General features: G+C 65.8%; 50 protein-coding genes, 4 tRNA genes and 1 pseudogene (2 of these 55 running past the window's edge). 16 read left to right on the top strand and 39 right to left on the bottom strand.

What is annotated here, in order from left to right; translation table 11 throughout:
* The 3 genes in view from HALO32_RS14060 to HALO32_RS14050 are tightly spaced (at most 51 nt apart) and all read left to right on the top strand, a layout consistent with a single transcriptional unit that may run on beyond the window.
* Window positions 1-201 carry the final stretch of a TRAP transporter substrate-binding protein gene (locus HALO32_RS14060; protein WP_225810017.1) on the top strand. Its footprint begins 801 nt before the window's first position, so the window shows 201 of its 1,002 coding nt (coding positions 802-1,002); the start codon falls outside the window, past its left edge; the stop codon is at window positions 199-201.
* A gap of 51 nt (window positions 202-252) precedes the next feature.
* Window positions 253-804, top strand: a complete 552-nt coding sequence (locus HALO32_RS14055) for a TRAP transporter small permease (RefSeq protein ID WP_151444504.1) — start codon at window positions 253-255, stop codon at window positions 802-804.
* 16 nt (window positions 805-820) lie between these two features.
* Window positions 821-2,116, top strand: coding sequence for a TRAP transporter large permease (locus tag HALO32_RS14050; protein ID WP_151444503.1), 1,296 nt, complete (start codon window positions 821-823; stop codon window positions 2,114-2,116).
* 29 nt (window positions 2,117-2,145) lie between these two features.
* Here the strand turns inward: HALO32_RS14050 and HALO32_RS14045 are convergent, their stop codons facing one another.
* The 9 genes from HALO32_RS14045 to osmF form a co-directional block, all read right to left on the bottom strand.
* Window positions 2,146-3,969 (bottom strand): protein kinase domain-containing protein, encoded by a 1,824-nt coding sequence (locus tag HALO32_RS14045; RefSeq protein ID WP_151444502.1) that lies wholly within the window; start codon window positions 3,967-3,969, stop codon window positions 2,146-2,148.
* Between the two features lies 1 nt (window position 3,970).
* A complete protein-coding gene (locus HALO32_RS14040) occupies window positions 3,971-5,548 on the bottom strand; it encodes a bifunctional aminoglycoside phosphotransferase/ATP-binding protein (protein ID WP_151444501.1) in 1,578 nt (525 codons plus the stop codon).
* 293 nt (window positions 5,549-5,841) lie between these two features.
* Window positions 5,842-7,446 carry a dihydrolipoyllysine-residue acetyltransferase gene (locus tag HALO32_RS14035; RefSeq protein ID WP_151444500.1) on the bottom strand — a complete coding sequence of 535 codons (1,605 nt, stop codon included), beginning with the start codon at window positions 7,444-7,446 and terminating at the stop codon, window positions 5,842-5,844.
* Window positions 7,447-7,474: 28 nt separating this feature from the next.
* Window positions 7,475-8,452, bottom strand: a complete 978-nt coding sequence (locus HALO32_RS14030) for an alpha-ketoacid dehydrogenase subunit beta (protein WP_151444499.1) — start codon at window positions 8,450-8,452, stop codon at window positions 7,475-7,477.
* Between the two features lies 1 nt (window position 8,453).
* Complete coding sequence (locus HALO32_RS14025) at window positions 8,454-9,668, bottom strand: thiamine pyrophosphate-dependent dehydrogenase E1 component subunit alpha (RefSeq protein WP_151444498.1); 1,215 nt, start codon at window positions 9,666-9,668, stop codon at window positions 8,454-8,456.
* Window positions 9,669-9,836: 168 nt separating this feature from the next.
* A complete protein-coding gene (locus HALO32_RS14020) occupies window positions 9,837-10,565 on the bottom strand; it encodes an ABC transporter permease (RefSeq protein WP_151444497.1) in 729 nt (242 codons plus the stop codon).
* Window positions 10,558-11,502 (bottom strand): ABC transporter ATP-binding protein, encoded by a 945-nt coding sequence (locus HALO32_RS14015; RefSeq protein ID WP_151444496.1) that lies wholly within the window; start codon window positions 11,500-11,502, stop codon window positions 10,558-10,560. Before HALO32_RS14015 ends, HALO32_RS14020 begins: the two co-directional genes overlap by 8 nt.
* Window positions 11,499-12,659 (bottom strand): ABC transporter permease, encoded by a 1,161-nt coding sequence (locus HALO32_RS14010; RefSeq protein ID WP_225810015.1) that lies wholly within the window; start codon window positions 12,657-12,659, stop codon window positions 11,499-11,501. The genes HALO32_RS14015 and HALO32_RS14010 overlap by 4 nt, the downstream gene beginning before the upstream one ends.
* Before the next feature lie 7 nt (window positions 12,660-12,666).
* Window positions 12,667-13,578: a glycine betaine ABC transporter substrate-binding protein OsmF gene (gene osmF / locus HALO32_RS14005; RefSeq protein WP_151444494.1), complete on the bottom strand. Its 912-nt coding sequence runs from the start codon at window positions 13,576-13,578 to the stop codon at window positions 12,667-12,669.
* A 90-nt stretch (window positions 13,579-13,668) separates the two neighbouring features.
* Here osmF and HALO32_RS14000 point away from each other — a divergent pair, with 90 nt between their 5' ends.
* Window positions 13,669-14,646: a DUF1853 family protein gene (locus tag HALO32_RS14000; RefSeq protein WP_151444493.1), complete on the top strand. Its 978-nt coding sequence runs from the start codon at window positions 13,669-13,671 to the stop codon at window positions 14,644-14,646.
* A gap of 1 nt (window position 14,647) precedes the next feature.
* On the opposite strand, the gene HALO32_RS13995 is transcribed toward HALO32_RS14000, so the two are convergent.
* From HALO32_RS13995 to HALO32_RS13970, 6 genes are all read right to left on the bottom strand, one after another.
* Window positions 14,648-15,877, bottom strand: coding sequence for a TIGR02679 family protein (locus HALO32_RS13995; protein WP_151444492.1), 1,230 nt, complete (start codon window positions 15,875-15,877; stop codon window positions 14,648-14,650).
* A complete protein-coding gene (locus HALO32_RS13990; RefSeq protein ID WP_151444491.1) occupies window positions 15,877-20,001 on the bottom strand; it encodes a TIGR02680 family protein in 4,125 nt (1,374 codons plus the stop codon). The genes HALO32_RS13995 and HALO32_RS13990 overlap by 1 nt, the downstream gene beginning before the upstream one ends.
* Entirely contained in the window at window positions 19,994-21,295 is a 1,302-nt protein-coding gene (locus HALO32_RS13985) for a TIGR02678 family protein (protein WP_151444490.1), read from the bottom strand. Before HALO32_RS13985 ends, HALO32_RS13990 begins: the two co-directional genes overlap by 8 nt.
* Window positions 21,292-22,860: a TIGR02677 family protein gene (locus HALO32_RS13980; protein ID WP_151444489.1), complete on the bottom strand. Its 1,569-nt coding sequence runs from the start codon at window positions 22,858-22,860 to the stop codon at window positions 21,292-21,294. The genes HALO32_RS13985 and HALO32_RS13980 overlap by 4 nt, the downstream gene beginning before the upstream one ends.
* 83 nt (window positions 22,861-22,943) lie before the next feature.
* Window positions 22,944-24,359 (bottom strand): cysteine--tRNA ligase, encoded by a 1,416-nt coding sequence (cysS, locus tag HALO32_RS13975; RefSeq protein WP_192576515.1) that lies wholly within the window; start codon window positions 24,357-24,359, stop codon window positions 22,944-22,946.
* A 14-nt stretch (window positions 24,360-24,373) separates the two neighbouring features.
* The gene (locus HALO32_RS13970) at window positions 24,374-26,077 is read right to left on the bottom strand and encodes a glutamine--tRNA ligase/YqeY domain fusion protein (RefSeq protein WP_151444487.1); all 1,704 of its coding nucleotides are present in this window, start codon (window positions 26,075-26,077) and stop codon (window positions 24,374-24,376) included.
* 311 nt (window positions 26,078-26,388) lie between these two features.
* On the opposite strand from HALO32_RS13970, the gene HALO32_RS13965 reads away from it, so the two are divergent.
* Together HALO32_RS13965 and HALO32_RS13960 are read left to right on the top strand one after the other, a co-directional pair.
* Complete coding sequence (locus HALO32_RS13965) at window positions 26,389-26,895, top strand: peptidylprolyl isomerase (RefSeq protein ID WP_151444486.1); 507 nt, start codon at window positions 26,389-26,391, stop codon at window positions 26,893-26,895.
* Window positions 26,896-26,980: 85 nt separating this feature from the next.
* Window positions 26,981-27,742 carry a UDP-2,3-diacylglucosamine diphosphatase gene (locus tag HALO32_RS13960; protein ID WP_151444485.1) on the top strand — a complete coding sequence of 254 codons (762 nt, stop codon included), beginning with the start codon at window positions 26,981-26,983 and terminating at the stop codon, window positions 27,740-27,742.
* 244 nt (window positions 27,743-27,986) lie between these two features.
* Here HALO32_RS13960 and HALO32_RS13955 read toward each other — a convergent pair whose 3' ends face one another.
* From HALO32_RS13955 to HALO32_RS13900, 12 genes and pseudogenes are all read right to left on the bottom strand, one after another.
* Entirely contained in the window at window positions 27,987-28,160 is a 174-nt protein-coding gene (locus HALO32_RS13955; protein ID WP_192576514.1) for a hypothetical protein, read from the bottom strand.
* 16 nt (window positions 28,161-28,176) lie between these two features.
* Window positions 28,177-28,353, bottom strand: a pseudogene (locus HALO32_RS13950) (GTP-binding protein); the annotation flags it as partial.
* 104 nt (window positions 28,354-28,457) lie between these two features.
* Complete coding sequence (locus HALO32_RS13945; protein ID WP_151444482.1) at window positions 28,458-30,275, bottom strand: SurA N-terminal domain-containing protein; 1,818 nt, start codon at window positions 30,273-30,275, stop codon at window positions 28,458-28,460.
* Between the two features lie 177 nt (window positions 30,276-30,452).
* The gene (locus HALO32_RS13940; protein WP_151444481.1) at window positions 30,453-30,725 is read right to left on the bottom strand and encodes an HU family DNA-binding protein; all 273 of its coding nucleotides are present in this window, start codon (window positions 30,723-30,725) and stop codon (window positions 30,453-30,455) included.
* A gap of 177 nt (window positions 30,726-30,902) precedes the next feature.
* Window positions 30,903-33,311, bottom strand: coding sequence for an endopeptidase La (gene lon, locus HALO32_RS13935; RefSeq protein WP_151444480.1), 2,409 nt, complete (start codon window positions 33,309-33,311; stop codon window positions 30,903-30,905).
* Between the two features lie 345 nt (window positions 33,312-33,656).
* Window positions 33,657-34,934 (bottom strand): ATP-dependent Clp protease ATP-binding subunit ClpX, encoded by a 1,278-nt coding sequence (gene clpX / locus HALO32_RS13930; protein ID WP_151444479.1) that lies wholly within the window; start codon window positions 34,932-34,934, stop codon window positions 33,657-33,659.
* 122 nt (window positions 34,935-35,056) lie between these two features.
* Complete coding sequence (gene clpP / locus HALO32_RS13925) at window positions 35,057-35,677, bottom strand: ATP-dependent Clp endopeptidase proteolytic subunit ClpP (protein WP_151444478.1); 621 nt, start codon at window positions 35,675-35,677, stop codon at window positions 35,057-35,059.
* A gap of 88 nt (window positions 35,678-35,765) precedes the next feature.
* Window positions 35,766-37,133 carry a trigger factor gene (tig, locus tag HALO32_RS13920; protein WP_151444477.1) on the bottom strand — a complete coding sequence of 456 codons (1,368 nt, stop codon included), beginning with the start codon at window positions 37,131-37,133 and terminating at the stop codon, window positions 35,766-35,768.
* A gap of 250 nt (window positions 37,134-37,383) precedes the next feature.
* Window positions 37,384-37,458, bottom strand: a tRNA-His gene (locus HALO32_RS13915).
* A 24-nt stretch (window positions 37,459-37,482) separates the two neighbouring features.
* Window positions 37,483-37,557, bottom strand: a tRNA-His gene (locus HALO32_RS13910).
* A gap of 72 nt (window positions 37,558-37,629) precedes the next feature.
* Window positions 37,630-37,706, bottom strand: a tRNA-Arg gene (locus HALO32_RS13905).
* Between the two features lie 67 nt (window positions 37,707-37,773).
* Window positions 37,774-37,850, bottom strand: a tRNA-Pro gene (locus HALO32_RS13900).
* Between the two features lie 174 nt (window positions 37,851-38,024).
* Between HALO32_RS13900 and folD the strand changes: the two genes are divergently transcribed.
* The 4 genes from folD (at window position 38,025) to HALO32_RS13880 (ending at window position 41,346) form a co-directional block, all read left to right on the top strand.
* Entirely contained in the window at window positions 38,025-38,888 is an 864-nt protein-coding gene (gene folD / locus HALO32_RS13895) for a bifunctional methylenetetrahydrofolate dehydrogenase/methenyltetrahydrofolate cyclohydrolase FolD (RefSeq protein ID WP_151444476.1), read from the top strand.
* A gap of 242 nt (window positions 38,889-39,130) precedes the next feature.
* Entirely contained in the window at window positions 39,131-39,598 is a 468-nt protein-coding gene (locus HALO32_RS13890) for an S-ribosylhomocysteine lyase (RefSeq protein ID WP_151444475.1), read from the top strand.
* A complete protein-coding gene (mtnN, locus tag HALO32_RS13885) occupies window positions 39,595-40,329 on the top strand; it encodes a 5'-methylthioadenosine/S-adenosylhomocysteine nucleosidase (protein ID WP_151444474.1) in 735 nt (244 codons plus the stop codon). Before HALO32_RS13890 ends, mtnN begins: the two co-directional genes overlap by 4 nt.
* A 3-nt stretch (window positions 40,330-40,332) precedes the next feature.
* The gene (locus HALO32_RS13880) at window positions 40,333-41,346 is read left to right on the top strand and encodes an alpha/beta hydrolase (protein WP_151444473.1); all 1,014 of its coding nucleotides are present in this window, start codon (window positions 40,333-40,335) and stop codon (window positions 41,344-41,346) included.
* Here the strand turns inward: HALO32_RS13880 and HALO32_RS13875 are convergent.
* From HALO32_RS13875 to pyrC, 3 genes are all read right to left on the bottom strand, one after another.
* Window positions 41,273-42,529 (bottom strand): type II toxin-antitoxin system HipA family toxin, encoded by a 1,257-nt coding sequence (locus tag HALO32_RS13875; RefSeq protein ID WP_225810013.1) that lies wholly within the window; start codon window positions 42,527-42,529, stop codon window positions 41,273-41,275. The genes HALO32_RS13880 and HALO32_RS13875 overlap by 74 nt on opposite strands.
* Window positions 42,519-42,821 (bottom strand): helix-turn-helix domain-containing protein, encoded by a 303-nt coding sequence (locus HALO32_RS13870; protein WP_151444471.1) that lies wholly within the window; start codon window positions 42,819-42,821, stop codon window positions 42,519-42,521. Before HALO32_RS13870 ends, HALO32_RS13875 begins: the two co-directional genes overlap by 11 nt.
* Before the next feature lie 61 nt (window positions 42,822-42,882).
* Window positions 42,883-43,926: a dihydroorotase gene (gene pyrC, locus HALO32_RS13865; RefSeq protein WP_151444470.1), complete on the bottom strand. Its 1,044-nt coding sequence runs from the start codon at window positions 43,924-43,926 to the stop codon at window positions 42,883-42,885.
* Between the two features lie 212 nt (window positions 43,927-44,138).
* Between pyrC and HALO32_RS13860 the strand changes: the two genes are divergently transcribed.
* Entirely contained in the window at window positions 44,139-44,564 is a 426-nt protein-coding gene (locus HALO32_RS13860; protein WP_151444572.1) for a hypothetical protein, read from the top strand.
* 197 nt (window positions 44,565-44,761) lie between these two features.
* Here the strand turns inward: HALO32_RS13860 and HALO32_RS13855 are convergent, their stop codons facing one another.
* The 3 genes from HALO32_RS13855 to cysQ form a co-directional block, all read right to left on the bottom strand.
* Window positions 44,762-46,003: an NAD(P)/FAD-dependent oxidoreductase gene (locus HALO32_RS13855; RefSeq protein WP_151444469.1), complete on the bottom strand. Its 1,242-nt coding sequence runs from the start codon at window positions 46,001-46,003 to the stop codon at window positions 44,762-44,764.
* An 80-nt stretch (window positions 46,004-46,083) separates the two neighbouring features.
* Window positions 46,084-46,545: a tellurite resistance TerB family protein gene (locus HALO32_RS13850; RefSeq protein WP_151444468.1), complete on the bottom strand. Its 462-nt coding sequence runs from the start codon at window positions 46,543-46,545 to the stop codon at window positions 46,084-46,086.
* Between the two features lie 271 nt (window positions 46,546-46,816).
* Complete coding sequence (gene cysQ, locus HALO32_RS13845; RefSeq protein ID WP_151444467.1) at window positions 46,817-47,680, bottom strand: 3'(2'),5'-bisphosphate nucleotidase CysQ; 864 nt, start codon at window positions 47,678-47,680, stop codon at window positions 46,817-46,819.
* Between the two features lie 143 nt (window positions 47,681-47,823).
* On the opposite strand from cysQ, the gene HALO32_RS17985 reads away from it, so the two are divergent.
* The gene (locus tag HALO32_RS17985) at window positions 47,824-47,961 is read left to right on the top strand and encodes a hypothetical protein (protein WP_192576513.1); all 138 of its coding nucleotides are present in this window, start codon (window positions 47,824-47,826) and stop codon (window positions 47,959-47,961) included.
* Between the two features lie 296 nt (window positions 47,962-48,257).
* Here HALO32_RS17985 and HALO32_RS13840 read toward each other — a convergent pair whose 3' ends face one another.
* Both HALO32_RS13840 and relB read right to left on the bottom strand, forming a co-directional pair.
* Window positions 48,258-48,527, bottom strand: coding sequence for a type II toxin-antitoxin system RelE family toxin (locus HALO32_RS13840; RefSeq protein WP_151444466.1), 270 nt, complete (start codon window positions 48,525-48,527; stop codon window positions 48,258-48,260).
* Window positions 48,511-48,732, bottom strand: a complete 222-nt coding sequence (gene relB, locus HALO32_RS13835) for a type II toxin-antitoxin system RelB family antitoxin (protein WP_151444465.1) — start codon at window positions 48,730-48,732, stop codon at window positions 48,511-48,513. Before relB ends, HALO32_RS13840 begins: the two co-directional genes overlap by 17 nt.
* Before the next feature lie 511 nt (window positions 48,733-49,243).
* Between relB and HALO32_RS13830 the strand changes: the two genes are divergently transcribed.
* The gene (locus HALO32_RS13830; protein WP_225810011.1) at window positions 49,244-49,534 is read left to right on the top strand and encodes a HigA family addiction module antitoxin; all 291 of its coding nucleotides are present in this window, start codon (window positions 49,244-49,246) and stop codon (window positions 49,532-49,534) included.
* Between the two features lie 95 nt (window positions 49,535-49,629).
* Here HALO32_RS13830 and HALO32_RS13825 read toward each other — a convergent pair whose 3' ends face one another.
* The 3 genes from HALO32_RS13825 to HALO32_RS13815 form a co-directional block, all read right to left on the bottom strand.
* Window positions 49,630-49,884, bottom strand: a complete 255-nt coding sequence (locus HALO32_RS13825; protein ID WP_151444464.1) for a Txe/YoeB family addiction module toxin — start codon at window positions 49,882-49,884, stop codon at window positions 49,630-49,632.
* Window positions 49,881-50,135: a type II toxin-antitoxin system Phd/YefM family antitoxin gene (locus tag HALO32_RS13820; RefSeq protein WP_151444463.1), complete on the bottom strand. Its 255-nt coding sequence runs from the start codon at window positions 50,133-50,135 to the stop codon at window positions 49,881-49,883. The genes HALO32_RS13825 and HALO32_RS13820 overlap by 4 nt, the downstream gene beginning before the upstream one ends.
* 216 nt (window positions 50,136-50,351) lie before the next feature.
* The gene (locus tag HALO32_RS13815) at window positions 50,352-50,786 is read right to left on the bottom strand and encodes a phasin family protein (RefSeq protein WP_151444462.1); all 435 of its coding nucleotides are present in this window, start codon (window positions 50,784-50,786) and stop codon (window positions 50,352-50,354) included.
* A gap of 300 nt (window positions 50,787-51,086) precedes the next feature.
* Here HALO32_RS13815 and HALO32_RS13810 point away from each other — a divergent pair, with 300 nt between their 5' ends.
* The gene (locus HALO32_RS13810; protein ID WP_192576512.1) at window positions 51,087-52,823 is read left to right on the top strand and encodes a PglL family O-oligosaccharyltransferase; all 1,737 of its coding nucleotides are present in this window, start codon (window positions 51,087-51,089) and stop codon (window positions 52,821-52,823) included.
* A 65-nt stretch (window positions 52,824-52,888) separates the two neighbouring features.
* On the opposite strand, the gene HALO32_RS13805 is transcribed toward HALO32_RS13810, so the two are convergent.
* Window positions 52,889-53,341, bottom strand: coding sequence for a pilin (locus HALO32_RS13805; protein ID WP_151444460.1), 453 nt, complete (start codon window positions 53,339-53,341; stop codon window positions 52,889-52,891).
* Between the two features lie 354 nt (window positions 53,342-53,695).
* Between HALO32_RS13805 and pilB the strand changes: the two genes are divergently transcribed.
* Both pilB and HALO32_RS13795 read left to right on the top strand, forming a co-directional pair.
* Window positions 53,696-55,492, top strand: a complete 1,797-nt coding sequence (gene pilB, locus HALO32_RS13800) for a type IV-A pilus assembly ATPase PilB (protein ID WP_151444459.1) — start codon at window positions 53,696-53,698, stop codon at window positions 55,490-55,492.
* A 173-nt stretch (window positions 55,493-55,665) separates the two neighbouring features.
* Window positions 55,666-56,270, top strand: the 5' portion of a protein-coding gene (locus HALO32_RS13795) for a type II secretion system F family protein (protein WP_151444458.1). It continues 631 nt past the right edge of the window; 605 of the gene's 1,236 nt are visible here — the first part of the coding sequence; the start codon lies at window positions 55,666-55,668; the stop codon falls past the right edge of the window.

The raw sequence follows: 56,270 nt of genomic DNA, 5'->3' as shown, positions 1-56,270 counted from the left end.
CGCGGCTGGGAGATGAGCCGTCAGGAAACCGACGATGCCCTCGCGGTGCTCAAGGAGAACGGCATCGAGGTCAGCGAGCCGACGCCCGAGCTGGCCGCCCTGCTCAAGGAGGTCGGCGAGACCATGACCGAGGAGTGGGCCGGCCGCGCCGGTGACCAGGGGGCCGCCATCCTCGAGGCCTATGAGGCCGCCCGCGACTGATGCCCACCCCGCCGGGGCGCCCAGCCCCGGCACCTGCTTGCGGTTTCTGCCATGACCTATCGTCTCAGAGCGCTCTACAACCTGGGCGGCTACCTGGCCGCCCTCTGCCTGATCCTGATCTGCACCCTGATCACCGCCCAGATTCTCGGCCGCATCATCGACCGCATCGCCACCGGCATCGGCGGTGATCGCATCGGCCTGGCGATTCCGGGCCTCTCGCAGATCTCCGGCTTCCTGCTGGTCGGCGCCAGCTTCCTGGGGCTCGCCTACACCTTCGTGCATGGCGGCCATATTCGCGTGACGCTGTTGATCGGGCGACTTCCGCCCACGCCGCGGGCCTTCGTCGAGCTCTTCTGCCTGAGCATTGCCCTGGTGCTCGGCCTCTATCTCGGCTGGTACCTCTACTGGCTGCTGGCCGACAGTATCGCCTTCAACGAGACCTCCTACGGCCTGGTGAATATCCCGCTGTGGATCCCCCAGTCCGCGATGCTCTCCGGCATCGCGCTGTTCTGCCTGGCGCTGGCCGAGGCCTGGCTGGCCACCCTGATGACCGCCGTGACCCGGCCCTCCACCTTCACCATCGACGACAGCGGCCAGCAATGAGCCCGGGAGGTACCAGATGCTCACGATGATGGCGGTCCTCTTCACCGCCCTGCTGGTGCTGCTCGGCAGCGGCGTCTGGGTGGCCTTCTCGCTACTGGGGCTGGGCTGGCTGGGCCTCTCGCAGTTCACCTCGGTGCCCACCGGCGACGTGCTCGCCTCGAATGTCTGGGGCGACAGCTACAGCTGGGCGCTCACCGCCCTGCCGATGTTCATCTGGATGGGCGAGATCCTGTTCCGTTCGCGGCTCGCCGATGACATGTTCACCGGCCTGTCACCCTGGATGCAGCGCATCCCGGGGCGCCTGCTGCATACCAACGTCATCGGCTGCGGCCTGTTCGCTGCCGTCTCCGGCTCCTCGGCGGCGACATGCGCCACCATGGGCAGGATGACCATTCCCGAGCTCACCCGCCGCGGCTATGACGAACAGCTGATCATCGGCACCCTGGCCGGCTCGGCGACCCTCGGCCTGCTGATCCCGCCCTCGATCATCCTGATCGTCTATGGCGTGGCCACCGACCAGTCCATCGCTCGCCTCTTCATGGCTGGCATCTTTCCGGGCCTGCTGCTGATCTCGCTGTTCACCGCCTACCTGATGCTCTGGTCCTGGCGCTTCCCCGACAAGATTCCGCCCGCCGAGACTGGCCTGCCGCTGGGCGAGAAGCTGCGCCGGACGCGCCGGCTGATACCGCTGCTGGCGTTGATCGTCGGGGTCATCGGTTCGATCTATGCCGGTCTTGCCTCGCCCACCGAGGCGGCGGCCGTGGGGGTGGTGCTGTCGCTGCTGCTGGCCCGGGTCCAGGGCACCATGGATCGCACGGTATTCCGCGACGCCCTGCTCGGGGCGGTGCGCACCTCGACCATGATCGCCTTCATCCTCGCCGGCGCCTCCTTCCTCACCGCCGCCATGGGCTTTACCGGCCTGCCCCGCGAGCTCGCCGCCTGGATCGGCACCATGGGACTGTCGCCGTTCATGCTGCTTGCGGCACTGACGCTGTTGTTCATCCTGCTGGGCTGTTTCCTGGACGGCATCTCGGTGGTGGTGCTGACCACCTCGATCATGCTGCCCATGGTCGAGGCCGCGGGCATCGACCTGATCTGGTTCGGCATCTACCTGGTGGTGGTGGTGGAAATGTCGCAGATCACCCCGCCGATCGGCTTCAACCTCTTCGTGCTGCAGGGGATGACGGGGCGCAATATCCTCTCGATCGCCTGGGCGGCCATGCCCTTCTTCTTCTTGATGATGCTCGGTGTGGTGCTGATCAGCCTCTTCCCCGGCATCGTCACCTGGCTGCCGCAGGCCATGGGCAAGTAATTGCGTGACAGGCGCGAAACGTCCTTGATCTACTCGACGACCCGCCGAGGATCACGAGGATAGAAGCGTTCGGGCTGTCGCTCGATATGGGCGAAGAAGCGCGTGTCCTTGTAGGGCATTTTCATGAAGCCAGAGACCCCGAGCCCCTCGATCAGCCCCACGGCGTCGAGAATGTCATCCAGACGACGCCGGAACTCCTCCTCCCGGGAGGGGTCGAGCAGCCGGTAGTGGCTATGGATCTTGAGGTGCTGGGGCAGCGCCTCGAAGATGATCATGCCCGTGTGATGAATGTCGTTCAGCGCCTCCAGCGAGGCGATGATCGCCTCGGGCAGCACCAGAAACTCCTCCGGGTCGGGACCATCCTCGAAGTAGCTGTGCAGGCGCGAGCGGTCCTCGAATTCGGGTACCGCGCTGACCTCGTAGTGCAGGCGCATGCCGGGCAGGGGCACGAAGGGCGCCTCGACGTTCTCCCGATCCAGGTGCAGGGTGTCGCGGGCGTTGAACAGGCAGCTCTTGAAGATGCCGCGGCGATGGATCGCCCGGGCGAGGGTCACCATGTTGTTGACCGCGGCGATGAAGGCGCCGCGCCGCTCCGGATCATGCAGGTTGAGCGAGGTGTCGATATAGACCCCGTCGACCTCCCAGCGCACCGCCAAGCCCCCCACCACCGGGTACTTGCCCAGCCGGCTCACCGCCGCCAGGAAGGCCTTCTCCGTCTCGCCCATGTTCTGCATGAAGTTCTTGTAGTAGCGATCGAGCTGGACGTCGTTGATGTCGTTGAGGGTCTCGTGCCCCCCCTCCTCGCGCAGGAAAGACTTGCGCGAGCTGTAAACCACGGTATCGATCTCATGATTCGCCGGGCGACTCCAGACCGGCACCAGGGGGACCTCCTGCGGGGTGGGCAGGTCAAGCATCACCAGTCGGGCAAGCCGGGGCATCTCGCGAATGAAGTGGTCGCCGGCCCGCATTCGTGTACGCAGGTCGGGGGCGAGCATGCCGTCGAGCATGCGTGCAAATTCCATGGGCAGCCCCAGCGAGGTCGCGGGAATGGCCCGGTGGCCGAAGCGACAGGACTGCGCCGAGGCCAGGGCATAGAGCGTGGCCGCCGCGCCCTGCTCGTCGAAGCGCGGTGACGATAGCGCCCCGTTGAGCTGTTCCTCGCCGATGAAGTAGACGTCCCCCAGTCGTGCGTTGGTCTGCTGCAGGTTGTCCGACATCAGCTCCATGACATTGGTCGCCACAAACTGCAGGCTGGCATCGAGCTGGGCGAAGACCGAAGACCCCCAGTCGATCAGGGCGATGGTCTCGCGGGCCTCATCGAAGACCAGGTTGGAGGGCTTGATGTCGCCATGCACCACCGGCTTGCCGGCCGGCCCGCTCTCGCGGCGCAGGGCGCGCAGGATATCGGCCAGCTGGTCGGCAATACGCACCACCAGGCGTGGTGACAGGCGGCCTTCGTGCAGCGAGACCTCCTCCATGTTGAAGCCCGGGGCACGCTGCATCACCAAGACCGACTGGCTGCGCACCCGCTGGAAGACGATCAGCTTGGGCACGCGGGGATGATCGACCTGCTCCAGCATGAAAGCCTCCTCCTCCAGGCGGTCCTGGAGGTGCTGAGGCAGGTTGACGCGCGTGAACTTGAAGACGTACTGCTCGCCTAGCTCGGTCAGCCCGGCGAAGACGAAGCCGTAGGCGCCCTTGCCGATCAGCTCGATATTCCGATAGCCCAGCTGTTCCAGCTGGGCCTGGCACAGCGCCACCCACTCCTTGAGCTTGCGCGCGTCGTCATGGCTGAGCAGATAGATCGACTGCTCTTCCGGAATGTAGAACTGCTGGAGGGACGCCTGGGTCATGTCAGGGCGTCGCCTGCGTGCCGAGCAGCCGCTCGCGGACCTGTCGAACCACGGGTCGGGCATCGCGCAGGTCTGCCGTCTCGACGCGCAGGCAGTAGGCTTGCTCCGCCTCGGCCAGGGGACGCGCATCGACCTGTTGACGCTCCATGATCTGTTCGTCCGCCTCGGAGGGGTCGCCGCCCGCTGCCGCTCGCTCACGCAGCCGCTGGCGCCGCTGCTCCTCGGCCGCGCAGCATTCGAGCAGCAGGTAGGGCACATCCTGTGCGCTGGCGACCTCGATCAGCTGGTCCCGCTGTGCCCGATCCAGAGCCGCGGAGTCGACGATGACGGGATAGCCGGCTGCCAGGGCGTCGGCGGCCAGGTCGGCCAGACGCCGGTAGGTATCGCGGGTGGCTTGCGGTGTATAGAGGTTAAGTTCGTGCCGGGCGTGGCTGTCGGCCAGCGGCGTCAGCCCGAACTGTCGCTTGCGCTCCACGTCGGAGCGTAGCCACAAGAGCCCCAGCGACGCCGACAGGCGCTGGCTCAGCCAGCTCTTGCCACTACCCGAGACGCCAGTGGTCACCAGCAAGTAGGGCTGGCGAGGCTGGGCATAGCGCTCCGCCAGGTCGATGTAGGACTGGTAGGTATCGAGCAGGCGAGCCTGTTCAACGGCGTCCAGGTTCGAGCTGCCGCAGGTGAGCAGCGCGATCTTGGCGCGCACCGTGGCCCGGTAGGCCTTGTAGAAGTCGAGCAGCGGCAGGCAATCGAAATCACCGTATCCCTGCAGATAGCGGTTCAGTACCCGGTTGGCCAGCTCGGCCGCTCCGCGATGCTCCAGATCCATGAGCAGGAAGGCCAGGTCGTTACTGGTGTCGATCCAGCGCAGGCCGTCACTGAACTCGATGCAGTCGAACACCCTGACCTCACCGCGGTAGAGCACGATGTTGGCCAGGTGCAGATCGCCATGACACTCGCGGACATGCCCTTCCCGGTGGCGACGTCTCAACTCCGGATCCAGCTGTTCGAGGCTCTCGCGCGTCCAGACCGCCAGACGCTCCAGCTGGTCATGCTGCTGCGGGTCGTCGAGCAGCGGTCGGATCTGTTCGACGTTCTCTTCGGCATCCGCCCGCACGCGCGCCGGAGAGCCCAGTGCGTCGTCACGGGTCGCCGGCACGCCCTGATGGAAGGCGGACAACTGGTCGGCCAGGGCGTCAAGGTGCCCCACGTCCAGGCGTCCCTCCTCCTGCAGTCGGTCCAGCATCTGTGCCGTGTCGAACTGGTGCATGCGGATGGCATACTCGAAGGGTTTACCCTCGCCGCCCAGCCGCGGCGCCTCCTGGCTCCCGGTGATCGGCACGACATCCAGATAGAGCTCCGGGGCCAGGCGACGATTGAGGCGAACTTCCTCGGCGCAGAAGTGGCGGCGCTGGGCCAGGGTGGAGAAGTCGAGAAAGCCGAAGTCCAGGGGCTTCTTAATCTTGTAGGCATAGTCACCGGTGAGCAGCACCCAGGAGATATGGGTCTCGTGCAGTTCGACATCGCTGACCGGGTGAGCGTAGCACTCGGGATCCTGCAGCGCCTGGATCAGTTCACGACTCATGGAGAGTCTCCTGTTGGGGAGGGTAGCGTCACGAGTGTAGAGAATGGGCGGCGGTGAACCAAGCCGAAGGGGACCGCGACCAGGACTATCGCAGATGGACGAAACGCTCGAGGCTGTTCCGGCGACAGGCCGCCGGGGAGGCGCTGTGAACCCCTCCCTGGGCGCTACCGATGCCATCCATGGCATAGGACCTCCCCTTTGACCTGTCCCCGGCGCCTCTCGCTTCGGGTAACGGCGATTGCCTCGGGACCACGACCAGGGGACGTAACGCCCGCCCTGGCCACGGTGGTGACTCAGCCCAGATGCAGCAGCATCGTCTCGGGCGCTTCCAGATAGCCCTTCCAGGCGTTGCAGAAGCGGGCAATGGTGCCGCCGTCGATCAGGCGATGATCCCCCGCCCAGGTCACGGTCATGATCGCCCGCTTGACCACCTTGTCCTGCGCGTCGAAGCGCGGCAGCCACTGGGTCTTGCCGATGGCGACGATCGCCACTTCCGGTGCATTGATGATCGGCGCCGCATAGGTCCCCCCCAGTGCCCCGATATTGGAGATGGTGATGGTCCCTTCCTTGAGATCGGACGACGCCACCCTGCCCTCGCGCGCCCCGGCGGTCAGCCGCTGGATCTCGCCGGCGATCTCCAGCAGGGTCAGCCGCTCCACCCCCTTGACGTTGGGCACCATCAGCCCCGCCTTGCCATCCACGGCCATGCCGATATTGCAGGACGGCAGGTAGTGGATCTCGTCGCCCGCTTCGTTGAGGCGGCTGTTGAGAATCGGGAAGTCGCGGATCGCCAGCGCCATGGCCTTCATAAAGAAGGGCATTAACGTGACCTTCGTACCTCGCGCCTCTGCCTCGGGCTTGAGGCGCTCGCGCATCGCCAGCAGATCGGTGACGTCGAGCTCCTCGCCGTACTGGAAGTGCGGGATCGTCGAGGCCGAGGCCACCATCTGGCGGGCCATGGCGGCACGCATGCCGCGCAGCGGCTCAGCGCGCACCTCCGCCTCGCCGGCCGATGCTCGAGCGGAAGGAGCCGCTTCCCCGGCGGATGTCGACGCCGCCGCGCTCGTATCGCCGCGCTCCAGGAAGGCCTGAACGTCCTCTTTCAGCACACGACCCTGCTTGCCGGACCCCGGCACCTCCTCGAGGCGCAACCCCAGCTCGCGCAGCAGGCGCCGTACCGCCGGGCTCGCCGGAATCCGTCCATGGGGGCCGAGGCCACTGGCCTGCGGCGCCGCCGACAACGGGGTCGCCGCCCTCGCCGGTCGCGGGGCCGGCTCGGCGGGGGGCGACGGGGTCGCGGCGGCTTCGCTCGTCTCCTCGGCGTGCGCCGGGGCATAGGCGAACAGCGGCGCGTGGACCTTGGCGATCTCGCCCTTGGCCACGTGCAAGCGGGTGACGCGTCCCGCCTCGGGGGCGGTGATCTCGACCAGCGCCTTGTCGGTCATCACATCCACGACCGGCTGGTCTTCCTCGATGTCGTCGCCCTCGGCGATGCGCCACTCCACCACCTCGCACTCGACGATTCCCTCGCCGATATCCGGCAGGATAAAGTCCTTGCTGGCACTGCCGGGTGACGATGCCGTCGACGAAGCCGGCTCTGACTGAGCGCCCTCTTCCTTGTGGGAGTCGGACGGCTGAGCCTTCGCCTTCGCGTCCGACTCCTCCTCGACCTCGTAGGCAAACAGCGGCGCATGAACCTTGGCGATCTCGCCCTTGGGCACATAGAGCCGGGTGACTCGCCCCGCCTCCGGTGCGGTGATCTCGACCAGTGCCTTGTCGGTCATCACCTCGACCACCGGCTGGTCCTCCTCGATCACGTCACCCTCGTTGATGCGCCACTCCACCACCTCACACTCCACGATACCTTCGCCGATATCGGGCAGCTTGAAATCCGTCATCTTGTCTCTCCTGTCCTGAGCCCGGTCGTCAGAAATTCACGGTGGCGCGGATGGCCTCGACGATCTTCAGGTGATCCGCCAGGTACTCCTTCTCCAGCGTCAGAGGGAAGGGCGTATCCATGCCGGTCACCCGAGCAATGGGTGATTCCAGGTACAGGAAGCAGCGCTCCTGAACGACCGCGGCGATCTCCCCGGCGAACCCCCCGGTGCGTGGCGCCTCGTGGGTGACCACCAGCCGGCCCGTCTTGAACACCGACTCGGCCACGCTGTCCTGGTCCCAGGGCAGCAGGCTGCGCAGGTCGATCACCTCGCAGGAGATGCCGTCCTTCTCGGCCAGTTCCACGGCGCGGTCGATCACCTCCATCTGGGCGCCCCAGCCCACCAGGGTCACGTCGGTACCCTCCTTGGTCACCTCGGCCTCGCCGAGGGGCAGTTGGTAGTCCTCCTCCGGCACTTCACCGACGGACGCCCGGTAGAGACGCTTGGGCTCGAAGAAGATCACCGGATCCGGGTCACGGATGGCCGCCAGCAGCAGGCCCTTGGCCTGGTAGGGATCGCGGGGGATCACGACCTTGAGACCGGGCGTGTGCGTGAAGTAGGCCTCAGGCGACTGGGAGTGATAGAGACCCCCGGCGATACCGCCGCCGTAGGGCGCGCGAATGGTCAGGCCGCCGACGTTGAAGAGGTCACCGGAGCGGTAGCGAAACTTGGCCGTCTCGTTGACGATCTGGTCGAAGGCCGGAAAGATGTAGTCGGCGAACTGGATCTCCGCCACCGGCACCGAACCCTGGGCGGCCAGACCGTTGGCGAAGCCGATGATGCCCTGCTCCACCAGCGGGGTATTGAAGCAGCGCGCGCGGCCGTACTTCTCCTGCAGATGGCTGGTGGCACGGAAGACGCCGCCGAAGCTGCCCACGTCCTCGCCGAAGCAGAGCACCTTGTCGTCCTCGCCCATGGCAATGTCCAGGGCGTTGTTGATGGCCTGCAGCATGTTCTTGGTCGGCATCTCACTCCCCTCCCTTGGCAGCGACATCGTCACCGGCGCGCACGTCCGGATCCAGGGAGCGCGCGCCCTTCGGGTAGGCGTCCGGGTACTGGCGGATATGGGTCTTCAGCGCGTCGAGCTGACGCTGCAGCTCCGGGGTAACATCCGCATAGACATCGGTCACCAGGCTGTCAAGGGGCGGCGGCGGGCGCTTCTCGGCGCGCTTCATGGTCTCCAGCACCTCGCGGCGCAGGCTCTCCTGGAGGGCCTTCTCCTCGTCATCGTTCCACCATCCCAGGTCGATCAGCCAGCGCTGCATGCGCAGGATGGGATCCTTCTCCCGCCAGGCTTCCTCCTCCTTCTTCGAGCGATAGCCCGAGGGGTCGTCCGAAGAAGAGTGGGCGGCCAGGCGGTAGCTCATGGCCTCGATGAGCACCGGCTTGTTGTTCTCCACGGCGATCCGGCGCGCCTCCTGGGTGGCCGAGTAGACCGCCAGGATGTCGTTGCCATCGACGCGAATCACGTGCATGCGATAGCCGAAGGCGCGTGGCGCCACGCCATCGGCGGCGAACTGCTCGATGGACGGCGTCGAGATCGCATAGCCATTGTTGCGACAGAAGAAGATCACCGGTACCTCGTGCACCGCCGCCATGTTCAGGGCGGCGTGGAAATCGCCCTCGGAGGCGGCGCCTTCGCCGAAGAACACCGTGGTGCACTTGCCGTCGCCGGCGAGCTTCTGGCCATAGGCGTAGCCGGTGGCCTGGGGAATCTGGGTGCCCAGCGGCGACGAGATGGTCATGTAGTGCAGCTTGCGCGACCCGTAATGGATCGGCATCTGGCGGCCCTTGCCGTAGTCCAGTTCGTTGCCGAACAGCTGGTTCATGAACTCGTCGAAGGTGAAGCCGCGATAGACCAGGGCCCCCTGCTCGCGATACTGGGCCATGATCATGTCGGCATCATCCAGCGCCGCCGTGGCGCCGACCACGGCGGCCTCCTCGCCGGTGCACTGCATGTAGAAGGAGAGCCGCCCCTGGCGCTGGGCGGCGAGCATCCGCTCGTCGAGCACGCGGGTGGCCACCATGGCGTGATAGATGGCCAGCGCCTTGTCGTGCTCCAGGTCGGGTGCCCTGGCGCCATCGAAGAGGGTGCCGTCCTGCTTGAGCAGCCGGAAGGTGGGAATGCTGAACTCGTCACCGGCCAGGAAGGTCGGCTCGTGAATATCCGCTGTTGTTGTCATCGTCGTGATCCTGTGCCCCTTTTGAGGGCAGTGTTGTCTTTAATGTTCCGATTCGCCAGAGGGTCGCCCCGGGGTCGGTCAACGCAACAAGATTGACGTTAACGTAAACTGGCGAGCTTGGGTAGACCCGAAAAGTCGAAATGATGAGCGCATGTCTCTGCCGTCCAATCAGCGGGAACCGGCTAGAGGCAGTCGGCTGAAGAGGCTATCCACGCTGACGGCCAGCAGGCCGATCAGCAGCGCCCCCTGGACCACATAGGCGGTGTTGCCGTTGACGATCCCCGAGATGATCGGATCGCCGAGATTGCTCGCCCCCACGGTGGCGCCGATGGCCGCCGTGGCGATGTTGATGGTCACCGAAGTGCGGATGCCGGCCAGTATCACCGGCGCGGCCAGCGGCAGCTCCACCTGGCGCAGGATCTGGCCGCCGCTCATGCCCATGCCTCGGGCCGCCTCCATGACGCCGGGGTCGATGCCCTCGAGGCCGGCCAGGGTGTTGCGCACGATCGGCAGCAGGCCATACAGCAGCAGCGCCACGATGATCGGCAGGGTGCCGAAGCCCAGCACCGGCACCGCCAGCGCCAGCACCGCCACCGGCGGAAAGGTCTGGCCAATGGAGGCCAGCTGACTGACCAGCGGCAGGAAGTCCCGCCCCCAGTCGCGGGTCGCGGCAATGGCGGCCCCCACGCCCAACAGGATGGCCAGCACCGCCGCCACGCTGACCACCAGCAGGTGGCGCCCCAGCAGGGTGACGAAATCGGCACGAGCGTAGATCACCTGGCGGCTGTCGGCCTCGATCCAGCGAAACACTCCCTCCAGCTGCCCCATGCCGAAGGTGGCCACCAGCAGCAGTGCCAGCCAGCCCAGCGGCACGACCCAGCGGCGACCCTTACTCATCGCTGCGCACTCCCACCAGGCGACGCAGGGAGAGTTCGCCCACCGGCAGATCATCGTCATCCACCACGGTGAGCCGTTCGGCATGCCGCCACAGCATCACCGAGAGCGCTTCGCGCAGGCTGGCGTGCTGGCCGATCCGCTCGCGGGCCAGCAGGCGCGGCCCCAGCGGCAGCATCCGTTGACTGACCGGCAGCAGCGCCGCCTCCTTCAGGCCGCGATCCTCGCCCCCGAGCAGCGACTCGACGAAGCCATCCGCCGGTTCGCGAAGCAGCGCCAGGGGCCGTCCCTGCTGCACGATACGCCCCTGATGCATCACCACCAGATGGTCTGCCAGCCGCAGCGCCTCGTCCATGTCATGGGTGACGAAGACGATGGTCTTGTGCAGCCGGGACTGCAGCTCACGCAACTCGTCCTGCAGGCTCTGCCGGGTAATCGGATCCAGGGCGCCGAAGGGCTCGTCCATCAGCAGGATATCCGGGTCGGCGGCCAGGGCCCGGGCGACCCCCACCCGCTGCGCCTGGCCGCCAGAAAGCTGGTGGGGGTACTTGCCGGCGAACGCCTCCATGGCAAGCCCCAGCAACGCCATCAGTTCCTCGACCCGCGCCTGGACCTTCGCCTTCGGCCATTTGAGCAGGCGCGGCACCAGGCCGATATTGCGGGCCACCGTCCAGTGGGGAAACAGGCCCGTGCTCTGGATCGCATAGCCCATGCGCCGGCGCAGGGTCTCCTCGCGAAAGGCGCGGATCTGCTGGTCGTCGATATGGATCTCGCCCTCGCTGTGCTCGATCAGCCGATTGATCATGCGCAGCGTGGTCGACTTGCCGCAGCCGGAGGTCCCCACCAGCACGCAGAGCTCTCCTCGGGCCACGCTCAGCGAGATATCATCCACCGCGACGGCGTCACCGAAACGCTTGGTGACATGAATCAGGTCGATCATTCGGCCCCTCCCGGGCGCAGGATATCGGTCAGGGCGCCGAGCAGAGCATCCACCAGCAGCGCCAGCAGCAGAATGGGCAATGCCCCCAGCAGCACCAGGTCCATGGCGGCCTGGCCCAGCCCCTGGAAGATGAAGGTACCCAGGCCACCGGCGCCGATCAGCGCGGCCACGGCGGTAAGCCCGATGGCCTGTACCGTGGTGATACGGATGCCCTCGAGGATCACCGGCAGCGCCAGCGGCAGACGCACCTGGCGGAACACCTGGCCCCGGCTCATGCCCATGCCGCGCGCGGCATCGATCACCCCGGGATTCACCGCCTCCAGGGCGACGAAGGTGTTGCGCACCATGGGCAGCAGGCTGTAGCCCACCAGGGCCAGCAGGGCCGGGGCCCAGCCGATCCCGCTGACGCCCAGTGCCGACAACCAGTCGACGTTGGCCGACAGCCAGGCGAGCGGTGCCAGCAGCAGGCCGAAGAGCGCAATGCTGGGGATCGTCTGCAGGAAGTTGAGCATGCCGAAGCCCGCCTTCTGTACCCCGGGCCAGCGGCGCATGGCCAGCGCCAGCCCCACACCGAGCACCAGGCTGGCCCCCACGGCCACGCCGACCAGCAGCAGGTGCTCGCCGACCGCCCCGAGAAACTGGCCGCTACGCCCGCGATACTCCTGCCACAGCGCCAGGGGCTCGAGCCAGCGGGCAAGGCACAGCGCCGCGCTCGCCAGGGGGGGAAGCAGCAAAGCCCAACCCAGTAGCCGCGACAGGACCAGGCGAGTGCGCAGCTCGATCAGCGCCAGCAGCAGCAGGAACAGCACCCCCCAGATACCGGCGCCGATACCCAGCCGGGCCTGAGGGGCATCGACCAGGGTAACCGCCGACAGCGCCAGCCAGGCCGGCAGCGCCGACAGCATCAGGACCACCAGCACCAGGGCCAGCAGGAGATGGCGCCGAGCAGGGCGCCAGGCAAACCCGGCCAGCGCCAGCCAGGGCAGCGCCGTGGCCAGGGCACCGCCTGCCCCGATGACCTCGTCGACTCGATAGCCGGTGCCTGGCACGATGCGATTGGCGGCCACGCTGACCGTGTCCAGGCCCAGCCAGGCCGCCAGGGCGACCAGCGTCAGACTCAGCAGGACGACGTTGGGGCCGGATTTCTCCAGGCGCAAGACGGCCTCAGTCGTCCAGGGTATCGAGGAAGTCGGCGGCGACCGCGGAAGGAGCTCGACCGTTCACCGCCACGTCGCCGTTGAGACGCTGCAGGGTCTCGAGGTTCAGAGCCTGGAAAACCGGCTCGAGCAACGACTCGATCTCGGGGTAGGTCTCGAGCACCGCCTCGCGCACCACCGGGGCGGGCTGATAGACCGGCTGGACCCCCAGGGTGTCATCCATGACCACCAGGTCCAGGGCCTGCAAGCCACCGTCGGTACCGTAGGTCATGGCGGCATTGACGTCACTGGTCTGCTGGGCGGCGGCCCGCATGGTGGCGGCGGTATTGCCGCCGGAGAGCACCAGCAGCTGCTCTCCGGTGAGTTCGAAGTCGTAGGCCTCCTGGAAGGCCGGCAGCGCCTGGGGCGACTCGATGAACTCGGCACTGGCGGCCAGCTTGAAGGCCCCTCCGTCGTCGAGATAGGCCGACAGATCCTCGAGGCTTGCCAGGTCATGTTCACGGGCGAGTTCACCGCGCACGCTGATCGCCCAGGTGTTGTTGGCCTCGGCCGGCGTCAGCCAGACCAGGTCATTCGCTTCGCGATCCTTCTGGCGTACGGTCTCGAGTGCCTTGTCGGCATCGTTCCACACCGGGCTGTCGGTCATATCGAAGAAGAAGGCGCCGTTGCCGGTGTACTCGGGGTAGAGGTCGATCTCGCCGGTGATCAGCGCCTCGCGCACGATACTGGTCCCGCCCAGCTGAAGGCGATCCTCCACCGCGATACCGCCCTGGTCGAGCCGCTGCAGGATCAGTTGGCCGAGTACCGAGCCTTCGGTATCGATCTTGGAGGAGACCACCACGGGATCCTGCGCCTGGGTCGAGAAGGCGATGAGGGTACCGGCGGCCAGGGCCGCGTAACGAGACAGGAGACGAATCATGATGTTCACCCGGTTGCTTGAGAATGTAATCTGAGTATAAGGCCTGTACAGCTTCTCTAACAGACTCCTTGTCAACGCCTGGACATCGTCATGCCTCCACCCGGAAACGGACGCCTCGAGCATTGCCACCACCCGCTGGTTCGCGACCTGGCATGGCTCCTGCTGGCCCCCGACCTGATCGCGATGCCCTGGCCGGGGCGCCCGTCGCGTCGCGATCTGGGCCTGGGCGATGACGAGCGGCTGGCGGCCTGGCTGGGTGAGCGGGAAGTGGCGCCCGATGCCCTGGAGGTACACCTGGCCCCAGCGCTCAGGGGACGCATGGGGCTCTATCATGAGCGGCTATGGCAGTTCCTGCTCGCCGAGTCGCCCGACACCCGGCTGCTGGCCCATAATCTGCGCATCCCCCAGGGCAAGCGCACCCTGGGGGAGCTGGATCTCCTCTATTGCCAGCATGACGATCCCCACCCGGTGCACCTGGAGGTCGCCATCAAGTTCTACCTGGGCCTGCCCCAGGGGCCGGGCGCGGCGGATAGCCAGGCCCGCTGGATCGGCCCGGGCGGCGCCGACAGCCTGGCCGCCAAGCGTGAGCACCTGCATCGCCACCAGCTCACCCTTGCCAGCTCCCCCGAGGCCCGAGAGACCCTGAGGCTGTTGCTATCGCCGCGCTGGCCCACCGGGCCGGATGGGCCAGCGCCTGAGGTGGCAGCCCGTCTGGCGATGCCCGGCGCCCTCTTTTACCCCTGGCACGACAAGATGCCGCCCCCGCGGGAGGCTACCCCCGATCACCTGCGGGGTCACTGGCTGTACGCGCGGGACTGGTACCGGCTGCGCGACGGCCTGCCCGGAGACACCCTCGGCGCCTGGCTGTACAAGCCCCACTGGCTCGCCCTGCCGCGTAGCGAGGCACTGCAGCCGCTACGCGACCTCGAGGCCCAGCTGGCGCAACACTTCACCGCGCCGGCTTACCCCGTCCAGCTCGCCTTGTGGCAACCCGACAGGGGCTGGCGCCGCGTCTTTGTCGTTGCCGATGACTGGCCACGGCAGATCCCTCTTCCGCCGCGCCCCTGAGCTAGCCGACACGAAGGTCCTCGAGCAGCAAATCGATCAGTTGCTCCTCGTGAACTGCCCTGCCTCTCTCCTCCAGGACGGCTCGCAGTCCGGGGTCCCAGCCGGCCTCGAGCGACCGTCCCGCCAAGGGCTTGCCGTCAAGATCGGCATACCGCTTAAGATCACCGGACCCCATCCGCCAGGGGTGCATGGCGAAGCGCTCCAGCAGGGCATTGGCCATACTGATGCCTGCCCAGTCGAAGTCGCCGTGATAGTGGAGCACGGCACCGGCGGCCTGCAGCTGCTCCAGCAGCGTGAGCACGGCAGCCCCGGGGCGGCCCCAGGTGGCAATCAGCGGGGCAGAGTCGCCCCCCAGGCGCTCGGCGGCCTCGGCCACCACGGCAGGGTTCTCGCAGACAAAGACATCCCGCCCCGCACCGTTCCACGCAGGCGGATGCCGCAGCAGTTGGCGCAGGGTCAGCCAGGTCGGCTCTGCCTCATGGCAATAACAGGACAATGCACTGTCCAGGCCTCGGCCGGGGCGCACGGGGAGCCGCAGGGTCAGCACCGCACTGGTGATATCGCCGCCCACCAGTACGCCGGCATGGGCCCAGATGCTGCGCTCGTCGGGATCTACGCGGGCGACGCCACCCCGCCAGTGACGCGCCAGGGCGCGGCGCACCAGGGCGGCCACCGGCCTGCCGGTATCCAGGCCATGGGCATCGCCCAGGCACTCGGCGGCCAGGGCACTCAGGCTCATGCCCTGTACCGGCAGGCGCTCCAGCACCCCCAGCGCCGCTTCGAGCAGTGCCCGCCCGCGCGGCTCACTGCCCCTCGCCAAGCGCTTGAGCAGCCCGCCGGCCTGCAGGGCCTCGAGCCATCCTCCCAGCCCCAGGGTATCGGCCCGCCCGCGATAGTCGACCATCAGCTCCGCCCAGCGCCGCCGCTCCTCCTCTCTCCGGGCACGCTCATCGATCAGGGGCCCGTCCAGCGCCTCCAGGGCAACGCGAAGGTTCTCGGCCACACCGGCACGCAACAGGGCATGGGAGAGGGTCTCCAGATCCACGCTCAACGACCGGCCCTGGCGAGGAGAGCGTCCGATCAGACGCTCCACGGCGGCCCGCTCGGCGTCGCTGACGCGGCTCAGGGAAAGCCGCCCGCCGCCCTCTCGCAACAGCTTGCGCGACAGCTTCTGACGCAGGCGGACCAGCTCGGGACCGCCCAGCAGGCGCTGCAGGCGTTCGGGATCCATCAGAACAGGCTGTCCATGCCGCCATCCTCTAGCTCATCTACCGCCAGGGGAGCGGCCTCGCGTGCCTGGGATAGCGGCACCGCGTCGCGCACGCGGCGACGCCCGTCCCACTGCCAGCGGGTGACATGGACCGCATCGACCCCCTCGCGACGCACCAGCTGGGCGATGGCCAGGCCCGGCACGTCCGGGTAGCAACCCCACTCACGCTCCGAGGTCATGATGGCGTCCAGGTCGAACTGGGCCAGCAGCCCCATGCTCTTGGCCCGGGCGTCATCGTCGATGCCGGCAAAGACCTCGTCGAGCATTACCAGGCGCGGCGCCAGATGATGGGCGCTGCTGTAGTGACTGGCCGCGGCGGCAAACAGCGGCAGGGTGATCACCAGCGCCCGCTCCCCGCCGGAAGCGGGCCCATAGGCCGGACGCCACTGACCGTTCTGGTGGCGGTCGACCACGAAGCGGTGCCAGAAGCGGTAATCCAGGGCACGCTCCAGGATCTCCTGCAGGGCGCCTCCCTCGTCGCTGGCCCGAGCCTCCTCGATGCGTCGACGCAGGAAGTCGCCCACCACCTCGCGATCCTCGGGGGACCAGGCATCCAGGGCCTGGCGGCGCAGCCGCTGGCAGACATCCGCGAGTCCCGCGGGCGCCGTCAGGCCGCCGGCACTCTGCCCTTCACTCAGCGGCTCCCAACGGATACGCAGGCGCATGCCGGTACTGGTCGGACGGCTCTCCAGCTCGCCGTTCATTCGCAATACGTCGCGCTCGGTGCCGGTGATGAGCTCCTGGATATGGCTGGCCACCTCGTCGATCAGGTAGTTCTCCAGCAGCTCGCGCTCCCGGGCATTGAGCAGCGCCTGTCGCTGAGCGATCTCGTCGCTCAGCTGTCGCGCCAGCGCATCGGGGTCCTGGCGCCGCCCCTGGAAGACGATGCGTACCAGCAGCAGGTCGTCACGCGCCTCGGCCAGGCAGTCGTGGCCGCCCCGGGAGAGGACATCGGTGAGCAGCTTGATATGTTCATGCAGCCTGCCCTGGTGGGCATGCCAGCTGTCATCGTCGGCGTTCAGGCGGGAGGTGGCCTGGGCGGCGGCCCGAGCAAGTCGCACGGCGGGATCCGGCGCCCAGGAGGCGGGCGGCTCGTGTTCGGCGAAGGCCTCGGGGGCGGCGACGCGCAGCAGTCCCTCTTCCACCAGGGCGCGGAAGGCCTCGATGGCCTGGGTGCGGCGCCCGTCCAGCTCGACGAGGCGCAGCTCACTGTTGGCCACCTTCTCCTCGAAGCGCGCCACCTTGCCGAGCAGCTCGCTGTGGCGCTGCTCGAGCTCACGCTGCTCCCGCGTCAGCCGCTCGCGTTCCAGGCGAATCGCCTCCAGCTGGCGCTCCAGGGCCTGTACCTCGGCCCCCATGGACTCGCGCAGGGTATCCCGGCGCACCTCGGCTTCCCTGGCCTGTTCGACGGCCTCGGCGTGCTCGCGCTGCGCCTGCTGCAGTGCCTCTCGGCTGGCCTCGGCCTCCTCGCCTCGCTCGCTGTGGTGCCGCCGCGCCTCATCCCTCGTTCTCAGCGCCTGGCACAGCTCGCCGATGGCCAGCCGGTAGTCGCCAAGGGCCGTGTCGATCCTTGCCAGCGCCTCACGCTCGGCGGGCAGGCGCAGATCCTCGGCGGCCTGGTAGAGCTCACCACGCAGTGCTTCCAGCGCCTCTCGGGCACTGTCCAGCGCCTCGCGGGCCCGCTCCAGGCGTTCGGCTTGCAGGTCCCGGGCCCGCCGCGCCGCCGCTTCACCGGCATGGGCATCGCGCAGCGCCCGGGCAGTGGGCCGCTGCCGCCACTCCTGCTCGGCCGCCTCCAGGCGCGTTGCCAGGGCCTCGAGGGCGGCATCGATCTCGGCCCGCTGGCGGTCCAGGGCGGAGAGCTCGTCCTCGATGGCCGCCAGACGGCGTAGTCGAGCGGCCTCCCGGGCCGCATGACCGATATACACCGCCGCCGGCTTGCCCCACTGGCCGCGCAGTGGCCCCAGGCGCCAGTCACCCGCCTCGCTGACCCAGGCGAAGGCCTCGGACTCACCTGTCCCGATGCTCGCCAGCACGTTCTCGACCACCTCGCGTGCCACCGGCGGCTCGCCGTGAAGGTCCGGGCAGAGCGCGTCCGCCAGGCGGGTGCCCGGCGCGGCGGCCTCGGGCACCAGCAGGGTGTCCCAGGTCTCGGCCGAAAGCAGCGCACCATCGGGCATCAGCCAGGCGTCCAGCAGCCCGGCGGCCTCCAGGGCCGCCTCCAGCCCCGCGCGCTGCGCGTCGGAAAGCTCGGCCCTGAAGTCCACCAGTTGCCAGAGGGGCGCGCCCACACGCCCCTCGCGCACCGCCTCGCCCCGGGTGTAGGGCGCGGGCGGGGCGGACTCGCCGCCGGCGTCCAGGCGAGCGCGCTCCTCCTCGAGCGCCTGGCGGGCCGATGCGATCTCGTCCCCCGACTGCTGCAGGGTGAGACGCTGCCGGCCGAGGTGTTCGCGCAGCGTGTCCCGCGCTCTGGCCAGTCCCGCCTCGGCAGGATCCTCGTCGCTCAGGTGATCGCACCAGCCCTCGAGCTCGGCGAGCAGCGCCTCCGGGTCCTCGGGCGCCAGCTCGCTCAGCTGGGCCAGGTGGCCGCGCCATGCGGCCTGCAACGACTCGGCCGCCTCGGCCCGGGCCTCGATGGCCTCCTGCAGATCGTCCTCGCGGTTGGCCAGGGTCTCCTCTTCGCGTCGCGCCTCGTGCTCGGCCTGGTGGAAACGCCGCTCGGCCTGCTCCACCTCCGCGAGACGCCCCTGCAAGTGCTGGACGCCCGCCAGACGGTGGCGCTGCAGGTCCCGCAGCGTCTGTTGCAGCGCCTCGCTATCGATCTGCGCCGGCTCTTGCGCGTCCAACTCGCCGACGTGGCGACGATGCTCGGCGGCAAGTCCCGCGGCCTCGGCCACGTCGGCACTCTCCTCAGAGCGCTGGCGAAGCGCCTCACCGGCGTTCTGCAGCGCCAGTTCGGCCTCTCGGCGTCGGGTATCGGCTCGCTCGCTGTCATGCCGGGCCCTTTCCAGCAGCGACGCCTGCGTTTCGGCGTGCTGGCCGCGCTGGCGCGCCTGCTCGTCGGCATTGGCCAGGGCCTCGGCGGAGCGCATGGCCTCGCTGGCCTCCAGGGTGCGCTGCCGCGCGGCGAGGTCGAGCAGCTTGCCCTCCTGCGCCTGGCGTGACTCGGCCAGGGAATCGCGTTCGGTCTCGGCGGCCTCCAGTTCCTGGCGATCCTTGCCCAGCTGCACGCGGTTGCGCTCATGCTCGGCGTGCGCGCCGGTCAGGTCCTCGGCGCGACGGCGCACGGCGATGCCGGCATAGTGGCGATAATGCCCCAGGAAGGCCTCCACGGCACGGGCGGTCTCCTCCAGGCCCTGAATCTCCTCGCGGTAGGCATCCAGGCTGCGATAGGCCTCGGCAACCTCGCCGATCAAGCCGCGGCCCAGCGGCGGCAGGGCATCGCTCAGCGCCAGGGAGAGGCGGTTGGGATCGGGCTTCTTGGCCAGCTGCGGCTGGCGCAGCTGCAGCAGCAGGTCGAGCAGCGCCCCGTAGCGCTGCTCGCCCAGGTGGAACAGCGCCTCATCGATGGCGCGGCGATAATCCGCGGCGCGATCGAAGAGTTGCCCCTGGCTGCCCAACGCCTGGATCAACCGTTCTCGGCTGAGGCTACGGCCATTATCGATCAGGAAGAGGTCACGCCCGACGCGCTGCGGCGTGGTGAAGAACCAGGAGCGTACCGGCCGTCCTGCCACCGCCTTGAGGCCACAGCCCACCGTGAAGGTCTCGGGCCCCGCCTCGCCCTGGCGACCGAACTCCAGCCAGGTATAGCCCAGCCGCTCCTGATACTCACCCACCAGCAGATTCCACTCCATGCGCTTGGCACTGTCGCCGTCGGGTTCCACCCGCGAGGGGGTCAGTTGGCCATCGAGCAGAAACGGCAGGGTCAGCGCCATCACCTTGGACTTGCCGGTGCCGTTGTTGCCGCGCAGCAGCAGGCGGCCGTCGTGAAAGTGGAAGATCTCCTCGTCGTAGTAGAAGATCTCCACCAGGCCACAGCGCAGGGGCTGCCAGCGCTGGCTACGCGGTTCGGGAAGCTCACTCATCGCTCAAGGGATCCGCCAGGTCGGAGGGTTTGCTGGGTGGTCGGCCAGATTGTCGCGTCGGTTGTCCGAAAAGGCGCTCGCTATCGGCGTCCGGCGTGGCCGCCGGCTGGACGCGAAAGCGTCCCAGGGCCGGTAGGGGCAGGACGCGTTCACCGCGGCGTGCCACCAGGCGCAGCGCCTCCAGCCGCGCCAGGGTCTGGCGGCACAGGCCAGGCGCGGCGCCGGGCTCGCAGGCCGCCTTGCGCCAATAGCGGCGGTACTCGCCCTGCCAGCCCTGGATCCAGGCTTCCGCCTCGTCCAGGCTCACACCGTCGGGGCCCACCGCGGCCAGCCGCTCGGCCATCAACAGCGCCAGGTGCCCCTCGGTGCCTTCCGCCGGGATCTTCTCGTCGGTCAACTCGCCGTCGGGGTCCACCAGCGCCATCCCTTCGGCCCGGACCTCGGGTATCAGGCCGGTGGCCTGCTGAAGGCGGCGCAGCATGACGCCGCGCTGATTGGCCAGATAGGCCGCCTCGTCCTCGTCGAGCTCCTGCCAGTAGACCACGGGGTCATCCAGCAGTCGCCGCGCCAGGCGATGCCGCAGTTCGCGGTTGCGCCCGTCCGGGGTGTCAGGCACGAAAGTCTCGGCCAGGGCATTCAGCCGCGCCTCCAGGTCGAGCTCGCGATCGGCACCGTTCAGGGCCACCAGCGAAGGCCCTCGGGCGGTGACCAGCAGTGCGGAGAGCACCCGCCGGTCGACGTCATACAGCACGTCCCCCTCCGGGCCACGACGCAGGAAATGCTCCTCGTCGCCGGCCACCCGGTCCAGCACGCCCAGTTCCAGCAGCAGCCGCACGACAACCACCAGATCGCGACGCGCCTCCTGATGATCGAGGCTGAAGGCCAGGTCTCGCTCGGCGAGCGCCGGATCGTTCACCGCCTGGCCCAGCCCCTCGCCCAGCCGTCCCAGGGTGATCTGGGTATCGCCGCGTTCGAGATCCGCCAGCAGCAGGCAGAACAGCGCATAGCGCCGGCGATTGAAGGTCTTGCGCTGGGTGCCGCGGCCGACCCGGGCCGGCCGGGTCGCATCGCGGCTGTCGGCGGGGCGCTTGTGCAGACGCACGAAGTCGCGCTCACTCTGCAGGTGCCAGCCGGTCTCGCGCGCCAGCCAGTCGCGAAGGGGCGCCGCATGGCGGCGCACCAGGGGGAAGGCCGAGTCATCGGCACGGATCAACGGCCTGGCCAACAACGCCCGCAGGGCGCGACGCTGCTCCTCCAGGCGCTGGCGCTCCAGGGCATCACTCAGCTCGATCATGCGCCCTCCTCCCGTGCACTCTCCTCCAGGTCCAGGATCTCGAGCCGATAGTCGCGTCCTGTCAGATCGCCGGCGGCGGTGCGAATGGTGGCCGAGGTCTCAGGCCCCAGCGGGCTCAGGGTGATGCGCAGGCCCCCGTCCGCCGTGGTGGTGGTAACGGGGGCATCATCGCCCTGACTGGCCGCCAGGGCATCTCCCAGCAGGTTGAGCAGCAGGCGAAAGGCGCCATCATCCAATTCATCCAGTTCGGAGAGCCGCTCGGCACCCTGCGTCACCAGCTGGCGACGCGCGGCGCGGGCGGCACTGGCCTCCTCGGCCAGCTGACGGGCCAGCAGCTCGCGCTCCCGCGACCGGCTATGCAGCTTGGGCGGGGGGCCGGCTTTCTGATAGCTGCCGGTGGCGCGCAGGCGGGGCTGAACCTGCATCCCTGGCGCCTCGGCCCAGGGCGTGCTGGCCGGTACCGGCTCCTCCTGCCAGCGTTCGCTGGTCTCGGCATCGACGACCAGATGGCGCGCCGGGGTCAGGCCAAAGGCGGTGCGCCACAGGCGGTGGGCCTCGCCATCGTCCTGGCACTCCAGGAACCAGCGCGCCAGGGTACGAAAATCCGCCGAGCGGTCGCTGCGCGCCATGCGCCGCTCGTTGAGTCGGGCGACCATCTCCAGCAGCTGGGTCACCGCCCGTCGCGCACTGCTGCGCAGCAGCCTGGCCTGCGCCTGGCGTCCAGGTCGATCGAGAAACCAGGCACGCAGCCCGTCCCAGTGGCCATGCCAGCGCCGCCAGGCCTCGGCAAAGGCGCGAGCGCGCTCCTCGCCATCATCCGGCGACTCGCCGGGCGCCAGATCGGCCAGCTCCCGCTCGGCCGCCTGGCGCAGCAGCCGATCCACCGGTGCCTTGCCGCTCTCGTGGTCCTGAGTACCGTCGCCATCCAGGGCGCGGATCAGTTCGGCAATCTCGCCGGACGCGGTGGTCAGATCGCCCAGGAAGCGCTCGATATAGCCGATCACCCGTTCCTTGTAGAGCAGGAAGGCGTCGGCATCGCTGTCCTGGCTCTCCAGGGAACGGTTCAGGCCGGTCATGAAGGCGCGGGCATTCTCGGCCAGATCGCTGAACACACCGGCCAGATCGCGCAGCAGCAGCTGGCTCTGCGTGGCGTCCGGCGCCTCGCTGCGCGCCAGCAACAGCAGCGCCTTAAGGCGGGCACGAATATCCTCCAGCGCCACGCTCTGCAGGGCGCCGCGCCGGCCCAGTTCCTGGTCATAGGTGGTCAGCGCCGCTTCCACCGCCTCACCCTGGCGAGTGATCTGATAGACATAGAGGGCCCGGTAGTAGTCCTCGACGCTGGTGACCCGAGCATTGTCGCGCTCGGCATCCAGGTTGCCCCAGGTGACCAGCTGCGTCAGGGCTGCCTGCACCGTCGCCAGCTCCGTCGCCCCCAGCTGCTGCTGAACATCCTCCGGGCGCAGGTGCACCAGGAAGTGCGACTTGGCTTCGACGAAGGCGCGCATCACCTGTCGATAGAGGTCGGCCTTCTCGGCGGTGACATAGCTGAACGGGGTGTAGTCCAAGATTGCTCCGATTCACTCGATTGGCGAGACGCCCGACACACCTGCATGGCGGTCCGCGCGTCTTCCAACTTCAGGCGTACGGCTTACAGTTCGCGCTCTGGCTTCTCGAACACCCAGGTCGTGCCCTCGCGGGCATCCTTGAGAAGGATGCCCAAGGCGGCCAATTCGTTGCGGATGGCATCGGCGGTGGCGAAATCCTTCGCCTGCTTGGCCGCGGCACGCGCCTCGATCCTGGACTGGATCTCGTCTTCGGAGAGCGGCAACTCGCTTCCGCCACCCTGCAGGAAGCGGGTGGGCTCCTGATAAAGCAGGCCCAGCACGCTACCCAGGCGCTTGAGCTCCCGGGCCAGGTGGCTCGCCAACTCGGTGGCCTCGCTCTTCGCCCGGTTGAGCTCGCGGGCCAGGTCAAAGAGCACCGAGAGCGCCTCGGGGGTATTGAAGTCATCGTCCATGGCGGCGGTAAAACGAGCATCGAAACTCGAGTCTACCCCAGTGATGGGGCCATCGACCGCCTCGTCGAGCACCAGGCCTTCCAGTGCGGTGTAGAAGCGTTCCAGCGAGCGGCGAGCCTCGGCCAGCGAATCCGGCGCATAGTTGATGGGGCTGCGGTAGTGGCTGGCCACCAGCAGATAGCGCACCACTTCAGGGTCGTGGTGCGCCAGTACCTCGCGGATGGTGAAGAAGTTGCCCAGCGACTTGGACATCTTCTCATGGTTCACCCGCACCGCGCCGGCGTGCATCCAGGTATTGACGAAGGGCTTGCCGTTGGCCGCCTCGGATTGGGCGATCTCGTTCTCGTGGTGGGGGAAGGTCAGATCCGGCCCGCCGCCGTGGATATCGAAGGTCTCGCCCAGGCAGCACCTGGACATGGCCGAGCATTCGATATGCCAGCCGGGCCGGCCCTCGCCCCAGGGCGAGGGCCAGCTCGCCTCGCCGGGCTTGGCGGCCTTCCAGAGCACGAAATCGAGCGGGTCCTCCTTGTGCTCGTCCACCTCGATACGCGCCCCGGCGCGCATCTCGTCGGGATCGCGGTTGTTGAGCTTGCCGTAGCCCTCGAACTTGCGAACCCGGTAGTAGACGTCGCCGTTGTCCGCCGCATAGGCGTAGCCCTTGTCGATCAGCGTCGCGATCATGGCCAGGATATCGTCGATGTGGCGGGTGGCGCGGGGTTCGTGATCCGGCGGCTGCACGCCCAGGCGCGCCTCGTCCTCGTGCATGGCCGCGATCATGCGCTCGGTCAGCGAGGAGATGCTCTCGGCGTTCTCATCGGCGCGCCGGAGGATCTTGTCGTCGATGTCGGTCACGTTGCGCACATAGGTGACATCAAAGCCGCGCTGGCGCAGGTAGCGGGTAATGACGTCGAAGGCCACCATCACCCGCGCATGACCCAGGTGGCAGTAGTCATAGACGGTCATCCCGCAGACGTACATGCGCACCTTGCCCGGCTCGATGGGGGTGAAAGGCTCCTTGCGACGGGTCAGCGTGTTATAGATCTGCATGTCAGCGCTCACCTTTACCCCTTGTTGTCGTTCTGGCTCTGCTCTTTCTTCTGGACCTTGGCCCAGCCGTCCTTCAGCCCCACCGTACGGTTGAATACCCGCTTGCCGTCACGGCTGGCATGGCGGTCGGCGCAGAAGTAGCCCACCCGCTCGAACTGGAAGCGACTCTCCGGCTCGGCAGCCGCCAGGCTCGGCTCGCCGATGGCCTGTACGACCACCAGCGACTCGGGATTGAGGTGCTCGAGGAAGTCGGCGTCCCTGTCCTTGTCGGGCTGCTCCTCGAGGAAGAGGTTGTCGTAGAGCCGCACCTCCATGGGCACGCCATGCACGGCGCTGACCCAGTGGATCACGCCCTTGACCTTGCGTCCCTCGGGATTCTTGCCGAGCGTGTCGAAGTCCACCGAACAGTGCAGCTCACTGACCTCGCCGGCGGCATCCTTGACCACTTCGTCACAGCGAATCACATAGCTGTTACGCAGGCGCACTTCCTTGCCCGGCGCCAGACGGAAGAACTTCTTGGGCGGCTCCTCCATGAAGTCGTCGCGATCGATATAGATCTCACGCGTCAAGGGCACCTTGCGTACCGCCATGTCCTCGCGGGCCGGGTGGCCGAGCACCTCGTAAACCTCCTCGAAGTCTTCCGGCACGTTGCTCAGCACCACCTTCAGCGGCTTGAGTACGGCCATGGCGCGGGGGGCGTTGTCCTCGAGGTCGGCGCGGATGGCATGATAGAGCATGGCGATATCCACCAGGCCGCCGTCGGCGCGGGTCACGCCGATCATCTCGCAGAACTTGCGGATCGAGGCCGGCGTATAGCCACGACGTCGCATGCCGGAGATGGTCGGCAGGCGCGGATCATCCCAGCCGTCGACGATGTTCTCGTCCACCAGCAGCTTGAGCTTGCGCTTGGAGGTCAGGGTGTAATTGACGTTGAGCCGCGCGAACTCGATCTGGCGGGGCGTCGCCGGAACCGGCAGGTTGTCCAGGAACCACTCGTAGAGCGGGCGGTGATCCTCGAACTCCAGGGTACAGATCGAGTGGGTCACCCCCTCGATGGCATCCGACTGGCCATGGGTGAAGTCGTAGGAGGGGTAGATCTTCCACTTGTCGCCGGTCTGGTGGTGGCTGGCATGGCGGATACGGTAGAGGATCGGATCGCGCAGGTTGATGTTCGGCGCGGCCATGTCGATCTTCGCCCGCAGCACCTTCTCGCCCTCGGCGAACTCGCCGGTGCGCATGCGCTCGAGCAGATCGAGGTTCTCGTCTGCGCGGCGCTCGCGATAGGGACTCGGCGTGCCCGCTTCGGTCAGGGTGCCGCGGTACTCGCGGATCTCGTCCGGCGAGAGATCGTCGACGTAGGCCTTGCCCTCGCGCACCAGGTGCTGTGCCCAGGCATAGAGCTGGTCGAAGTAGTCCGAGGCAAAGCGCACCGGCCCCGCCCACTCGAAGCCCAGCCAGTGAACGTCCGCCTTGATGGCGTCGATGTAGGCCTGCTCCTCCTTGGCCGGGTTGGTGTCGTCGAAGCGCAGATGACAGTCGCCACCGAAATGCTCGGCGAGACCGAAATTCAGGCAGATCGACTTGGCGTGGCCGATATGCAGAAAACCGTTGGGCTCCGGGGGGAAGCGGGTGACGATCTTCCCGCTACGACCGGCCTCGATCTCCTCGCGGATCTGGTTGCGGATGAAATTCGGCGCGCTGGTGGTATCGGTGGTCATGGTGGGAAAAACAACCTCTGGTTGAAGGGGTGCGAACCTAACGGCATGAGCGCAGCCCCCCGAATGAGTCTCGAAGCGAGGGGCGCCGGGGGCAGGCCGAAGAGGAGGTCCTATGCCAGGGATGGCATCGGTAGCGCCCAGGGAGGGGTTCACAGCGCCTCCTCGCAGGCCTGCCGACGGAACAGCCCCGAGCGGGGTTAAGGGTAACACCGTCTCCGCGCGCTTCGCGCATCGCAGCAAAACCGTTATTATAGCGCCATAGCCATGGGCAACGCCAAGGCCACTCCCCTTTACCACACAGGAACTTACCGATGATCGTACTGCAGACCAACTTCGGCGACATCACCGTCGAGCTCTACCACGAGAAGGCACCCAAGACCGCTGCCAACTTCGAGCAGTACGTCCGCGACGGCTTCTATGACGGCACCCTCTTCCACCGCGTGATCCCGGGCTTCATGGTCCAGGGCGGCGGATTCGACACCGATTTCAACCAGAAGCCGACGCGCGACCCGATCGAGAACGAGGCGGACAACGGCCTGAAGAACACCACCGGGACCCTGGCCATGGCCCGCACCCAGGACCCGCACTCCGCCACCGCCCAGTTCTTTATCAACATCGCCGACAACGATTTCCTCAACCACAGCGGCAAGAGCGTCCAGGGCTGGGGCTACTGCGTATTCGGCGAGGTGGTCGACGGCATGGATGTGGTGGAGAAGATCAAGGCCGTGCCCACCACCCGCCGCGGCATGCACGCCGATGTGCCCGCCGAGGATGTGGTCATCCAGAAGGCCTACGTGAAGGATGAGCCGGAGGCTTGATTCTCGCCTGTCTTCCCACACGCCCGCCCGTCGCTTCCCGATCGAGGTGGGCGTGCTTCGTTTCACCGTCTGAACAGGGCCGCCCATGACCACCCTGCTGATTTCCGACCTGCACCTGCACCCCGGCGCCCCCCGGATCACCGAGGGGTTCCTGCACTGGCTGGAGGAGCGCGCCCGTGGCTGCGATGCCCTCTATATCCTCGGCGACTTCTTCGAGGCGTGGATCGGCGACGACCTGCTCGAACTGGGCGAGCAGGATCCCACCGGCAATGCCGCCCTGGCGGCCCGCATTGCCGCGGCCCTCAAGCAGCTTGCCGACAGCGGCACGGCCATCTACATGATGCACGGCAATCGCGACTTTCTGCTGGGCGAGCGCTTCGCCAGTGACGCCGGCGCTACCCTGCTGTCGGACCCCAGCGTGGTGGCGCTCGGTAACGAACGGGTCTTGCTGATGCACGGCGACAGTCTCTGCACTCGCGACGAAGCCTACCAGGCCTTTCGCGCCCAGGCCCGCCACCCACTATGGCAGGAGCAGGTACTGTCGATGCCCATCCAGGAGCGTATTGCCCTGGCCAGGCAAATGCGCGAGCAGTCCGGCGAGGCCAACTCCAGCAAGGCCGAGGACATCATGGACGTGACGCCGAGCGAAGTGGAAAGCGCGATGGCCGAACACGGCGTCACGACACTGATCCACGGTCACACCCACCGCCCCGCGGTGCATGCGCTCGAGGTCGAAGGCCGACCTGCAAAGCGCTATGTGCTGGGTGACTGGCAGCCCGGAAAGGGGTGGGAGATTGTCATCGAGGACGGTGGCGAGCCGCGTCTGGAGGCGTTTTCGCTGTCCTGAGTCGTGGGAGACTTGCTGGCAAAGCGATTGAGGGCGCCCTCCGGCAATCCCATCGCGCTGCAAGTCGAGACGTCGAACCGAGCGCTCCTACACAATGACACATGCTCGGGTGAGAAATTGTAGGAGCCGTGCTTGCACGGCGAAGGATATGGCCCTTGATCACCTCCCCGAGCATGCATGACTCCCACAGCATCGCGCTGCAAGTCGAGACGCCGAACCGAGCACTACCACAGGTCCTGGCATCTCAGTGATGTGCCAGACAGGCCGCCAGCTTCGCTTCAAGCGCCTCGGCGGCCGGCAGCTGGCCCGCCTCGCCGATCAACTCCAGTCGTGAGTCACGGCGCCAGGCCGTGTCAGTCAAACTGACCGTGCCATCGGCGCGGTTGTAGAGCTTCCAGCCATCAGCCGTATGCAGCACCCCCTTGATGCGCAGATTCGCGGGCAGCAAACATCGCCTGGTCGATGCCGACCCGACCGAACTCATTGATCACCACCGCCCAGCGCTCTCCCTCGGGCTTCTGCGCGATCAGCCGGCGGATCAGGGTGCTCTTGCCGCTTCCCAGAAACCCGGTGACCAGGTGGACCGGCACGTCGGCAAGGGGCTCAGGCATCGGGCATCTCCGGAAGGGGCCAGGGATCAACATCAAACGCCAAGGAGCAAGCCAAGGGGGTTCCTTGTCGCTTGCTCCTTGTGCCTTGCGGCTGGCCGTAGGCCTTAGCGACGAATCTCGGCTTCGTCGCGCAGATCATCGAGCAGGCCCTGGATCGCGGCCTGGGCGCGCAGTCGCTCGGCCATGCGAGCCACGAAGGACTCCACCTCCTCGTTGGGCTCGCCCGGCTGCACCTCATCCAGGGCGATCAGGACCACGCGCTCCCCGTCCACGGCATGACCGTAGACCGAGGCATCACCCTCGGGACGCGGTAGACGGAAGGCTACCTGGATCACCGTATCGGAAAGGTTGCTGCCGCCTTGGCGGCTGACCCCTTCCGCCTGCTGCCAGTCGATATCCAGGGACTCACCCTCGCGCAGACGCTCCACCCGCTCGGCGGCCAGCTCGATCAGCGCCTCGCGGGTCTTCTCACGGCGCACCGCCGCCTCGACCTGCTCGCGTACTTCGTCCAACGGCAGCGTGGTCGCCTCGCGATGCTCGGCCACACGCAGCACCAGGCGGCGGTCCTCGTCCAGCTCGACCACCTCGCTGTTGTAGCCCTCCTCCAGCACGTCGTCGCTGAAGGCCTGCTCCATTACCCCGGGCTCGGAGAGCACGCCCTCGGCCTCGCCGCGGGCGACCCAGTCGCTCTGCTGCAGTTCCAGCCCCAGGTCCTCGGCCACACTGACCAGATCCTCGGCGGCAAAGCTGTCATCGATCAGCCGCTGGGCCCGCTCGTTGAAGGCGTCGCTGACCTGGTTGCTGGCCAGCTGACGCCGCAGCTGCTCGCGGCTCTCCTCGAAGGCGGGACGGTCCAGCTCGGTCACCTTGATCAGGTGCAGACCATTGTCGGTCTCGACGATCTCCGACACTTCGCCCTCGTCCAGGGAGAAGGCCGCCGACTCGAATTCCTCGCCGAAGAAACCGCGCGAGATCACGCCCAGGTCACCACCGGCGTCGCTGGTGGATGTGTCATCGGACACCTCGGCGGCCAACTCGTCGAAAGGCTCTCCCTCGGCCAGGCGCCGCTGCGCCTCCTCGAGGATCGCCGCGGCTTCCTCGCGGCCACGCGCCTCTCCGAACGTGACCATGATATGCGACACCCGGCGATCGGCTTCGGCGGCGCCCTCTTCCCAGGCCTCGCGAAGCGCCTCCTCACTGACCTCGGCCTCCTCGGCCATCTGCTGTCGGTCCAGCACCACATAGTTCAGCCTGACCTGCTCGGGGCGCCGATAATCCGCCTCGTGGGCCGCGTAGTAGTCTTCCAGCGCCTGCTCATCGATCTCGGGCGGCGATGACAGGTCCGCCGGCACCAGGGCGTGGTAGCGAAAGCTGCGGGTCTGGCGCTGCAGCGCGGCGAGGCGCTCGCGCTCCTCCTCCAGGGTGAAATCGCTCACCGACAGGCCTTGCTGGAGCTGCTGGCGCTTCACATCCACGCTGAGCTGCTGGCGAAACGTCAGCGGCGTGAAGCCGGCACTGGCGAGACGATTGCGAAAGAGGTCGCGATCGAAGCGACCGTTGGCATCCTGGAATTCGGACAGGTTGACGATCAGCTGGTCCAGCTGCTCCTCGGAGACATGGAGGCCACCCTCATCGGCATACTGGATCAGCAGACGGTCGGTGATCAGCCTGTCGAGCATTTCGGCGCGCAGGGCACGCTCCTGCTCGGGCGGCACCTGGCCGCTACGGATCGCCCGCTGGACCTCCATTTCCAGCTGCTGACGGGTAATCGCCTCGCCATTCACCTCCGCCACCTCGTCGGGGCTGTTGCCCAACAGCCCGACCAGCGATTCCACGCCGAAGAGCGCCATGGTCACGACCACGGCACCGATGATGATCTTCGCGCCCCAGCTCCTGGAGCGGTCACGAATACTTTGCAGCATGCAGGCCTCTGCGAATCAAGTGAGTCGGATCGCGGACATTATACGCATCAGCAGGCATCACGCGACGCCAGCAGTGGTGAAGGTGGCCGAAACAGAACCGGAAAAAGAACAGGTGCACCGCCGGGGCGATGCACCTGTTATGAAATCGACCTCAATGGTGCGGCAGGCGCCGTCGGCTCAGTTGACGGAGTCCTTGAGCGCCTTGCCTGCCTTGAAGCTCGGCACCTTGGCAGCGCTGATCTCGATCGGCTGCCCCGTCTGCGGATTACGGCCGGTGCGGGCGGCGCGCTCCTTCACCTGGAAGGTACCGAAACCCACCAGGGAGACGCTATCGCCCTTCTTCAGGCTGTCGGCCACGGTCTCGACCATGGCATCCAATGCACGGGACGCGGCCGCCTTGGGTATGTCGGCGGATGCGGCTATGGCTTCGACCAGCTCGGATTTGTTCACACTTCACCCCTTGACTTTTTCGTAAATTGGCTCTAACCGGCGAGACATTAAGCTGACTGACACGATCACAGCATAGCAGTAATTTATAGCAATACGGCGAAAGATCTGTCAAGCAAACTTCCTTGCCAGACCCCGTCATACCGGGGTTTATACTTCGGTATAACGAGATAATTGTCGTTAGTGCGTACTGACTATCGATGCCGAGGAGATGGAGTCTTCCGCTCTTGAATCTTCCTTTTTCGGCGCCGGCTTATGGGCCAGCGCAACCTCGAGAACATCGTCGATCCAACGAACAGGCCGAATATCGAGGGCGTCCTTGATATTGTCCGGGACCTCCTTGAGATCACGGCGGTTCTCCTCGGGAATTAGCACCGTCTTTATACCACCGCGCCTGGCAGCCAGCAATTTCTCCTTCAACCCGCCGATGGGCAGCACCTCCCCGCGCAGGTTGACCTCGCCGGTCATGGCCACGTCACAGCGCACCGGGCGTCCCGTGTAGGCCGACACCATGGCCGTGACCATGGCGATGCCCGCGCTGGGACCGTCCTTGGGCGTGGCCCCCTCCGGCACGTGGATGTGCAGGTCCTCCTTCTCGAAGCGCTCGGGATCGATGCCCATGGCGATGGCCCGTGCACGCACCACCGTCTGAGCCGCACTCACCGACTCCTTCATCACATCACCGAGCGAACCCGTCTTGTCCAGGCGCCCCTTGCCGGGCGTGATAACCGACTCGATATTGAGCAGCTCGCCGCCTACCGACGTCCAGGCCAGGCCGGTCACCCGGCCGACCTGGTCTTCCTGATCGGCAAGACCGTAGCTGTAGCGGCGCACGCCGGCGTAGGGCTCGACATCGGCGGCGGCAAGCAGCATCGGCGCCTGGGCGCCCTCCTGGCTCTCCTTCTCGAGGCGCTCGCGCAGCACCTTGCGGCACACCTTGGCGATCTGACGCTCGAGCTCACGCACACCGGCCTCGCGGCTGTAGTAGCGAATCAACTCGAGCAGCGCGTCGTCGGAGAACGACAGCTCATCATCCTTGAATCCGTTGGCCTTGAGCTGCTTGGGCACCAGGTAGCGACGGGCAATGGCCAGCTTCTCGTCCTCGGTGTAGCCCGGCAGGCGGATCACTTCCATGCGGTCGAGCAGCGGGCCGGGGATGTTCATCGAGTTGGCGGTGCAGATGAACAGCGTCTCGGAGAGGTCGTAGTCCAGCTCCAGATAGTGGTCGCTGAAGGTGTTGTTCTGCTCCGGATCCAGCACCTCGAGCAGGGCCGAGGAGGGATCGCCGCGGTGGTCCATGCCGACCTTGTCGACCTCGTCGAGCAGGAACAGCGGGTTCTTGACCCCGGCCTTGGCCATGCGCTGGACCATCTTGCCCGGCAGCGAGCCGATGTAGGTGCGGCGGTGGCCACGGATCTCGGACTCGTCACGCACGCCGCCCAGTGCCAGACGCACGTACTTGCGGTTGGTGGCCCGGGCGATGGACTGCCCCAGCGAGGTCTTGCCGACCCCGGGTGGCCCCACCAGACAGAGCACCGGCCCCTTGAGCTTCTTGACCCGCTTGTGCACGGCAAGATACTCGAGAATGCGCGCCTTGACCTCATCGAGCCCGTAGTGATCCTCGTCGAGCACCTTCTGGGCGTGCACCAGGTCATGCTTGATGCGGGTGCGCTTCTTCCACGGCACCGCCACCAGCCAGTCTAGGTAGGAGCGCACCACCGTCGCCTCCGCGGAGTGCGGTGACATCATCTTCAGCTTGCCCAGCTCCTGGAGCGCCTTGTCGCGGGCCTCCTTGGGCATGCCGGCTTCCTCGATGGCCTGCTCGTACTTCTCGGCCTCGTTGGGCACGTTCTCGAGCTCGCCCATCTCCTTCTGGATGGCCTTCATCTGCTCGTTGAGATAGTACTCGCGCTGAGACTTCTCCATCTGCTCCTTGACCCGCGAGCGGATGCGCTTCTCCACCTGCAGCAGGTCGATCTCGGACTCGATCAGCGCCATCAGATGCTCGATGCGATCGCGCACCCGGTCCATCTCCAGCAGCTGCTGCTTGTCGTCGATCTTCAGCGACAGATGGGCACAGATGGTATCCACCAGGCGGCTGGGATCCTCGATGCCGGAGAGCGAGTTGAGTACCTCGTTGGGCACCTTCTTCGACATCTTCACGTACTGCTCGAACTGGTTGAGCAGCACCCGCACCAGGGCTTCCTGCTCACGTTCGCTGAGCGGCTCGCTCTCGCGCAGGCTCACCTCGGCGCGACTGTAGCCGTCGTCGACGGCGATGATCTCGCGGATATCGGCCCGGGATTCGCCCTCGATCAGCACCTTGACGGTGCCGTCGGGCAGCTTGAGCAGCTGCATGATCTCCGCCACGGTGCCGATGGCGAACATGTCCTCGTTGTCGGGGTCGTCCTTGCTGGCCTCGCGCTGGGCGACCAGCAGGACGCGCTTGTCGGCCGCCATGGCCGCCTCGAGCGCCTGTATCGACTTCTCGCGTCCGACGAAAAGCGGAATGACCATCTGCGGATAGACGACCACGTCCCGCAGGGGCAAAAGGGGCAGACTCAGGGTCTGTTCAGCATTCTGCTGCATCGCAGACGTTCCTCACACGAAATCGGATGGATACCCAAGGAGTGGGGGCGAACCGGCGCCATTGCAAGGCAACCTGCGCCGGTTCGAAAAAAGAGGGGGAGCGGTTCCATCGCCCGAGATGCCGGTTAGGAGCCTGTCGGATTCGACCGATCGAAGCGAGAGAGACGGATTTCGAGACAAGTTTATCGATCTGATGAGGCGAATAGCCCGCTATTTAACGAATCAGATCGAATGAAATTGGCCGAAAGTCCGGTTCTCGCAGTAGATCAGCGTTGAGTCCGACAGGCTCCTAGACACCTCGGGAATGAAACCACTCCCCCCTCAGGGCGCCTTGCGCCCGACATTTCAGCCGTCGGTACCGTCGACTCGCTGCGCCTCCTGCTGGGAGTAGATCAACAGCGGTTCGCTCTCGCCGTCGATGACGGAGGCATCGATCACCACTTTCGACACACCCTCCAGGGAGGGAATCTCGTACATGGTATCGAGCAGCACCGATTCGAGGATCGAGCGCAGGCCGCGGGCGCCGGTCTTGCGCGCCATGGCCTTGCGGGCCACCGCGCGCAGGGCATCCTCACGGAAATCCAGCTCCACGTTTTCCATATCGAACAGGCGAGCGTACTGCTTGAGCAACGAGTTCTTCGGCTCGGTGAGGATCTGGATCAGAGCGTCCTCGCTGAGCTCGGTGAGGGTCGCGATCACCGGAAGACGACCCACGAACTCAGGGATAAGGCCGAACTTGACCAGATCCTCGGGCTCCACGTCGAGCAGCAGATCGCCCACGCCCTTGGTCTCGTCCTTGCTCTTCACCTCGGCGTTGAAGCCGATGCCGCCCTTCTCGGCGCGATCCCGGATGACCTTCTCCAGGCCGGCGAAGGCGCCCCCCACGATGAACAGCATGTTGGTGGTATCGACCTGGACGAACTCCTGCTGCGGATGCTTGCGACCGCCCTGGGGCGGCACCGAGGCCGTCGTGCCCTCGATCAGCTTCAGCAGGGCCTGCTGCACGCCCTCACCGGAAACGTCCCGGGTGATGGAGGGGTTGTCCGACTTGCGCGAGATCTTGTCGATCTCGTCGATGTAGACGATGCCACGCTGGGCCTTCTCCACATCGTAGTCGCACTTCTGCAGCAGCTTCTGAATGATGTTCTCGACATCCTCGCCGACATAGCCCGCCTCGGTGAGGGTGGTCGCGTCGGCGATGGTGAAGGGCACATTGAGCAGCCGCGCCAGCGTCTCGGCCAGCAGCGTCTTGCCGCTGCCGGTGGGGCCGATCAGCAGGATGTTCGACTTGCCAAGCTCGACCTCTTCCTTGCCGCCATAACGCAAGCGCTTGTAGTGATTGTAGACCGCCACGGACAGCACCATCTTGGCGCGGTCCTGACCGATCACATAATCATCGAGGGTGTGACGAATCTCGCGGGGAGCGGGCAGGCGCTCCTCGTCAGTCTCGGCATCGGCATCGAGCACCTCCTCGCGAATGATGTCGTTGCAGAGGTCGACACACTCATCGCAGATATAGACGGACGGACCGGCAATCAGCTTGCGTACCTCATTCTGGTTCTTGCCGCAGAACGAGCAGTAGAGCAGCTTGCCGCCTTCGTCCTTGCCTTTGCCGTCGGCCATTCGCGTACCTCATTCATAATGACGCCCCAGCATGGCTCACGGGGCGTCGGGTCCACCTCGACGACCTCGGCCGTCGGGAAACGTCTCAGTGCATGAACGTCACTCTGGTGAAGTTCACGCTATCAGGATGTCGGTCGCTGTTCCAGCACCGCATCGATCAGGCCATATTCGGCGGCCTGCGGACCGTTCATGAAATTGTCTCGATCGGTATCCCGGGCGATGGTCTCGAAGTCCTGGCCGGTGTGGTGCGCCAGAATCTGGTTGAGATTGTCACGGATACCGAGGATCTCGCGGGTGTGGATCTCGATGTCGGAGGCTTGCCCCTGGTAGCCGCCCAGCGGCTGATGAATCATCATTCGCGAATTGGGCAGGCAGTAGCGCTTGCCCGGCGCTCCGCCGGCCAGCAGCAGGGCACCCATGCTCGCCGCCTGTCCGATGCACACCGTGGAGACGTCGGGCTTGATGAACTGCATGGTGTCGTAGACCGACATGCCGGCCGTCACGCCGCCACCCGGCGAGTTGATGTACAGGTGGATGTCCTTGTCCGGGTTCTCGGACTCCAGGAACAGCAGCTGCGCCACCAGCAGATTGGACATGTAGTCTTCCACCGGCCCCACCAGGAAGATGACGCGCTCCTTGAGCAGGCGGGAATAGATGTCGTAAGCCCGCTCGCCTCGCGCGCTCTGCTCGACCACCATGGGCACGAGGCCACCGGCAGCTTGAATATCGAACGGGTTGCTCATCAGGATGGTGTCCTTGGATGCGATGAATGGAAGCGTCGGGTGACGACCTGCCCGGCCGCGAGGCCGGGCAGGCAATGCCGGGCCATGATCAGGCCTGCTTCTCTTCGCCCGGCTCTTCGGCTTCGGCTTCGTCTTCCTCACCGGCCTCGCCCTGTTGCTGGGCCGCGGCGAGAGCCTGCTGGTAACTCATTTCCACGTCCTTGACGCTGGCCTGCTCGAGCAGGGCATCGACGGCCTTCTCCTCGAGGACAGCCGACTGGACCTGGGTCTTGAGCTGGTCGTTACCCAGGTAGTACTCGACCACCTGCTCGGGGTCCTGGTACTGCTGGGCCAGCTCCTCGACCTTGGCCTTGATCTCGTCGTCGGTGGCCTCGAGCTCGTGGCGCTTGATCACCTCGGCCAGCAGCAAGCCGACCTGGACACGGCTCTTGGCCTGCTCGGCGAACAGCTCGTCGGGCAGCTGGCTGACATCGAAGTCTTCACCGAGGCCGAACTGCTGGGCTGCCTGGCGCTTGAGGCCGTCGGTCTCCTGCTGCACCAGTGCCTGGGGCACCGGGATGTCGTTGGCCTTCTTGAGGGCCTCGAGCACCTGCTGCTTGACGCGATTGTCGATGGCCTGGGTCGCCTCACGGGTCATGTTCTTCTTGACCTCGGCGCGGAACCTGTCCAGATCGCCATCCTCGACGCCGAATTTCTCGACGAACTCGGCATCCACCTCGGGCAGGGCCTGGCCCTTCACCGCGTGGACCTTGACCTTGAAGGTCGCTTCCTGACCGGCCAGCTGCTCGGCCTGATAGTCCTCGGGGAAGGTGACCGAAATCTCCTTCTCCTCGCCGGCCCTGGCACCGATCAGCTGCTCTTCGAAGCCGGGGATGAAGCTGTTGGAGCCGATCACCAGCTCGTGGCCCTCGGCGCTACCGCCCTCGAAGGGCTCGTCGCCCAGGAAGCCCTGGAAGTCGATGGTGACCTGATCGCCCTCCTCCGCGGCGCGGTCGACCTCTTCCCAGCCGGCATTCTGCTTGCGCAGGGTGTCGATCATCTCATCGACATCGGCCTCGCTCACCTCGACCACCGGACGCTCGATCTCGGCCCCCTCGATGGACGCGAGCTCGATCTCGGGGTAGATCTCGAGGGTGGCGGTAAACTCGAGGTCCTTGCCCGCCTCGTTGACATCGGCCTCGATCTGCGGATACCCGGCCGGATTGAGATCATTGTCGGAGATGGCGCGCACATAGCGCTCGCGCATCACTTCGCCCACCACCTCGTCGCGCACACCCGCACCGTAGCGCTGGCGAATCACCGACATCGGGACCTTGCCCTTGCGAAAGCCGTCCAGGCGCACGGTCTTGGCGGCATCCTTGAGACGCGCGGCAACGGCCTCGTCGACCTCGGCGGCCGGCACCTGGACCTTGATGCGGCGTTCAATGTTGGAGGTCGTATCGACGGAAACTTGCATGAAATGTCCTCTACCGACTGGGGCGTTCTGTGAAAGCGTGAAAGGGTCAAAGGAGAGATTCTAAGAATCTCACCCGATACTGGCAAGCGCCGTGCCTCTACAGATGGGGGCCTGAGGGTATATTACAAGGGCACCACAGGGATTTTCCGCACCGCGATCAACATCGAAAAGGCGGAAATACGCGGGTCACAACGCGGAAGAGGCGTCGGAAAGAAGAAGACAGAGAAGCACGAGCTGATGAGGGAGGCAATGGGGTGGATGATGGGGATCGAACCCACGACCACCGGAGCCACAATCCGGGGCTCTACCACTGAGCTACATCCACCACTGCCTGGGGGTCATGTCGAGATGGGGTGGATGATGGGGATCGAACCCACGACCACCGGAGCCACAATCCGGGGCTCTACCACTGAGCTACATCCACCATTACGACACGGGTCTTGCTGAAAGCTACAACGGCACGCTCAACTCGCTACCGGCGGCTCCATGCAACGCATGGCGCGCCCAGCAGGAATCGAACCTGCAACCTACGGCTTAGAAGGCCGTTGCTCTATCCGGTTGAGCTATGGGCGCATTCTACGTATTAGAGCGCCTAACCGCAACCCGAAATCAGAAAAACAACTTCCTGATCAACAAGTTGTGGTCGGGGTGGAGGGATTCGAACCCCCGACATCCTGCTCCCAAAGCAGGCGCGCTACCAGACTGCGCTACACCCCGCCGGCTCTTGCACGGCCCTGACGCCGCCGCGGAGGACTCGTCAAGCGCTGCGTATTCTACGGAACTTTCCCCGCGCGTCAAGCGAGAAGCGCGCCGCTGCCGCCCGGTCGCTTTGCCTTCGCGCCCCGGCATGCGAAAATCCATCGCCCCTACCACCTACCAGAGGGATGCTCGATGACCGCCCAACTGATCGATGGCAAGTCCATTGCCGCCCGAGTCCGCCAGCAGGTCGCTCGCCAGGTGCAGGCACGACGCGAGGCCGGAGGGCGCATTCCCGGACTGGCCGTGGTCCTGGTGGGCGAGGATGCCGCCTCCGCGGTCTACGTGCGTAACAAGCACCGCGCCTGCGAGGAGGCCGGCATCCGCTCCTTCAAGTATCAGCTGCCAGCGGATACCCGCCAGGACGAACTCGAGACCCTGGTCGACCAGCTCAACGACGACCCGAGCATCGACGGCATCCTCGTGCAGCTGCCGCTTCCCGAGCATCTGGATTCCCGCCCGATCCTCGAACGCATCCTGCCCCACAAGGATGTCGACGGCTTCCACCCCTACAACCTCGGCCGCCTGGCCCAGCGCATGCCGCTGCTTCGTCCCTGCACCCCCAAGGGCGTGATAACGCTGCTGGAAGAAAAGGGACTCGAGATCCGTGGCCTGGATGCCACCGTGGTCGGCGCCTCCAACATCGTCGGCCGCCCCATGTCCCTGGAGCTGATGCTCGCCGGCTGCACCACCACCGTCTGTCACCGCTTCACTCGCAACCTCGAGGAGCATGTGCGGCGTGCCGACCTGCTGGTGGTCGCGGTCGGCAAGCCAGGCGTGGTCAAGGGGGAATGGATCAAGCCCGGCGCCATCGTCATCGATGTCGGCATCAATCGCCAGGAGGACGGCCGCCTGATCGGCGACATCGACTTCGTCCCCGCCGCCGAGCGCGCCAGCTGGATCACTCCCGTTCCCGGTGGCGTCGGCCCCATGACCGTCGCCACGCTGCTCCAGAACACCCTGCAGGCCGCCGATATCCACGACGCCGAGAAGAAGTAGCAAGGAACAAGGAGCAAGGGGATTACTGTAGGAGCCGTGCTTGCACGGCGATAGGTACCGAGCCAAGTCATTCGCGGTGCGAGCACCGCTCCCACAGAAAACCCCAGCCACTGCCCATGAATTGTGGAGGCGGTCGGTTCGTCGCCTCGACTGGCACAGCGATGAAGAACGGCCTCATGCACCTTTCGTCTTATTCATCTAGAATAACTCGGCAATTTTACCCCACTCGCGAGCTCCTCCCGATGACCGACCAGAAGATGAACGTCGAAAGCTTCAACCTCGACCACACCAAGGTGAAGGCGCCCTATGTCCGCCTTGCCGACATCAAGACCGGCGAGCACGGCGACACCATCCACAAGTACGACATGCGTATCTGCCAGCCCAACCGGGACCATATGGAGATGCCCGCGCTGCACTCCCTGGAGCACCTGATGGCCGAGCTGTCGCGCAACCACTCCGACAAGGTCGTCGACATCAGCCCCATGGGCTGCCAGACCGGCTTCTACGTGGCCATGATCAACCACGACGACTACGCCGGCGTGCTGGACCTGCTCGAAGGCACCCTCGAGGACGTGCTGGTGGCCGACGAGGTTCCGGCCTGCAACGAGATGCAGTGCGGCTGGGCGGCCAGCCACAGCCTCGAAGGGGCCAAACAGATTGCCCGCGGCTTCCTGGCCAAGCGCGATGAATGGAGCCAGGTGTTCGCATGACGCGCATCGGCATCATCGGCGCCATGGCCCAGGAGGTCGCGGCGCTCGCCGCCCAGCTGGAGGAGCGCCGCACCCGCCATCACGTGGGCTGCACCTTTCATCTGGGCAAGCTGCAGGGCGTCGAGGTGGTGATCCTGCAATCCGGCATCGGCAAGGTGAACGCCGCCATCGGCACCACCCTGCTGCTGGATGTCTATCAGCCCGAGGCGGTCATCAACACCGGTTCCGCCGGCGGCTTCGGTGAAGGGCTCGAGATCGGCGATGTGGTCGTCTCCAGCGAGGTGCGCCACCACGACGTGAACGCCGTGGTGTTCGGCTACGAGCATGGCCAGGTCCCCCAGATGCCCGCCGCCTACTTTCCGGATGCGCGGCTGGTCACCCTGGCCAGGGAGTGCGTCGAGCAGCTGGGCGAGGTCAAGGTGGTGGAGGGGCTGATCGCCACCGGCGACGTCTTCATGGCCTGCCCCGAGCTCGTCGCCACGACCCGCTCGCGCTTCCCCACCATGCTGGCGGCCGAGATGGAGGCCGCGGCGATCGCCCAGACCTGCCACCAGTACGGCTGCCCCTTCGTGGTGATCCGTGCGCTCTCGGATATCGCCGGTGGCGGCGACAACCACCTCTCCTTCAATGAATTCCTGGAGAGGGCCGCCGCTCACTCCACGCGCATGGTCATGGCCATGGTGGATCGTCTCGGTCACCACAGCCGACAGGCCGATACCGTCGAGGGCTGAAGGATGCCTCCCATCGTGCATGGCTTCAGAACACTGACCCTCTGCCTGCCCCTGCTCCTGGCCGGCTGTGCCACTCACCTCGACGGCAATGGTCCCGTTGCCACCCCGGCGCTTCCGGAGCCCGTCGACTATCGCGTCGAGCGCCTGGCGCCGCTCCCCTATACCCCAGCCGAGTGGCCCGAGAGCCTCGAGGCGCGTGTCCTGCTGCCGGAGACTCGCGAAGACCGCTTGCGCCCCGCTGCCCTGCTGGTGCACGGCGGGGGCTGGCAGCGGCGCAGCCCCGACGACATGGACGAGATCGCCGAGCGGCTCGCAAGGCGCGGCTACGTGACGGTGAACGTCGCCTACCGCTTCGCCCCGGAATACCGCTTCCCCGCCCAGCTACACGACCTGCAGCAGGCCATGGCCTGGATCCACGAACGGGCCGACGAGTGGCGCATCGACAGCGACCGGATCGTCGGTGTCGGCTACTCCAGCGGCGCCCACCTGGTGAGCCTGCTCGGGGTCTCCGGCAATGTCGATGCCCTGAGCGAGCCTTACGGCGGCGAGCACGCGCGCCTGGCCGCCGTACTGGGGGGCGGCCTGCCGAGCGATCTCTTCAAGTTCGACGACGGGCGCCTGGTGGTGGAATTCATCGGCGGCACCCGGGCCGAGAAGCCTGAGGCCTATCGGCTGGCCTCGCCGATCTACCACGTTGATGCCGACACGCCGCCTCACTTCCTCTTCCATGGCCGCTGGGACGGCCTGGTGCCGGTTGACCACGCCACCGACTTCCATGCCGAACTCCTCACCCAGGGCGTGGAGAGCGAACTCTACCTGCAGCACTACCGCGGGCACGTCACCAGTTTCCTGACTCGCGACAGCGCCATCGAGGCCGGCATCGCCTTTCTCGACCGGCAACTGCGGGAGGAGGCGTCCAGCACGGTCCTCACGCAAACGCCCCCTACTCAATACGCCACTCAGGCGCCAGTGCCTTCCAGTGATCTCTCAGTACACGCTGATGCTCGTCAGCCATAGGCAGTGACGACAACTGAGACGGCCACTGGCACCTGGCGCGCTCGACTGTCTCGGCCAGGACTTGCCGTATGGCCGGCCAGGACACGCCAACCCTCTCCGACCACCGCCGGAAATCCTCCTCGTTGAGCCGATACCAGTCCTTCTTCCCATTCAGGTTCAGGGCCGCCTCGCGCTCCTCCTCGATATAGGCCCGCGTCGTCACGATGTCATAGGCCGGGGCCAGCGAGGGCCTGTGCCGATCCGGGTAGAGCAGGCTCCAGTTCTTGAGGTGCGCGTCTCCATTCGCCAGCAAGATGTTCACCAGCAGCCGGCGAGCGAACTCCTGAACCGACGCCAACCCGTCCCCGGTAAACTCCCGCAACAGGCGCCCGATCTGCTCATAGCTCGGGCCATCGTACTTCTCATGGGGGTAGCGGAACAGGACTTGGGCCATGTCCTCGGTATGCACACGCGTTTCCTGCACGCGGTCGAAGCGGCGAATGGCATAGGCATGAGGCTCGTCAGGCAGGCTGATATCGGGCAGGCCTTCCAGGGCTTGCAACGGTACCAGTCGCACTTCCGGGATCTCCACCCCCGCACTCTCGGCCAGCCGCATGGACGTGAACTCGGCCTCGGGTAGCCTGGAATGGCGTGCGGAAGGCGGCTTGATGATCCAGGTCCCTGGGCCATCCCCACCCGACAGACTGAAGCGCCCCGCTCTCTCGCGCATGGAGAACTTCAGCTGCACACCCGCCAGGGAGAAACCTGCGCCTCCTCGAGCTTGCTGCGGGACCGGAGTCACGCTACGGCGATGGGAAAGCACCCAATCCGGCATGTCATCCGGCATCACCGGGGTTGCCACTAACGCCCCTGGCAGGTCATGCCCCAGCCTGGCCAGCAAGGGAAACTCATTATCGGGATGCACCTTCAGCCGTGAGGCCAGCCAGTCACGAAGAGACCCTTCAGGGAGCAGGTTGGAAAACCAGGGATGGAGGCGCTGCTGGCGAATCCAGGCGGTCTCCATCAGCGCCTCGGCCCGAGGAAAGCCCGCCATCAGGGTCAGGGTCAGGGTGGGCCGGCCGGGGTCAAGACGCCACGCCTCGTCGAACACCAGGACATTGCGTCCACCCCGGTAGCCCGCCAGGTATGCCACTCGACGGCCGTGAAGCGAGAGCTCGAGCATCTCGACGGGCTCATTGGCCATTGTCATCCTCCTCATCGTCGAGGAGCCCTTGCCAGGGGTCCACATCCAGTGGGGGACGAGACGATAGTCCTTCATCGAGTAGCGCCAATACCGCATGCCACTTCTCGATGGGAATCAACATCAATCGGGCATTCAGACCGTCAGCGGCCTGGTTGAGAGTGTCCAGCCGCGGGTTGCCCCCCGCTTCCAGCCGCTGGTACTGCTGGCGGGTCATCCCGACCCGCATAGCCACCTGTTGCTGTGTCAGGGAGAGCGCACGACGCCGGGTCTTGAGTTGCTCGTGGAGGGACATGCTTTGCACCGTATTCGTTGCTTTAAGTACACAATAGCAACGAATACGGTGCCTGACGAGGTCAGGTTGTTTCCTGGAACCTCCACTCCAGCGTCTCGCCGGCGGCCAGGGGCACGATGGTCTGGCCATCGGCATAGGGCAGCGTTTCGGGCAACTGCCAGGGGTCGCGTACCAGGGTCACTGAATCAGTATTGCGCGCCATGCCATAGAAGTCGGGGCCGAAGTGGCTCGCAAAGCCTTCCAGCTTGTCCAGCGCACCGGCCTGCTCGAAGGCGGTGGCGTAGAGCTCCAGGGCCGCAGGCGCGGTGAAGGCCCCCGCACAGCCGCAGGCACTCTCCTTGTCACCGCGCGCATGGGGCGCGCTGTCGGTGCCCAGGAAGAACTTCGGGCTTCCGGAGGTCGCGGCGGCCAGCAGCGCCTGGCGATGACGCTCGCGCTTGAGGATCGGCAGGCAGTAGTAGTGAGGGCGAATGCCGCCCACCAGCATCTGATTGCGATTGAACAGCAGGTGGTGGACGGTGATGGTCGCGGCGACATTGGCCGGCGCCGCGGCCACGAAGTCGGCGGCGTCGGCCGTGGTGATGTGCTCGAAGACCACCTTCAGGTCCGGGTGGCGCTCGAGCAGCGGCTTCATGACCCGCTCGATGAACACCGCCTCGCGGTCGAAGATGTCGATATCGGCGTCCGTCACCTCGCCATGCACCAGCAGCGGGATCCCCAGCCGCGCCATGGCGGCAACGGCCGCGTCGCAATGGGCCAGATCGGTCACCCCGGAGGCGGAGTTGGTGGTCGCCCCGGCGGGATAGAGCTTCACCGCCTGCACCAGGCCGCTGGCATGGGCCCGCTCGATCTCCTCAACCGAGGTATTGTCGGTCAGGTAGAGGGTCATCAGCGGTTCGAAATGGCTCCCGGCGGGACGCGCCGCCAGGATCCGCTCGCGGTAGGCCAGTGCCATCTCGGTGGTGGTCAGCGGCGGCGTGAGGTTGGGCATGATGATGGCACGGCCCATCTGTCGGGCGCTGGCAGCCACCACGGCGGCCATGGCCTCGCCGTCGCGCAAGTGAAGGTGCCAGTCGTCCGGGCGGGTCAGGGTGATCGAGTTCACGGCAGGTCCTGTTTTGAAAGTCTGTATCGAAAGCGTGGGGTTCGTCATGGGGGCAAAGGGCGACCAGTATATCGGAACCACACCCGCTTCCCGAGCCGGTCCTGCTGATCAACCGCTGGCGAGGGGGACGCCGACTCTTCAAGCGGCGCTGAATGCCGTATCATGACGCCTGCATTCGCGTCGCCACCGACGCCCGGCCCCGTGAGGACTCGATGCCCAAGGTAAGACACTACGCCGATACCGTTGCCATCCTGGCCGGCCTGATGTGGCTGGTGCTCTTCTGGTCGGTGAGCATCTCGGCACACCTCGGCAGCATCGAACCCAGCCTCGCCGCCCTGCTGATGCTCGGCAGCCTGATCCTGATCAGCTTCGTGCACCGGCCCATCCGCGTGCTGCTCGGCCGCTACCACGTCCGCAAGCGGCGCACCGAGATGTGGATGCATATCCTTGCCCTGCCCCTGTCGCTGGCCTTTCTCCTGGCCATCGTCATCGACCATCTTCTCACCCCGATGAACGGCGAGCAGAAGATGCTGCTGTTCAATACCCTCGCCACCGCCGGCTGGCTGGTGTTTGTCTTCACCCTGCTGATCAAGCTGCTGTGCCACCAGGTTCAGCGCAAGCGCAGGGCGAAGCGGTAAGTCCTTGTAGGAGCGCTCGGTTCGACGCCTCGACTTGCAGCGCGATTGGTGGAGGGCAATCCCACAAAATCAGCCGACAGCCACAGACCTATTGTAGGAGCTGTGCTTGCACGGCGATTAGTGCCGTGCCACGGAATCGCGGTGCGAGCACCGCTCCCACAAATGCTCAAAGCCAATGCTATTGAGCGCATAACTCCTCAAAACCGATCGGCCCGGAACGGTGCCATATCGATCTCGGGCGTCTCTCCCTCCATCATCTGCGCCAGCAGGAGCCCGGTGGCCGGCCCCAGCGTGAACCCCTGATGCCCGTGGCCGAGCGCCAGCCAGAGTCCTTGCTGGCCCGGGGCGGGGCCGATCACCGGCTTCATGTCCGGGGTGCAGGGTCGCGCGCCCTTCCAGGGGTCGGCATCCAGCCGCTTGTCCAGCGGGAACAGCTTTTTCGCCGCCCGTTCGGCGGCGGCCAGCTGCTCGAGATGCGAGGGCGCCTCGAGCCGCTCCAGCTCCGCGCCGGTGGTGAGGCGAATTCCCGCCTGCATCGGCGCCAGCAGGTAGCCCACCTCGGCATCCATCACCCAGTGGTGGAGCCTGGCCGAACCCGACGCAGCGTAATGCATGTGGTAGCCGCGCTTGACGAACAGCGGAAGCTCCAGGCCCAGGCTCGAGAGCCAGTCCTTCGACCAGGGCCCCATGGCCATCACCACCTGCTCGGCGTCCAGGACACCCTCGCTGGTACTCACCTGCCAGCCGCTGCCGTGGCGAGCGACCTCCTTGATCTCGCTGCACTGCACGCGGCCGCCTTCCGCTTCGAAGCTGCGGGCATAGGCCTGCACCAGGGCACCGGGATCGGCCACCGTCCAGGGTTGCTCCCAGTGGATCGCCCCGACCAGCCCGCCGGCCAGATCGGGCTCCATGGCCGCGAGTTCCTGCGTATCCAGGGCCCGATAGCGAACCCCGAAGCGCTCGGCGTTACCCTCGGCATCCTTCAGCCGTTCCGACAGGGCCTCCCGCGTGCGATAGAGCTCCAGCCAACCCTCACGACGCACCAGGGCATCGGCACCGGCCGCCTCGACCATCGGCGCATGAGCGTCCAGCGAAAGGCCGATCAGCGAAGCGTACTCGGGCACGATCTTGGCATAGCGCCTGGGGGCGGAGTTCCGCCAGTACTGCAGCAGCGGCAGGGCCGCCTTCACCATACCCCCTGGCCGATAGCGGATATCCACCGCGCGATTGGGCAGCACCCGCAGCATGGTGGCCAGGTCCCGCGGAAAGGGATAAGGGCGCACCGCCTCGCGCTGGATGATGCCGGCATTGCCGAAAGAGGTCTCGCGGCCCGGCTCCCGGCGGTCGACAAGGGTCACCGAATGCCCGCGACGAGCCAGGTGCCAGGCCACCGATACGCCGACCATCCCGGCGCCCAACACCACGATTTCACGCGCCATCACTGACTCCTTGCCTGCGGTTCGAGAACGGATACCGAGCATGCACTTTCTCTACACGAAGGAAAAGTCACGGCATGACGTTAGTCAGCCGTGCCTTCCTGCACCTGCAGCTTGGCGCGGATGAAGTCCGAGTGGCTGACGTGCAGCAACTCGGCCAGGCGCCGGATGCGGTGCTCCTCGAGATGGTGCTGTTCGCCATCGGCCAGGGAGAGCGACCACATCATGCGCACCAGCTCGCAGCGCTGCGCATAGTCGAAGTGCTCCTTGACCAGGCTGACGAACTGATAGTGGTCCACCGCCGACTCGGCCTCCTCCCGGGCCAGCCGAAGCAGTTCGTCGAGGTCGGTTTCCTCCAGGGCGAAGCGCCGCCGTAACTGGTCGCGCAGCAGGGCGACTTCGCTGTCATCGAGGTGGTAGTCGGCACGCGCCACCTCGAAGAGCAGTGCCGCCGTAGCCAGCTCCAGGGTGGGGGCCGTGGCGGCCTTGCCCCCCGCCTCCGTGACCATGAAGTCATTGAAGAAGCGCTGTATCGAATCGATCATCAAGGTCTCCCCGCAAACGCGTTCGCCGTTGGTCCGCCTTGGACCATTACAGCCTATCATTGATGCAACGCCGAGCCGTAAGCGTCGCCCTCCGTCAGGAAGGGCTATCGCAGTAGGAAGTAACGCTCGAGGCTTATACGACGACAGGCCTTCGGGGAGGCGCTGTGAACCCCTCCCTGGGCGCTACCGACGCCATCCCTGGCGTAGGACCTCCCCTTCGACCTGTCCCCGGCGCCTCTCGCTACGGCTAACTGCGATTGCCCAACTTCCTTCAGGAAACGCTGCCGTCAGGATCGGCCGCCAGGGCCTTGGCCAGCGCCTTCTCCCAGCGGGCGTCGCGCTGCCCGCAGGCGATGAAGCCGGGATTGAGCAGGCTCTCGCCCTGGTTGCAGCGCAGCGGCTCCAGCGTTTCGGCTTCGAGCACCTGGCCGCCGGCGGCGACAACGATGGCCTGGGCGGCGGCGGTATCCCACTCGCTGGTGGGCGCCAGGCGCGGGTAGAGATCGGCCTTGCCCTCGGCGATCTGGCAGAACTTCAGCGAGCTGCCGACCGACTGCGTGGTATGGGCCGGCAGCGCCTGGCAGAAGGTCTCGAACGCCTGCCTACCGTTGCGGCGGCTGCCCACGACCCGCCAGGGCTCGCGGTCGGGGTCGGGCAGTGCCCGCACGCCGATAGGCCGTTCGCGGTGATCCTGGCCGGCCCCCTCACGGCGGAAGGCACCCTGCCCGACCTGGCCGCGCCAGGTCACCCCTCCCTCGCTAAGCGCCGGCGCATGCACGATACCCAGCACCGGAACGCCGGCCTCGACCAGTGCCAGGTTGAGGGTGAACTCGCCGTTGCCGGCGATGAACTCGCGGGTGCCGTCCAGGGGGTCGACCAGCCAGTAGCGCGACCAGCCGCGACGGGTGGCGAAGGGAATCTCGCTCGATTCCTCCGAGAGCACCGGGATATCCGGCGTCTCGCCCTCGAGGAGCTCCAGCAGGGCATGGTGGGCGGCCATGTCGGCCTCGGTGAGCGGGCTGTCGTCGGTCTTTTGCTCGACGGCGAATTCCCGGCGGTAGATCCTCATCACCTCGCGCCCGGCGGCCTCTACCCCGGCGATCAGCCGCTCGAGGGTGTCGTGGTCCAGCCTCATGCACTCTCTCCCCCTTTCGCTTTCCCGGCACTCCCGCCAGCCGGGCCTATTCGACCTTAGTCGTAGACAAACGACCGACCTCGAGTATAATGGAAAATCTGTTCACATCGACCAACGGGCCGCCAGAGCCCCGGAGACTCACCATGAACGTCAAGCAGATCGCCACCATATGGGACCATCCCCTCCCCGCGCGTCCGCTTCGCTCAGCGCGTCGCCGCCGCGAACGCCTGCTTACCACTGGGCGTCGTCCCGAGGCACGCCTGCCGCGCTTCTATATTTAAGGTTCTTCGCACGACACCGGCTGGCCACACAATCCTCGTCGGCTCGGTAAGCGCCAGCGCACCGGGCGTGGAGTAGGGCCTCCGCTGCGCCGGATGCGCCTTCGGCTTATCCGGCCTACACGATACTCCCATGGTTTTCACGGCGAATTGCGATGAACCAAAACTAAAACCGTGATGAGGGTCCCACGATACCGCCATCGCGTCGCTACTCAAGGCTGGCGCGCCATTACGCCAGCGGCCGGCATCGCTGCCGGCCGCTGGGTGGTTCAGATCAGGAGGGAAAGGGTGGCGTCCGGCTAGCCCTCATAGACATCCTTGCGGTGGGCTGCCCGGACCACCAGTACAACCAGTCTGTCATCCTGAATCTGGCAGATGATGCGGTAATCTCCCACGCGGTAGCGCCAGAACTCCGTCAACTCGCCTCTCAAGGGTTTGCCCAGCTGGCGCGGATGATCCAAGGACACTACCCGCTCTTCCAGATAGGCACGAATGCGCCGACGGTGCTGAGGGTCGATCTTCTTGAAACTCTTTGCCGCCGAGGCCAGATACTCAACCTTCCAGGTCACGCCAGAACGCCTCGGAGGTCATGACGCGATCCCGGCCCTGGCGAAGCTGCTCCAGTGCATGCTCGGCCAGATAGGCATCTTCCAGCTCGTCGAGGTGCTCCTCGATCAGCTTACGCAGGTAAAACGTCTTGGAACGCCCTGTCGCCCGGGACAGATGAGCCAGGCGTGCCTCGATATCGGGATCCAGGCGGAGACTGATAGGCATGATGGGCACCTCTTATGATACATGCGATCAATGTATCGCAGCTTGACAGAAAACGCCAGCGGCCGGCCGCTGGGTGCAGGGTTATCGCAGATGGAAGTAATGCTCGAGGCTGTTCCGGCGACAGTTCTGCGGGGAGGCGCTGTGAACCCCTCCCTGGGCGCTACCGACGCCATCCCTGGCGTGGGACCTCCCCTTCGACCTGTCCCCGGCGCCTCTCGCTGCGGCTAACTGCGATTGCCCTGCAGCTGGGTGATTCTGGTTCAGGCTAGGCGGGAAATGGGAGTCTGCCCCCCATCAACCCGATTAGCCATTGAATTGTGTATCTCTTAGCGATACATTCCAGGCATTCTTGACCGGCCACAAGAGACGAGGCGCGGTGATCCTCACGATCAGGTTCGCCGGAGAGGATGTCGAGTTGGTTGATTATCTGGACTATCACTGATGAAGCGTCAAGAAGGTTCCTGGCGTACCGAATCGTTACCGTGTCAATTTCTGAATGGAGAAAAAGGCCATGAGAACCACAGGAATGCACAATCCGCCGCATCCAGGCGAAATGCTGCGCGAGGATGTCATTGAAGCGTTGGGGATTTCAGTCGCCGAGACGGCTCGACGCCTCGGCATGTCTCGGGTCGCCCTGTCCCGGGTCGTGCATGGGCATGCCGCCATTTCACCCGATCTGGCCGTGCGCCTCGAACGTGCCGGTGCCGGCAACGCGCGGCATTGGCTCGCGATGCAGACCGCCTACGACCTCTGGCAGGCCGAGCACAGCGCACAACCCGAGGTAAGACAACTGGCCTCCTGATGCCACTCAACAGGGATGGGGCCGCAAAAACGCCAGCGGCCGGCCGCTAGTTGAATGAGGGTAGGCAGGAAAGGCGGGACTGGCCCCGATCAGGATCAGTAATGGTACCGACACTGGACGATGACAACAGCGTTGTCGGTGACCTTGTAGACGAGGCGATGTTCCCGGTCGATGCGCCGTGACCAGTAACCTGACCATTGGTGCCGCAAGGGTTCGGGGTCTCCCAGCCCCTGGAAGGGCTGGCGCTGGATATCCTTGATCAGGGTATTGATGCGCTTGAGCGTCTTCTTGTCACGAGATTGCCAGTAGAGATAATCCTGCCAGGCCTGGCTGGCCCAGGTCAGCATCATGACTCGATCAGATCGTGAGCCGACGCTTCACCCCGCTCCACCTCGGCAATCGCCTCATTCAGTCGCTGCGCATTAAGCGGGCTGGCCATCAGGTAGGCAGTCTCCTCGTAGGACTTGAAGTCCTCAACTGACATGACGATAGCGGGCTTGCCGTTCTGGCGCGTGATCAGCACCGGGACGTGATCGTCATTGACCCGATCCAGTACCTTGGCCAGATGGCTGCGAAAATGGCTGTAGGTCACGGTGTCCATGCGTTACTCCTCAGTCTAGAATCACATTGTACGTATTTTTGTACGCAACAGCCAGCTAGTGTAATGTCAACCGAGGGAAATGATAGAAATGGGCGCTTTTCCCGATTAGCCCCCACACCACACAAAGGGGCCGCCGATCCATGATCGGCGGCCCCTTTGTTGGCGCCATCAGGCCCGCACTGCGGGCCTGATGCTTGCTTGCGCGCTTCCTGCGGCTTACTTGGCCTTGGGAGCGGCTTCCTTGACGGCCTTGGTGGCGGTCTCGGTGGTTTCCTTGGCGGATTCCTGAACGCTTTCCTGAGCCTGCTTGACGCTGCTCTCGGTCAGCTTCTGGCTCTCCTCGGCGAACTCCTGCTGCAGGGCCACGACCTTCTCGGCATCGCCCTTCAGGCGCTCGGTCAGCTCGGTGGCGACCTTCTGCTGGCCTTCCATGTAGCTCTTGAGGCCTTCCGCGTCCTTGACTTCCATCAGGCTGCGCAGCTGCGCCAGGCCGGTGTCGGAATAGGCCTTGGTGGCCTCGAGCTGGGCGTTGACCAGCTTCTCGGTGTAATCGACCGAGAGAGAAGCGAAGGCGCGTGCCGGAGCGAAGAACATGGACTCGAGCTGCGCGGTGTCAAACTGCTTGGGATCAAAGGCGAATGCGTTGGTCATGATGAACCTCCTGGTTCTGGATGACATGGAACGGGAGATTCCCGCTCTGATGCAATGCACCCTAACAGGGCTTTTGGTGCAGTGCAACATTTATAGAAAACCGAAAGCACGACAGAGGCACCTATCCGGGTCCGCACCCTGCACGCGCCGCCTCCATGTCCGATGTATGCCAGCTTCCGAGGGGCTGAATGCGCGGAACGATGGCTTGCACCGCCCGCTCAGCCCTTGCGTGGCCCTGTTCCCCGGTGGCGGCGGCTGTTACATTCTGAAACGCCATTTCTCGATCGCAGGGACGCCCGCATGGATACCGCTTCCGCCCCCAACCGCCGCCTGATCGCCTGGCTGATCGGCATGGCGCTCTTTACCTTCGTGGTGCTCCTGCACTTGAGCTTTCCCAATATCGGCGGGTCGGGGTTGCAGATGCCCTTCAATGCCACGGTATGGATGGGCTTCGTGCTGATGACGGCGATCGCCCTCTGGCCGGCGGCGCACGGGGTGATCCGCTACAGCCCCTTCCACCAGGGGCTGGGGCTCTTGTTGCTGGCGTTCTGGCTGCCCTTCGCCTGGAGCTGGAACGAGGCCTCGCTGATGGCGCTGCCAAGGATGCTGACGGTCACCGCCGGGGCCCTCCTGCTGCTGGGGCTGGCGCAGCCCGGCTTGACCCGCCGCGACTGGTGGTGGATCGGCATGGCGATACTCGCCGGCGCCCTGCTGGAAACCGCCTACGCCCTTGGCCAGTACTATTTCCTCGGGCCTGGGCTCTGGATCAACTATGACCCGGAGTACGGCAGGCCCTTCGGTATCTTCCAGCAGCCCAACCCGCTGGCCAGCTTCCTGGTCACCGGCCTGGCGGTGTCCGTCTGGCTGATGCGCGAGGCGCGCGGCTGGCCCGGCCTGGCCATCACCGGCCTGGCCCCGCTGTTCATTCCGCTCGCCGTGCTGCTGACCTATTCGCGAACCGGCTGGCTGGCCTTCGTGATCGTCGTTCCGCTGCTGCTGGCGTATCTCTTACTGACCTCGCGGCGACACTTCCTGCTCTGGGGGGGGCTGCTGGCCGCCGGCTGTCTCCTCGCGGCGATCGGCTGGATGACTATCGAGGCAGAGGACGTGGCGCGTTCCGGCACCTCGCTGGGGACCCCCGGCATTCGCCTGGGCATCTATGCCCACGGCATCGACATGATCCTGCAGAAACCCTTCACCGGGTGGGGCTACGGGCGCTTCCAGCACGACTTCATCCACAGCCTCGCCGAGGCGCGGGCCGCCGACCCGGCGGTGGATCTGGTGATCACCACCAATATGGCCCATCCCCACAACGAGCTGCTGCAGTGGGGCATCGAGGGCGGGCTCTTGCCGGTGCTGGCGATGCTCGGCCTGGGGGGCTACGTGGCCTGGCGCATCCTCACCAGCGGCCTGGGGGCCGAACGGCTGCTGCTGGTCTGTCTGCCCCTGCCGCTGCTGCTGCACAGCATGACCGAACTGCCCTTCTACCACTCCATCGCGCATTTCCTGGCCTTCCTCCTGCTGCTGGGCTTCGTCGTCTCGCGCACCGAGACCTTCCGGGAACGTGATTTCCGCTATACCTTCAGCATCCGCATCGGTGCCTTTCTCGCCACGCCGCTGCTGCTGCTGTTCTTCGCCACCCATCTGCACACCCTCTTCAAGGTGGCGGATCATGTCTACGGCATCACCAGCAAGCCCGAGCCCCTCGCGGCGATCATCAATCCGTTCGGCATGTACCGGCAGCTAGAATTTATCCAGATGTCGCGTCAGGTCGACGCGGCGGCAGCCATAGGATTCGACGGTCCCATAGTAGAGTATGCCCAATGGGCGGAGGAGCGGAAGGCACTGATCCCGCGGCCGGAACTCTACTATAACCTGCGCCTGGCCTACCGCGCCCTGGGTGATGCTGATGCAATTGAACGAGTAGAAGCCGAGGCGGAATGGCTCTATCCCAGCTTCCAGGCCATGTACGAAAAGAAACCACCTAGCGACACAGTAGAAATGATGCCACCCGGCTTGTCGGATATTAGTAGATGAGTTTGCTATAGGCGCAAAAAAGGCCGGTACTACCCGGCCTTTTTCTATATTACTTAACCAAGTTATTATTTGCAATATTGCGGTAGATAATCATCCGGAATAGTATTAGAACCACCGGGGGCACAAGTCCAAGCACCAGAGGCATCCCTAGACAAGACTAGTGTAGAATCAGGATACTCGCGAGAAACAGCACCACTCTGATCAAAGGTGAAAGTGATCGTATCTGAGGTATCATCTACAGAGATGGTACCGTAAGTATTGGATGCGCTCAGTCCAATATCCTCAGGCGAACCAAGAGAGTCTCCCGTATAAAGATTGGAATCAAAAGTCGTCTGTCCACCCCGAATGGAGGAGAGAGCAGACGATACCTCAGACCTGAGCACATAATCCTGATAGCGCGGAATCGCGATGGCCGCCAGGATGCCGATGATCGCCACCACGATCAGCAGCTCGATCAGGGTAAAGCCGCCCTGACCGGTCTTGATATATTTCTGCATGCCTTGCTTCTTCATGGTCATGTACCCCTTGCTGGTTGCCGCTGGCCGTCTGCTCTGGGTTGCGTGTGGCCGGTGTGGTATCACGTCGGGTGGCGGCTGCCACCGGTTCTGTAAGTCTTTCCTGTTCCCTTTCGCCGGGTCGACACCCGCCGCGGGCCAACCCTACGCTTACATTAATTTACGCTTCGCAACGCTGCAAGCGATATTCTCAACGCCCTGCCTCCGGCGAGGGCGCCAACAGCGCCTTTTCACGCTGAGGGGGCGGCCTGCGGGCAGGCAAAGGGTTGAAAGGCCGTGGCCTGGCACTGGGCGGCGGGTGGCCTGAAAGGCTAGAATCAGCGGAGCTGTTGAACTGCTGCTACGTCATGAGGCGCCATGAACGACTATCGTCCCCCCTCTTCCGAGAAGCCGCCGGCGCCAGCGGAGCCTGCGCCCACGGCGCTGCATGGCGCCACCCATCGCAACGGGCTGCGCGGCCTGGCGCGGCGCCTGGTCAGCGATGGCCGGCTGAGCGAGGCCGCCGCCGCGCGGGCCGAGTCGGAAGCCCGCGAGGGAGAGGTGTCGCTGCTGCAGCACCTGATCGAGGCGGGCATGGTGCCGGCCCGCCAGGCCACCCTGACGGCGGCCTGGGAGTACGGCCTGCCGATGATCGACCTGGACGCCATCCGCCTGGAAAGCCTGCCGCCGGCCAAGGAATACCCCGACAAGATCCTGCGCCGGCTGGGGGTGCTGCCACTGGTGCGCCACGGCCACCAGCTCACCGTGGCCGTGCCCTATCCCTCCACCCTGGCCCTGCTCGACGAACTGCAGTTCGCCACCGGCCTGACGCCGGAGGGCATTCTCGCCCCCGTGGACCAGCTCGGCCCGGTGCTGGAGAGCTACCTGGCCAACACCGAGAAGAGCATGCTCGATGCCCTGGGCGACGTGAACGACGCCGTGGGCCAGCTGGCCTACGACGAGGGCGTGGTCGATGCCAGCGACGAGCAGGCGGCGGTGGCCGCGGCCGGCGACGACGCCCCCATCGTCAAGTTCGTCAACAAGATCCTGCTGGATGCCATCCATCGCGGCGCCTCGGACATCCACTTCGAGCCCTACGAGACCAGCTACCGGGTGCGCTTTCGCATCGACGGCATCCTCCACGACGTCGCCCATCCGCCCTTTGCCATGCGCTCACGTATCTCGGCGCGCCTCAAGGTGATGTCGCGGCTGGATATCTCGGAGCGCCGCCTGCCCCAGGATGGCGCCATCAAGCTCAAGCTCTCCACCACCCGCTCCATCGACTTCCGCGTCAACTCGCTGCCCACGGTGTACGGCGAGAAGGTGGTGCTGCGTATCCTCGACCCCGGCTCGGCGCAGATGGGCATCGAGCAGCTGGGCTTCACGCCCGAGCAGCGCGCCATGTACGAGGCCGTGCTCGACGACCCCCAGGGCATGATCCTCGTCACCGGCCCCACCGGCAGCGGCAAGACGGTGACCCTCTACACCGGCATCAATATCCTCAACGAGGTGGAGCGCAACATCTGCACCGCCGAGGATCCGGTGGAGATCAAGGTGCCGGGGGTCAACCAGGTGAACGTGCTGCCCAAGATCGGCCTGACCTTCGCCAGCGCCCTGCGCGCCTTCCTGCGCCAGGACCCGGACGTGGTGATGGTCGGCGAGATCCGCGACCTGGAGACCGCCGAGATCGCCGTCAAGGCCTCCCAGACCGGCCACCTGGTGCTCAGCACCGTGCACACCAACTCGGCGGCGGAAACGCTGACCCGCCTGGCCAACATGGGGGTGGCGCCGTTCAATATCGCCAGCTCGGTGAGCCTGATCATCGCCCAGCGCCTGGCGCGGCGGCTGTGCAAGCAGTGCAAGCAGCCCGCGGACATCCCCCACGAGGTACTGCGCCAGCAGGGCTTCACCGAGGACGAAGTGGCCAATGCCACCATCTATGAGCCGGTGGGCTGCAAGAAGTGTACCCAGGGCTTCAAGGGGCGGGTGGGCATCTACGAGGTGGTGCCGATCAGCGACGACATGAGCCATCTGATCATGACCGAGGGCAACTCCCGCGACTTCGACACCCAGGCGCGCCAGGAGGGCCACCCGGACCTGCGCCGCAGCGGGCTACTCAAGGTGATGCAGGGGCTGACCAGCCTGGCCGAGGTCAACCGGGTGACGAAGGACTAACAAGCAGCCAACGTTGTAGAAGCGGGCTGTTGTGGGAGCTGTGCTTGCACGGCGATTTTTTGCTCTCCGCTTTTCGCGGTGCGAGCACCGCTCCTACAGGGAGCCTGAGCAAATAATAGGAGTTGTCGGTTCGACAGCTCCCACAAATAAACGCAGGGACAGGGACGACGACCATGGCAACAAGATCCATGCGCAAGGCACAGAAGACCAAGCTCTACCGCTGGCGCTGGACGGGCAAGGGCCCCAGTGGGCGCAAGGTGGGGGGCGAGATCATCGCGCCCAAGAAGTCCGAAGTGGAGAAGGTGCTCTCCGGCCAGAACGTCGTGGTCAAGCAGATCCGCCGCAAGGGCGGGTTCGGCGGCGGCATGGGCAAGATCAAGCCCAAGGACATCATGCTCTTCGCCCGCCAGATGGCGACCATGATTCGCGCCGGCGTGCCGGTGCTGCAGGCCTTCCAGGTGGTGGCGGAGAGTCTCAAGAAGCCGGCGATGAGCGCCATGGTGCAGGAGTTGATGAACGAGGTGGCGGCCGGCGCCAGCTTCTCCGAGGCGCTCAAGCAGCATCCCCAGCACTTCGACCGGCTGTTCGCCAACCTGGTGGAGGCCGGGGAGCAGTCCGGCTCGCTGGATACCATGCTCGAGCGGGTGGCGACCTACAAGGAGAAGATCGAATCGCTCAAGGGCCGCGTCAAGAAGGCGCTATGGTACCCGGCGGCGGTGATCGCCGTGGGCATCGGCGTTACCGCCCTACTGCTGATCAAGGTGGTGCCGCAGTTCGA

The sequence above is a fragment of the Halomonas lysinitropha genome (assembly GCF_902500215.1).
Classification (GTDB): domain Bacteria; phylum Pseudomonadota; class Gammaproteobacteria; order Pseudomonadales; family Halomonadaceae; genus Halomonas; species Halomonas lysinitropha.
Note: the sequence above shows the minus strand (reverse complement) of the source record. Positions and strands in the feature narration are given on the sequence as shown.

Coding starts and splice junctions, on each gene's coding strand:
- HALO32_RS14055 (WP_151444504.1), top strand. CDS start 253: ATGACCTATCGTCTCAGAGCGCTCTACAACCTGGGCGGCTACCTGGCC.
- HALO32_RS14050 (WP_151444503.1), top strand. CDS start 821: ATGCTCACGATGATGGCGGTCCTCTTCACCGCCCTGCTGGTGCTGCTC.
- HALO32_RS14045 (WP_151444502.1), bottom strand. CDS start 3,969: ATGACCCAGGCGTCCCTCCAGCAGTTCTACATTCCGGAAGAGCAGTCG.
- HALO32_RS14040 (WP_151444501.1), bottom strand. CDS start 5,548: ATGAGTCGTGAACTGATCCAGGCGCTGCAGGATCCCGAGTGCTACGCT.
- HALO32_RS14035 (WP_151444500.1), bottom strand. CDS start 7,446: ATGACGGATTTCAAGCTGCCCGATATCGGCGAAGGTATCGTGGAGTGT.
- HALO32_RS14030 (WP_151444499.1), bottom strand. CDS start 8,452: ATGCCGACCAAGAACATGCTGCAGGCCATCAACAACGCCCTGGACATT.
- HALO32_RS14025 (WP_151444498.1), bottom strand. CDS start 9,668: ATGACAACAACAGCGGATATTCACGAGCCGACCTTCCTGGCCGGTGAC.
- HALO32_RS14020 (WP_151444497.1), bottom strand. CDS start 10,565: ATGAGTAAGGGTCGCCGCTGGGTCGTGCCGCTGGGCTGGCTGGCACTG.
- HALO32_RS14015 (WP_151444496.1), bottom strand. CDS start 11,502: ATGATCGACCTGATTCATGTCACCAAGCGTTTCGGTGACGCCGTCGCG.
- osmF (WP_151444494.1), bottom strand. CDS start 13,578: ATGATTCGTCTCCTGTCTCGTTACGCGGCCCTGGCCGCCGGTACCCTC.
- HALO32_RS14000 (WP_151444493.1), top strand. CDS start 13,669: ATGCCTCCACCCGGAAACGGACGCCTCGAGCATTGCCACCACCCGCTG.
- HALO32_RS13995 (WP_151444492.1), bottom strand. CDS start 15,877: ATGGATCCCGAACGCCTGCAGCGCCTGCTGGGCGGTCCCGAGCTGGTC.
- HALO32_RS13990 (WP_151444491.1), bottom strand. CDS start 20,001: ATGAGTGAGCTTCCCGAACCGCGTAGCCAGCGCTGGCAGCCCCTGCGC.
- HALO32_RS13985 (WP_151444490.1), bottom strand. CDS start 21,295: ATGATCGAGCTGAGTGATGCCCTGGAGCGCCAGCGCCTGGAGGAGCAG.
- cysS (WP_192576515.1), bottom strand. CDS start 24,359: ATGCAGATCTATAACACGCTGACCCGTCGCAAGGAGCCTTTCACCCCC.
- HALO32_RS13970 (WP_151444487.1), bottom strand. CDS start 26,077: ATGACCACCGATACCACCAGCGCGCCGAATTTCATCCGCAACCAGATC.
- HALO32_RS13965 (WP_151444486.1), top strand. CDS start 26,389: ATGATCGTACTGCAGACCAACTTCGGCGACATCACCGTCGAGCTCTAC.
- HALO32_RS13960 (WP_151444485.1), top strand. CDS start 26,981: ATGACCACCCTGCTGATTTCCGACCTGCACCTGCACCCCGGCGCCCCC.
- HALO32_RS13945 (WP_151444482.1), bottom strand. CDS start 30,275: ATGCTGCAAAGTATTCGTGACCGCTCCAGGAGCTGGGGCGCGAAGATC.
- lon (WP_151444480.1), bottom strand. CDS start 33,311: ATGCAGCAGAATGCTGAACAGACCCTGAGTCTGCCCCTTTTGCCCCTG.
- clpX (WP_151444479.1), bottom strand. CDS start 34,934: ATGGCCGACGGCAAAGGCAAGGACGAAGGCGGCAAGCTGCTCTACTGC.
- clpP (WP_151444478.1), bottom strand. CDS start 35,677: ATGAGCAACCCGTTCGATATTCAAGCTGCCGGTGGCCTCGTGCCCATG.
- tig (WP_151444477.1), bottom strand. CDS start 37,133: ATGCAAGTTTCCGTCGATACGACCTCCAACATTGAACGCCGCATCAAG.
- folD (WP_151444476.1), top strand. CDS start 38,025: ATGACCGCCCAACTGATCGATGGCAAGTCCATTGCCGCCCGAGTCCGC.
- HALO32_RS13890 (WP_151444475.1), top strand. CDS start 39,131: ATGACCGACCAGAAGATGAACGTCGAAAGCTTCAACCTCGACCACACC.
- mtnN (WP_151444474.1), top strand. CDS start 39,595: ATGACGCGCATCGGCATCATCGGCGCCATGGCCCAGGAGGTCGCGGCG.
- HALO32_RS13880 (WP_151444473.1), top strand. CDS start 40,333: ATGCCTCCCATCGTGCATGGCTTCAGAACACTGACCCTCTGCCTGCCC.
- HALO32_RS13875 (WP_225810013.1), bottom strand. CDS start 42,529: ATGGCCAATGAGCCCGTCGAGATGCTCGAGCTCTCGCTTCACGGCCGT.
- HALO32_RS13870 (WP_151444471.1), bottom strand. CDS start 42,821: ATGTCCCTCCACGAGCAACTCAAGACCCGGCGTCGTGCGCTCTCCCTG.
- HALO32_RS13860 (WP_151444572.1), top strand. CDS start 44,139: ATGCCCAAGGTAAGACACTACGCCGATACCGTTGCCATCCTGGCCGGC.
- HALO32_RS13855 (WP_151444469.1), bottom strand. CDS start 46,003: ATGGCGCGTGAAATCGTGGTGTTGGGCGCCGGGATGGTCGGCGTATCG.
- HALO32_RS13850 (WP_151444468.1), bottom strand. CDS start 46,545: ATGATCGATTCGATACAGCGCTTCTTCAATGACTTCATGGTCACGGAG.
- cysQ (WP_151444467.1), bottom strand. CDS start 47,680: ATGAGGCTGGACCACGACACCCTCGAGCGGCTGATCGCCGGGGTAGAG.
- HALO32_RS17985 (WP_192576513.1), top strand. CDS start 47,824: ATGAACGTCAAGCAGATCGCCACCATATGGGACCATCCCCTCCCCGCG.
- relB (WP_151444465.1), bottom strand. CDS start 48,732: ATGCCTATCAGTCTCCGCCTGGATCCCGATATCGAGGCACGCCTGGCT.
- HALO32_RS13830 (WP_225810011.1), top strand. CDS start 49,244: ATGAGAACCACAGGAATGCACAATCCGCCGCATCCAGGCGAAATGCTG.
- HALO32_RS13825 (WP_151444464.1), bottom strand. CDS start 49,884: ATGATGCTGACCTGGGCCAGCCAGGCCTGGCAGGATTATCTCTACTGG.
- HALO32_RS13820 (WP_151444463.1), bottom strand. CDS start 50,135: ATGGACACCGTGACCTACAGCCATTTTCGCAGCCATCTGGCCAAGGTA.
- HALO32_RS13815 (WP_151444462.1), bottom strand. CDS start 50,786: ATGACCAACGCATTCGCCTTTGATCCCAAGCAGTTTGACACCGCGCAG.
- HALO32_RS13810 (WP_192576512.1), top strand. CDS start 51,087: ATGGATACCGCTTCCGCCCCCAACCGCCGCCTGATCGCCTGGCTGATC.
- HALO32_RS13805 (WP_151444460.1), bottom strand. CDS start 53,341: ATGACCATGAAGAAGCAAGGCATGCAGAAATATATCAAGACCGGTCAG.
- pilB (WP_151444459.1), top strand. CDS start 53,696: ATGAACGACTATCGTCCCCCCTCTTCCGAGAAGCCGCCGGCGCCAGCG.